Here is a 57,211-nt window from a genome sequence, read left to right on the forward strand (position 1 = left end):
CAGCTTCACAGAACGCCCCGCCCGCCGCGGGGCGTTCTGCGTTTCCGGAGCACCCCGGCGACGTGTCCCCGTGGCGCCAGCGCGGTGCGCTGACGTGAGCGCGGGTCACACGCGTGAGCGCGGGTCTCCGGAGGGGCGCGCTCAGGGCTACGACCCGCGCCCACGCCGAACTGGTCGGTTTCGTGCCAGCGCACCGCGCTGGCACCGAGTCCGCACATCTCACGTCGGCGCGGTGCTCTCCGCGCTCTGATCATTCGAGGGTTGACAGTTAGAACTCGAAGCGTTAGCGTTCTAACCATGGACGACGAGACCCCCACCCTCAGCAGCACACTCGAACTGGTCCGCTGGATCGGGTGGGCACAGCGCAAGGCCGGCGAGGACTGGATCCGAGCCCGCGAGCTCAGTCACGAACAGGCCTTCGTCCTCGGCCACCTCGTCCGGCATCCAGGATCGAGCCAACGCGACATCGCCGAGGTGAGCCGGACGAGCGCCGCCAGCGTCTCGAGCCTCCTGCAGGGACTCGAACGTCGAGACCTCGTCGAACGCCGCACGGAGGACGGGAACGCGCGCACCAAGCGCGTCTACGCCACCGCGCTCGGCACCGACCTCATCGCCGGGTTCGAGACCGCGATGGCCGAGGCCGACGACGTCATCCTCACCCCGCTGGACCAGAGCGAACGCGACACCCTGCACGCTCTGCTCACGAAGCTCACGGCACACCTGCCACAGCCGACCCGCTGATCTCCGCTCGGGGAACCCGAGCTCCCTGACCACGCGCCGAGACCACTCGCCGCGTCACTCACCGACCGCCGAACACGATGGCGACCGCGAACGCCACGACGGCGCTGTCCGTCGCGCCCGAACGACCGCTGAGCCTTTCCGCCCACCCCCCGCCGGACGACCACCTCATCATCGAACCCTCGCCGCGCCGGCGCTCATCGTCGCGCCCGGAACCTGCCCGAAACGGAGCCTGCCATGCACCCCGAACACCACACCGATCCCACAACCGGAACACCCGTCCCGAGTGGCACCGCACCATCGACGGCCACCGCTCCGTCGACCGCAGCCGACACGGTCGGGAGCAACCGCTGGTACCTGTCGACCGCCCCGATCATCCGGGCACTGATCCACCTGTGCGTCCCGATGGCAGCGGCCCTGGTCGTCAGCGCCGTCTACAACCTCATCAACGCGGGCGTCGTCGGCTCACTGCACGACACCACCCTGCTCGCCGCGATCACGCTCGGAGCCCCGATCCTCGGACTGATCATGGCCATCGGCGACCTGTTCGGCGTCGGTGGCGGCGCACTCACCTCCAGACTCCTGGGCGCCTCCGAACACGACCCGGCACAGGCCGGGGACATCAAACGGGCCGCTTCCTTCTCCGTCTGGGGCGCGTTCCTGACGGGCGCCGTCCTGGGCGGGATCGGCCTCGTGTTCCTCGGCCCACTCGTGTCACTGCTCGGGGCGGACGCGGTCACCGCCCCGGCGACCTCGGCGTTCATCGGTGTCATGCTCGCGTTCGTCCCCGTCATGGCGACCGCATTCTGTCTGGAACAGCTCGTGCGGGCCGAGGGTGCCGCCCGTCAGGTGATGATCGCCCTCATCGCGTCGGCCGTGGCGAACCTCGTCCTCGATCTCGTCTTCATCCTCGGGTTCGACTGGGGCGTCGCCGGTGCAGCGCTCGCGATGGGCCTGGCGAACCTCGGGGTGCTCGTCTACTTCGTGGCGTGGTTGCAGCGCAACAGCGAGCACGTCAGCCTGGCACCGCGCTGGTTCACGCTGTCGCCGACCATCCTCAAGCCGGTCCTCGGCGTCGGCGTCAGCACCCTCCTGCAGTCGGGGTTCCTCATCGTCACCGCGCTCGTGTTGAACACGCTGGCCGCGGCCTACGGAGACGCCCCACTCGCGGCCATGGGCGTCGCGGTCCGGATCGCCCAGGTGCCCGAGTTCCTGGTCATGGGCGTCACCTTCGGCGTGCTCCCGCTGCTCGCCTACGCGTTCGGCAAGGGCGACGGCGCGCGCCTCCGGTCGGCTCTCCGCGCCTCGGCGCTCACGGTCGGTGGGATCTCGGTCCTCTTCGCCGGTGTCGTCTTCGTCCTGCGTGAGCCGATCGTCTCCGCGTTCATCGCCGACCCCGCCGTCCTCGGTCTCGGCGTCACGATCCTCGTCGCGCAGCTCACCGCGATGATCGCCAACGGGTTCACCGGGCTCATCACCTCGCTCTTCCAAGCGACCGGTCGAGCACTCCCCGCGGCGGTCATGGCGGTCACCCAGGGCGTGCTGTTCGTCCCGATCGTCCTCCTCGGCAACCTGTGGTTCGGACTCAGTGGCATCGTCTGGTCGCTCACCGTGACGGAGGTCATCGTCTTCCTGGTCGGTGTCCTGCTCTGGCTCGGCTCGCGACGTGCCATCGACCGTGGCCTCGCAGCCGGTTCCCCGGAGCGTGCCGACGCCCAACTCGCCGACGTCTGACGGACTGCCAGCGCGGTGCGCTGACGTGAGTGCGGGTCACACGCGTGAGCGCGGGTCTCCAGAGGGCCGCGCCCACGTCCATGACCCGCGCTCACGCCGATTGCAGCGACCTCACGTCGGCGCACCGCGCCGGCACCCACACCACCGCGCTCGGGTCGGCGCACCGCGCTGGCGACACCCCGCCTGGTGCGCAGACCGTCCCGGGAGCATCACCCCGCAGGGGCGTCCAGGAGCACCCGCATCACCGCGTTCTCGATGAGCACCCCGCGACGCTCGACCCGCTGCTCGCGGACCACGATGAAGCCGTGGCGCTCGAACACCGGTTGCGCCGTCCGACTCGCCTGCACGGTCACCTCCCGGAGTCCCACCACTCGGGCTTCATCGAGCACCTGACGGATGAGCGCGGACCCGACGCCGCGTCGTCCCGCGTCCGGATCGACGAACAGCATGTCGAGGTAGCCGGTCTCGACGTCCAGGTCGGTGAATCCGACCACCGAGTCGTCAAGCTCGGCCACCCACGTCGTGACCGCGGCACGTCGGGCGGCCCAGTCGTCCAGCACGGCGCCCGGCGGGTCGTCGGGCACCCAGGCGGCGAGCTGCTCGGCCGTGTAGTGGGCGGCAGCGGTCACCCGGACCGCGCGCTGGAAGACGGACCTGGTCGCTCGCGCATCGGTGTCGCAGTAGCGGCGGATCCGGAGGTCGTCGAGCACGCGCGTCAGCCTAGCCGGAGCGCCGGGACGCCGCGGGCAAGCGACCTCAGCCCTCGAGCGCCGGGATCTCCGAGAGGTCGGTGTACACGGGGATCCCGCGCTCACGGGCGATCGCGACGTCGGTGTCGGCACCGGACGACTCCCCCGGCAACCGGAGCACGGCGTCGCAGTGCTGGAGCAACCGCCTCGCCGTCTCATACATGACGTCGCCGTCGCCCGACGCGGTGTCGATCCCACGCAGGATCGGCAGCGCGACCCACTCCCCGATCATCGGGACGTGACCGAGCGCGAAGATGGGCGCCGCTGCGGCTTCGAGTCGTTCCAGGTTGCGGGCGATGGCGTCGGGATCACCGCCGGTCCCGGAGCGGTAGGGGCCGGCGATGAGGATGAGGAGTGGCGTTGTCATGTCCAGCACTGTAGCGTTAAGCGTGCACGATCGTGCAAGATCATGAAGGAGCACGCATGTTGAGCGCACAACGACGATCACACCTGCTCGACCTCCTCGACCGCGACGGCCGCATCGTCGCGAAGGACGCCGCCGCTGCGCTCGGACTCTCGGAGGACTCGATCCGCCGAGACCTCCGCGAGCTGGCCGAAGCCGGCCTCTGCGTCCGCGTCTACGGCGGCGCACTCCCGGTCCCCGCGGCCGACCGCCCGTTCCGGGATCGACTGTCCCTCGGGACGGCGAGCAAGGAGCGCGTCGCCCGCATCGCCGCCGAGCGGATCCGACCGGGCAGCACCATCATCATCGACGCCGGCACCACCGCGCTCGCGCTCGCGCGACTCCTCCCGGACGATCCGACCCTCACCGTCATCACCCCGAGCCCGGCGGTCGCCCTCGCAGTCGCGGAGCACTCGCCGGCACGCGTCATCATGATCGGCGGCGAACTCGGACGTCACTCCATGGTCGCGGGCGGCGCCCTCGCCGCAGAGGCCATCCGTCACCTGAGCGCCGACGCCTGCTTCCTCGGCGTCACAGGCTTCCATCCCGAACACGGCCTCACCACCGGCGACCTCGACGACGCCGCGACGAAGCGCGCCCTCTCCGAGCGCAGCACCGACGTCTACGTCCTCGCGAGCGAGGAGAAGGTCGGAGCCGTCTCCCGGTACCCGGTGCTCGACCTCGGCGAGGTCACCGAGGTCATCGTCGATCCACAGACGGATGCACGCGACCCGTCGACACAGGCCGGGGGTTCAGACGCGCTGGACCGTCAGGATCGCGGGTAGGTCTCGGCGAGGAACGCGGCGTAGCCACCCGGGGTCCGGCCACGTCGCCGACCCGAGGTCTCGACGGGCGCATCCAGCGTCGGCACGACCCGGAGACCCGCCGCCCGGGCGCGCTCGACGAGCTCGACGTCCTCATGCTCGGGCAGCTCACGGAAGCCGCCGAGTTCGTCGAGCCGATCGGCCCGGACACCCAGATTGGCCCCATGCACGTTGCCCGGCAGATGTCCGGGCGGGTGGGTCAGCGACCACCGCTCCACGTCGTCCTCGGAGAAGTCCGTGAAGTCGGGACGGACGGTCCCCAGGAGGACGTCGACACCGTCGTCGAAGGCATCGGCGTGCACGGAGAACCAGTCCTCCGGAACGCGCGAGTCGGCGTCGGTGTTGGCGATCCACCGCGCGGAGACGTCGGCAGCGCCCGATCCCCCAATACCCGATCCCATTGCGGCCGCGACACCCGCCCGTCGGGCCGCCCCGACACTGCGCTCGTCGATGACGACGGTGACCATCTCGTCAGGATCGAAGCCCGCCAACCGCTCCCGCACGATCCGCGCCGTGTCGTCGCGGCAGTCGTCGAGCACCACGACGATCCCCACCTGCAGCTCGGGACGACGACGCAGCACGGCGGCACGCGCGACGAGTAGCGCGTCGAGGCATGCCCCGATCAGCTCCTCCTCGTCGTGCGCGGGCACGACGGCATCGATCCGTCGCAGCATCAGCCCGTCAGACCGTCCACCGCAGCGATGCTCGCCTCATCGGCAGGCACGAGGACGTCGAGCAGGAAGTCGTCCTCGACGTGCTGGATCGACCGACGGCCGGGCCAGCGTTCGAGCAGGCGGCGATGGACGAACTCGGCCGAGGTCGTGGCGTGGTCGTCCGGGTGCCGCCAGTGACACGCGACGATGCTCCCGCCGGGCGTGAGCGAGCCGACGAGGCGGTCGATCACCCGGTCGAGGTCGGTCGCCGACAGGTAGTAGCCGACCTCCGACATCACCACGAGGTCGAAGGCACCACTCGGCCAGTCGTCGGGGAGCGTGCCGCGTTCGAACCGGGCGGCAGGCACCCGTCGGCGGGCGATCTCGAGGGGCGCTTCGGCGATGTCGACCCCGAGCACGTCGTCGCTGCGGTCCGCGAGCCGCTCCGTCAGGACACCCGTCGCGCAGCCGAGTTCGAGCACCGAGCCGTAGCGCTGGCGCGGCAGGGCGGCGAGGAGGACCCGACGTTTGCGCTCCTCGTACCAGGACCCGAAGTCCCAGCCGTCGGGGTGGTCGCGGTAGTGGTCCTCGAACGACTCCTTCGAGCGCGAGGTCGCATCGGCCGTCGCGACGGTGTCCGTGCCGGTGCCGGCGGCGGTGCCGGTGTCGGAGTCCGCCGCCGCACCTGCATCCGTGTCGGATCCCGCCGCGAGGCCCAGCGCACGGCCGTTCGGGAAGAGCACCTCGAACCGCCGCGCGTAGTGCTGCAGGTGGTGGTGGTCGACGATCGCCTCGTCGCCCGGCGCGTCCGAGAGGGGCTCCGTCTGCGAGGGGTAGGCGTCCATCGCGGCGATCTTCGCCCCGTGCGCCGCCGCGTCGAGCGGCACGATCCGCGCCTCGGCCCACGGTAGGGTCGCGTCGTCGGTGTCGGCCCAGTGCCAGAGCCAGATGGGGAACTCCACGAGCGCGAGGTCGAGCTCGGTCGCGAGGGCCGTGGCGAGTTCGCCCGCGATCCGGTGGTCGCGGTGCCCGTCGCCGCGCCAGGGGGCGACGATGAGCGGTCGCGATCCGGCGGTGGCGACGGCTGCACGCAGTCGCCCCGCGATGCCCGCGCGTTCGGCGTCGAGGCCACCGTCCGGGATGTGCAGGACGTCGTACCGGACCGTCGGGTGGAGACGACCGACGGCATCGATGAACTCGGCCTCCCGGCGCGGGGCGAGTTCCTCGGGCGTGGTGGTCGGCGAGTCGGGGTGCGATCCCTCGCCGAGGGTCACGAGGAGGACCTCGACCGGGATCCCGGCGGCTGCGGCGGCCGCGATCAGCCCGCCGGCTCCGAGTGACTCGTCGTCGGGGTGCGGCGACAGGACGACGACGCCCGTGGCGTGCCGCCAGCCGTCCCAGACGGGCAGGTCGAGCTCGTGCAAGCGAGTCGCCCAGGCGGCTGCCGACGTGCCGGGGTCGCGGTGGTCGAAGGCGGGCATCAGTCAGCCTCCACCAGCATGCGGCCGTAGCGCGCGAGGTCGCGGTCGCCGTGGTCCTGCTGGACGTAGAGCTCGAGGTCGGACATCCGCGCGAGGTAGGCGGGTTCGGAGGTGAGCGGGCCGGGGCCGAGTGCTCCGAGCACCCCGGCGCGGATGGCGTCGACCCGGCCGCGGACCGTCGACCGCACACGCTGGGCGAGGCGCGGACCGGCCACGTCATCGGCGTGACCGTGCTCGATGGCCTGGGCCGCGTCGGCGATCGCCTGCTCGGCGATCGAGAGGTCGATGGCCGCGGCGCCGAGCGTACGGAGGAGGAGGTCTGCGTCGGGTCGGGTGCGTGCCGCCGCGAGCAAGCGGGCGACGAGCGTGACCGCGCCGCCCCACCAGCAGGCGGCGACGCCGATCCCGCCCCAGGAGAATCCGGGGCGTCGCAGGTACCACCCGTCGTCGCCGACCGGAGAGGCGGGCACCCCGTCGAAGCCGACCGGGCCACTCGGGACGAGCGGCAATCCGCGGGCGAGCCACGCGCTGTCGTCGGTCGCGACCCCGGGGTCGGTGAGCGCGACGGCGAACAGCCGCCGCTCCCCCGGCGCGGTATGGGCGGTGACGAGCGCGTCGCTCAGATGGGAGGCGAGGGAGCACCACGGCTTGGTGCCCGACAGCTGCCAGGCGTCGTCGACCAGGGTCGCGTCGAGACGCAGCCCGGGCGCCTCGGCCGCGAAGACCCCCCAGGTGGAGACGGCCGGCGGTTCGAGGTCGGCCTGATGCAGGATGGCGAGTGCGTCGAGGTGCGGTTCGACGACCCGTGCGAGTGTGACGTCGACCGCGGCGATCGCGCCGAGTCCCGCGAAGACCCGCCCGGCGGTGTGCTGCTCGAGCGGACCGACGAGTCGCACGGCTGTGGAGGTGAACGCCAGACGCGACTCGATGCTCGCCAACGCACCTGACGCCGCGTCGTGCAGGGCGCCGAGGTCGAGGGAGGTGCCGCTGGTGGGCCAGGCGGTGGACTGCAGACGGATCATGCGATCCGCGTCTGGTGTCGGGGTTCCATCGGTGCGCGCATGCGACCTCCTCGCGTCGTGGAGGTCCAAGTCTCGCACCGCAGCTCGCGACCGCCCGCCCCTGGACCACGACCATCGACCCTGGTAGTGGGTCAGCGCGGTGCGCTGGCGCGAGCGCGGGTCAGCGACGTGGGCGCGGGTCTCCGGAGGGGCGCGCTCGGTCGCCTGACCCGCGCTCACGCCGGTTCCCTCGGGTTCGCGTCAGCGCACCGCGCCGGCACCGGTTTCCGGCGACTCGGCTCAGCGCACCGCGCCGGCACCCCGCTCGGGCGGGACACCGGGTAACGGCTCAGTCGCGGAAGAGGGCGCTGTAGGCGTTGATCGCCGGCTGCCCACCGAGGTGCGCGTAGAGGACGTTGCTGGACGCCGGGATGTCACCGCTCGTCACGAGGTCGATGAGTCCCGCCATCGACTTCCCCTCGTAGACCGGGTCGATGATGACGCCCTCGAGCCGACCGGTCAGGCGGATCGCCTCCATCGTCGACTCGACCGGGATCCCGTAGAGGTCGCCGGCCCACCCCTCCAACACCGTGATCTCGTCGTCGCGGAGCTCACGCTCGAGGCCGATGAGCTCCGCCGTGTTGCGGGCGATGCGTGCGACCTGGTCGCGGGTCTCCTGGATCTTCGCCGACGCGTCGATGCCGATCACCCGGCGTGGTCGGTCCTGGCCGGCGAACCCGGCGATCATGCCGGCGTGCGTGGACCCGGTGACGCTGCAGACGACGATCGTGTCGAAGAACACCCCGAGTTCACGCTCCTGCTGCTCGACCTCCGCGGCCCAGTTCGCGAAGCCGAGACCACCGAGCCGGTGGTCCGACGCCCCGGCCGGGATCGCGTACGGGGTGCCGCCGCGTTCGCGCACGTCGTCGAGGGCTCGTTCCCAGCTCGACTTGAAGCCGATGCCGAAGCCCGCTGGATCGAGACGGACCTCGGCCCCCATGATCCGCGACAGCATGATGTTGCCGACCCGGTCGTTCACGGAGTCGGGCCAGTCCACCCAGTTCTCCTGCACGAGGACGGCCTGCATCCCGAGCTTCGCCGCGACCGCCGCGACCTGACGCGTGTGGTTGGACTGGTAGCCGCCGATCGACACGAGCGTGTCGGCACCCTGCGCGATCGCGTCGGGGATGAGGTACTCCAGCTTGCGGGTCTTGTTGCCGCCATAGGCGAGACCGCTGTTGACGTCCTCGCGCTTGGCCCAGATCGTCGCGCCACCGAGGTGGGCGGTGAGGCGGTTGAGTTCGTGGACGGGACTCGGCCCGAAGGTGAGCGGGTAGCGGGAGAAGTCGCTGAGGGACATGTGGTGGCTCCTGGGTCTCGGTGGTGCGGCGGGATGTCGGGGAACGGGTCGGGTGGTGGGCGCTGCTCAGTCCTCGTCGAGGTGCGCGAGGACGAGGTCGGCGAGGGTCGTCCAGTTGCCTCGGACGAGCGCGGCCGCCGCATCGACGTCCCCCTCCGCACAGCGCTCGATGACGGCGTCGTGCTGCGCGATCGACCCGCGCGCGGCGACCGAGGAGAACCGCAACCGTTCGATCCGGCGCAGCAACGGCGTGACCGCCTCGAGCGCATCACGGATGAACGGATTCCCGGCGACCTCCACGGCCACGGCATGGAAGGCGTCGTCCGCTGCGAGCGCGGCATCGGCATCGTCACGTTGCAGCGCGGCTGCGAAGTCACGGTTCGCCGCGCGCATGCGATCGAGGTCGGCCGCACTCAGATGCGGCACCGCCTCACGGACGGCGAGTTCGTGCATGGCGGCGGCGACCGCCTGAGCCTGCAACGTCGCCCGGCTGTCGAGCGGGGCGACGACGGTCGACCGTCCGGGTTTCGCAATGACGAGCCCACTCCGGGCGAGACGCAGGACGGCCTCGCGGATGGGCGTGCGGCTCACGCCGAGCCAGCGTTCGAGTTCGGTGTCGACGAGTTTCTCGCCCGGGGTGAACGTCCCGTCGACGATCGCGTTGCGGAGCGACTGATAGACGTCGTCGCGGAGGAGCGCTCGGCGCTGCGGGTTGGCTTGAGCGGGAGCGGGCATGCAATATATTGCACATCGCGGGACGGAGAAGTCAAGCGTATCGGCGCAACCGGTCGGACCGGCTCGAAGAGTGGGGCATTCGTCCTACTTGTCCCCCAGATGGCGGATTGTCCACCCACTGAAAGCAGGCCACGATGATCTGCGGGGGTGAGTGCGTGGTGCGACGGGGTGATGAACCGGTGACGGTCAGACCGCATCCGCGCGTGCTCTGGAGCGCCGTCCTGAGCGCCGCAATCGTCGTCCTCCCCGTGTGGGGCGTCTCACTCTGGCTCGTCGGCCCGACCCCGAGCATCGAGCGCACGTGGGTCATCACGCTCGGCATCATCGGCATGGTCGTGCTGCTCGGCGTCGCCGTCCTGTCTCGACGACAACGCATCGTCGTGTGTCATGACGGGTTCATCGAGCAGCCCATCGTCGGGCAGCAACGGTTCGTTCCGCGGGAGGCGATCGGCCGCAGCCTGCTCTTCGAGTTCCGAGGTCGGGGGCTGCAAGCGAGCTCGCAGTTCTTCGTCTGTGACTCGGAGAACCGCCCACTCCTGCGCATGCGGAGCAACCGATGGAGCACGGACAGCATCGCGGCCGTCGTCGCCGCCTACGACGGCCCGGTGGAGCGACCTCGCCAGCCGGTCTCGCTCGACGACCTCCGCGAGGACCACCCCGACCTGCTCACCCCGCTCGAGCGTCTGCGCTGGGCGCGCGCCGAACTGCTCTAGCCGAACTGTTCTCGCTGAGTCGGCCTGCCCCGGCCACCGTTATGGAGCGCGATGGTGACGTCGCACCGCACGGGATCGAACTGGGGGCGGATGCCTCTCGGCTCAGAGCGCCTTCGCGTACCAGTGGGCCCCGGGGTCGCCGTCCACCCGGGTGAAGCCCGTCCGCTGGTAGAACTGCTGTGCCCCGGTGTTCGAGACGCCGACGCCGAGGTGCACGCCCGGGACACCGCGCTCCGCGAGGAGCTCGCAGAACGCGTCGATGAGCCGTCTGCCGACACCCATCCCCTGCGTCTCCGGCAGCAGGTCGATGTGCAGATGCGCCGGGTACTGCGCCAGGAGTTCCGGGGCCAGTCCGCCGCGATCGGTCGCGGATCGGACGATGCCGCGTTCGCTCTCCGAGGCTGCTCCGGAGGCCACGGCTGCCGCGTACTTCCCCTCGACGGTCGGCCACCAGCGCTCGATGAACCAGCGGTCGAAGGCGGTCGTGTCCGCCGTGCCCAGGATGTACCCGATCGGGCCGGCACCGGCGTCGACGAGCAGCGCCAACTCGGGCTCGTGCTCGACGTAGGGCAAGGCGTAGATGTCGGGCAGGAGGTCGTCCGTGCTGAACTGTCCGGTCGCGTCCGCCCCCGAGTCGCCCGTTCGGATGCAGATCGCCGCCACGGCGGCGCGGTCGGACGGTCGGTACGCGCGGATGTCGGTCACCGCGCCAGCCTAACCGGCGTTCCCCGGTCCCTGAGCCCCACCCTCCGGCCCCTGAAGCCCACCATCCCCTGCCTGAAGCCCACCCTCCCCGGTCCCTGAGCCTGTCGAAGGGCGGTGTCCACCCGCGAGCCCTTCGACAGGCTCAGGGACCGATCGAGGCGCGACCGAGGCACCGGTCTGACCGGGTTGCCTAGGCTGAGTCCCGTGACATGGCGACCAGGGGGCATCGACGCGGCCGTCGAGCAATGGCGACTCGTGCCCGACGGCGAGCTCATCGTGACGCCGTCGAGCCGGCTGCTCCCCGTGACGCACCACGGTCGACCGGCGATGCTCAAGGTGCCGCTCGTCCACGAGGAGGCGCTCGGCGGTCAGCTGCTCGCGGCGTGGGACGGCGCCGGGTGTGCAGCGGTGTTCGCGGGCGATGACCACGCGATCGTCCTGGAACGCGCGACGGGCGGCCGTGATCTCTCCGCACTGACCCGCGCAGGTGACGACCTCGGAGCCGTCGCGATCCTGTGCTCCGTGCTCGCCACCCTGCACGCGGCGATCCCCACCCCGGCGCCGACCGATGCCGGTGATGTCATCGCCGAACTCCCCACGCTCCGCCGGTGGTTCCGCGAGCTGCTCGCCGACGACGCATCCGCCCTCGGCACCCTCCTCGGCGATCCAGCGAGCGCCGCGTTCCTCGAGCGTGGGCGGGAGCTCGCCGGTCGGCTGCTCGACACCACAACGCCTGCCGACGTCGTCGTACTGCACGGCGACCTCCACCACCTGAACCTGCTGGAGTTCGCACCCGGCGACTGGCGGGCGATCGATCCCAAGGGCATCGTCGGCCACCGCGCCTTCGACGCCACAGCGCTGTTCAGCAACCCCGATCCCGCGACGGCGCGGAACCCGCAGCTGTTCGCCGAGCGGGTGGGGCTGGTGAGTCGATCGCTCGGCCTGTCGCGAACCGCGCTCCTCGAGTGGGTGGTCGCGCGCTCCGCGCTGTCCGCCGTGTGGTCGCTGCAGGACGGGCTGCTCGACGACGCCCGGGCCACCGTCGAGCTCGGTCGCCTCGCCGAGGACGGCCTCCGGTAGGTTCGCGCCCTTCGACAAGCTCAGGGACCGGGAAACCGCTCCAGGGACCGGGAAACCGCTCAAGGGACCGGGAGACCGCTCAGGAAACGGGAAACCGCTCAGGGAACGGGGAACCACTCAGGGGAACGGAACACCGCATGAAGACCGGAGCGGCAGCTCAGCGGCGGCGACGCGTCCCGAAGATGCCCTCGACGACGCCGGTGAGGATCGACCGCGTCGCCTTCGACCCGAGGATCTCCTCGAGCGGACTCTTCGACGACGTCGACGACGACCTCGTCGACGTCCGGCGGGTCGTGCCGGCGGTCTTCCGGAGCAACCGTTCGTACTCGGCGTCGGCCTGCTTCTGCGCCGCGGCCTGGGCCTTGTCGGCGGCGGCCTGCTGCTTCGCGAGTTCCGCCGCGATGCGCTGCCGCTCGAGTTCGGCCTCGGCGGCGAGCGCGGCCTGGTTCGCCTCCTCGAGCTTCGCCGTCAGGATCTCCCTCGCCGACTCACGGTCGACGGGCGTTCCGTACCGCGCGAGCAACGGTGACGCCGCGATCGCCGCGTCGATCGCGGTGTCGGCACTGGGCGACATGAGTCCCTGCGGCGCCCGCAGTCTCGTCCACGCGACCGGCGACGGCGCCCCTTTCTCGTTCATCACGGTGACGACCGCTTCACCGGTGCCGAGTGAGGTGAGGACCTCGCCGAGCTCGTAGCTGGAGGTCGGGTAGGTCGACACCGTCGCTTTGAGCGCCTTCGCGTCGTCCGGGGTGAAGGCGCGGAGGGCGTGCTGGACGCGGGAACCGAGCTGCGCGAGCACCTCGCCCGGGACGTCCTTCGGCGTCTGCGTGACGAAGAAGATGCCGACACCCTTCGACCGGATGAGCCGGACCGTCTGCGTGATCTGCGCGAGGAAGTCCTTCGACGCGTCGCGGAACAGCAGGTGCGCCTCGTCGAAGAAGAACACGAGCTTCGGCTTCTCGGGGTCGCCCACCTCGGGGAGGGTGTTGAAGAGGTCGGCGAGCAACCACATGAGGAACGTCGAGTAGAGGGCCGGCTGGTTCTGGACGCCCGGCACCTCGAGCAGACTGACGATGCCCTTCCCGCTCGGGTCGAGGCGGATGAAGTCGGCGGTGTCGATCTCGGGTTCGCCGAAGAAGACGTCGGCGCCCTGGTCGGCGAAGGTGATGAGCTCCCGCAGGATCACCCCGACGGTGGCGCCCGACAGCCCGCCGAGCTCCTGCAGCTCACCCTTGCCGTCGTCGCTCGCGAGGTAGGTGAGGACCGCGCGCAGGTCGCTCAGGTCGAGGAGCGGCAGGCCCGCCTTGTCGGCGTAGTGGAAGACGAGACCGAGGCTGGACTCCTGCGTGGCGTTGAGGCCGAGGACCTTGCTCAGCAGCAGCGGGCCGAAGGCGGCGATGGTGGCGCGGATCGGGACGCCCTTGCCGACGCCGCCGAGCGCGAAGTACTCCGTCGGGGTGGCGGCCGGCGTCCAGTCCTGACCGATGCCGCGGGTGCGGTCGAGGAGCTTCTCGTTCGACTCCCCCGGGGTCGCGATGCCCGAGAGGTCACCCTTGATGTCCGCGGCGAACACGGGGACGCCGGCGGCCGAGAGCTGCTCGACGAGGCCCTGGAGCGTGCGGGTCTTCCCGGTTCCGGTGGCGCCGGCGACGAGTCCGTGCCGGTTCATGACACTGAGCGGGATGCGGACCTGCACCCCCGGCAGCGGTTCCCCGTTGACCAGGGCGCCCATCTCGAGCGCCGGGCCGTGCACGAGGTAACCGTCGCGGATCTTCAGCACGTCGTCGAGGCCGAGCGGGCCCGGACCGATGGTGTCGGCGCTGAGCTCGTCGGAGCTGCTGGTGTCGGCAGTGCCAGTGCCGGCGGTGCTGGTGTCGGCACCGACTGCGTCGTCGGTTGGGACGTCTGCTGGGGCCTCGGCGGCCGGCGCATCACTCGCGGAACCGGGGTCCACCGGCTCGACCGGTGACGCTGCTCCGGTGGCCCCGCCCGACGCCGTGATCCCGGCCCCGGCGAGCGCCGCTGCCGCCTCGGCCGCCTTCACTTTGGCTGCGGCGAGCGCCGCCTGCGCCTGGGCGGCTTCGAGCTCCGCCTGTGCGTGGGCGGCGGCAGCCTGGAGTGCGGCGATCTGCGGGTCGGATGCTGCATCACTGGGCGTCATGTGCCGAGCCTAGCGACGCGTTCCCCACCGGTCGAGGGGTCGCGCGAGGGCTGGACGACTGCTCCGATCACCACTGTTCGCGGGTGTGCTCCTGGTCGACGACGGCGCGCAGGTCGGACAGTCGGCGCATCCCGGCCAGCGGTTGCGCCATACGGGTGTTGTGCCGGATGCGCGGTTCCACGCGGTCGAGGAAGGCCCAGTACCCGGCGGTGAACGGGCAGGCGTCCTCGCCCAGCCGCACCTTGGGATTGAAGACGCACCCACCGCAGTAGTCGGACATCTTGTCGATGTACGCACCGCCCGAGGCATAGGGCTTCGTCGCGACGATGCCGCCGTCCGCGTGCTGCGACATGCCGATGACGTTCGCGGGCATCACCCAGGGGGTGCCGTCGACGAACATGTCGATGAACCAGTCGTTGAGTGCGACCGGGTCGTACCCGTGCTGCAGGGCCCAGTTGCCGAGCACCATGAGCCGCTGGATGTGATGCGCCCAACCGTGGCGACGCATCCCGTCGATCGTCTCGCGGAGGCAGTTGGACTGGATGGCGGTGGCGTCGAGTTCGCGGAACTGGAGCGGGAGCGGCTCGTGTGCTCCGAGGGCGTTGTGACTCGTCCGGTACGGCTCGCCGAGGTGCCAGTAGAGATGCCAGACGTAGTCGCGCCAGCCGATGATCTGGCGGGTGAAGCCCTCGACACTCGACAGCGGTGCGCGACCGGCGTGGTACTCGGCGACCACGGTCTCGACGGCGTCGCGCGGGTCGAGCAGGCCGAGGTTGAGCGGCACGCTCAGCAGGGAGTGCGCCATCGTCCAGTCACCGCCGAGCATGGCGTCCTCGAACGGGCCGAAGTCGCCGAGCCTCGTCTCGATGAAGTCCGCGAGCGCCGCCTCCGCCTCGGCCGCCGTGGCCGCGAAGCGTCGGGGCCCGTCATCACCGACCAGCTGGACCAGTCCGTCGCGCTGCCACCGGTCGAGGTCCTCCCGGACCTCCGCGTCGATGTCGTCCTCCTCGGGCCAGAGCGGTTCGGGCAGACCGAGCCGGGCGGCACCCTTCGGCGGCGGGTTCCGGTTGTCGTGGTCGTAGTTCCAGCGGCCACCCTCCGGCTGGTCGCCGCGCATGAGGATCCCGGTCCGCTCCCGCACCGTGCGGTAGAAGTCCTCCAGGAGGAGCCGCTTGCCGTCCCGCGTCGACGCCCAGGCCGCGAAGTCCGGTTCCGACGTCACGAAGCCGCGGCTCGGGAGCACCCGGAGGCCGCGCTCACGGACGAAGCGTCGAGCCGTCCACGAGGGTGGGTCGATCACCTCCAGGTCGGCGCCGACCTCGACGACCTCCTCGTAGCGGTCGACCTGGTGGAACTCCGCCCGGTCGCCGAGTTCCGCCGCTCGATGTCGGATGGCCGAGAGGAAGAGGTGCGCCTTCGCCCGGTGCATCGGGCGCTTCGTGAAGGTGGACTTCGATTCGATGAGCAGGATCGGTCCGCCGTCGTCGAACGCCGGGCCGAGCTGGCCGGTGAGGATCCATCGCCGGCGAGGGGCCGCTTCATCGGGGTGCTCGGCGGCGCTCCGGCCGGTGGTGTCCATCGCCTCAGCGTACGTGGGGCGACGGACACCACCGGGGGCTTGCTCAGCCTGCTCCGATGCTGCTCGGTTCTGTTCGGCGGTGCCCGGCTCGGCTCACAGCGCTCAGAGCGTCGCGGCGAACGGGTCCCAGTCCTCCGCGACGAGCGGGACCGGCGCGACCCGGCTCGCCACGTCGACGGTCTGGCCGGACACCACAGACTCGTCGATCGAGACGAGCGTGTCGAGCACGTGGTAGCCGAGGGCGCCCGAAGCGAGCGGCGTGCCGCCGGAACGGATCGCCCGGGCGAGGTCGAGGACCCCGGTCCCGCGGCCGGCGAGGACACCCTCGGTCGGCACGACCTCCCACTCCGGGTCCTGCTGCATCCGCTCGATGGGAGCGGCGCGGGTGATCCGCACCTCGCCCGTGAACATGTTCGGGTCGGGGATCACGAGCGTCCCCTCGGTGCCGGTGATCTCGACGACGCCCATCTTCGCGAGCGGCGACTCGAAGCTGAAGACGCTCTGGCTCACGCCGCCGTCCACGAAGCGGGCGATGGCGCTGACGTGCGTCGGCACCTCGACGGCGAACTCGGTGCCGACGCGGTCGCCCTGCTGGATCGTCCGCGTCGCACGCCCACGGGAGCCGGCTGCCGACACCGAGGCGACCGAACCGAACACCTGCACGAGCGTCGTCAGGTAGTACGGCCCCATGTCGAACAGCGGCCCGCCGCCCTTCGCGAACAGGAACTCCGGGTTCGGGTGGAAGATGTCCGGGCCGGCGTACTGCATGACGGTCTGGGCGGTGAGCGGCTGACCGATGTCACCGCGGGCGATGGCGCGACGCGCGGACTGGACGCCCGGGCCGAGGACGGTGTCCGGCGCGATGCCGACGAGGAGTCCGGCGGCGTCGGCCTGCTCGAGGAGCGCGAGCCCGCTCGCACGGTCGACGCTGATCGGCTTCTCCGTCCACACGTGCTTCCCGGCGGCGAGCACCTGCGAAGCGACCTGCGCGTGGACGGCGGGGATCGTGAGGTTCACGACGAGCTCGACGTCCGGGTGCGCGAGGACGTCGTCGGTGGTCCCCCACTCGCCGACGCCCCACTTCTCGGCCTGGGCCCGCGCGCGGTCGACGTCGAGGTCGCCGAGGATCACGACGCGGACGTCGGGGAACGCGGTGAGGTGCTCGAGGTAGGTGTCGCTGATCATGCCGGTGCCGATGAACCCGACGCCGACCGGGCCGCTGCCCTGCGGTGCGCGTGCCGTCGTGCCCTGCGCGGCCGCGGGCATCAGCGGACCGCCGCTTCGGTCGAGACGAGCTGTTCGGCGACGAGCGCGTCGACGCTCGCCCGGATGCCGTCGAAGATGTCGCCGGCACCGTAGTGGTCGAACTCGATGATCGCGAACCGCGCCGAGGGCGCTGCGGCGAGGGACTCACGCAGCGGGACCTCGCCCTGCCCGAACGGTCGCTGGTCGAGACTCGTCGGCACGAAGGGGGCGGCGCCCGGTGCGAACGGGTCGGCGGGCAGCAGGCCGTCCTTGACGTGGAGCGCCTGGACGCGGTCGCCGAGGCGGCCGAGCAGCGCGGGGACGTCCTGACCGGCGGTCGCCGCCCAGAACAGGTCGACTTCGAGCGCGACGTCGTCACGCAGCTGGTCGGCGAAGACCTCGAACGCGCTGCGTCCGCCGAACGATGCGACGAACTCCTGGGAGTGGTTGTGGTAGCCGACGCGGAGACCGTGGTCGGCGGCGCGCTCCGCTGCGGCGTTGAGGCGGGCGGCCGTGTCGGCGACGGCGGCTTCGTCAAGCCAGCGGTCGGGGCTCACGAACGCGTCGATGACGATCTCGAGGCCGAGGGCCTTCGCTGCCGCGAACACCTCCTCCTGTGGGGCGACCGGCATGACCTGGTCGCCGAAGCGGATCTCGTCGGAGAGGAGGGTCGCGTGGCCGGTGCGGGCGGCGAGACCGTGGCGGTCGAAGGCCTCGCGGAGCTCGGGCGCGCGGGAGACGAAGTCGAAGGCTTCGACCTCGCGCAGGCCCATGCCGGCGAGCCGGGCGAGGGCGTCGTCGAGGCCCTGGTCGAGGTGCTCCTTGATGCTGTAGAGCTGCACGGAGAGCGCTGGTGCGGTCATGGTGTTGCCGTCCGTTCTGACGCCGTCCTTGGCGTCGCTGGGTGATGGAGTGGAGCTGGTGATCGGGGTGCGAGAGGCGCGACCGGGATCACCCACGGGTCGCGATCGATCCGGTGATCGTCCCGTCGGCGTTCCGGGTCATGCGGTGTCGGACCGGCAGGATCGTCAGCGCGCCGAGCACGGCGATCACCCCGGCGCCCCAGAACAGGGCCGTGTAGTTGTTGCCGACCGCGCCGAGTCCGAGGAGGAACGCGCCCACCGCGCCGGCAAGCGACTGCGGCAGGGCGTTCGCGATGTTGAGGACACCGAGGTCCTTCGCCGCGTCGTCCGGGTTCGGCAGGACGTCCACGACGAGGGCGGTGTCCACCGCGACGTACACGCCGTACGCCGCCCCCATGATCGCCTCGACGACGTAGAACATGGGCACCGTCGTGGTGTGGGCGAGCAGGATGAGTCCGACCGCGAAGACCGCCGTCGACCCGATGACGAACACCTTGCGGTTGAGCATCCGGTCCGACAGCCAACCGCCGAGCTTCGCGGTGATGACGAGCGCGATCGTGTAGATCAGCACACCCATGGTCAGGGTGTCGACGGCGCCCTGCTGCGAGAGCCCGACCTCCTCCTGCAGGAAGAACAGGCGGAACGCGACGAAGAGGAACGAGGCGAGCGTCAGCAGGAACCGTGAGAGCCAGACCCAACCGAAGTCCGGGTGCTTGAGCGGGTTCACCCAGAAGGTGAAGAGCAGACCCTTCCATCCGCCGACGTCCGGACGGGTGGTGATCGCGCGGTCGGGCAGGACGAAGCAGTACAGCCACACGGTGATGAGTGCGAAGACGGCCGGAGCGACGAAGAGGAGCAGCATGTCGGTGACGAACCAGCTGGCCACGAAGGCCGCAGCGAGGATGCCGACGTTCTGCATGACGCCGACGTTCGCGGAGACACTCCCGCGCTGTTCCGGCGGGACCTGGTCGGCGATGGTCGCGAGCAGCGGGCCGAGGATGGCGTTGCCGGTGAGTTGTGCGAGGCACCAACCGGCGATGAGGACCGGGACGTTCGGAGCGAACGCGACGATCGTGAGCGAGGCGACGAAGCCGATGGCGCCGAGGAACATCCACGGGCGGCGGCGACCGAAGCGCGAGAGCGTGATGTCGGACAGGCGGCCGATCACCGGGTTCGCGACGAGGGCGAACAGGGCGGCGATGGAGAGGACGTTGCCGTTGACGACCGCCGCCTGGTCACCGGGGACGAGCTGCTGCGTCTTGAGGGCCAGGCTCACGGTGACCGGGGCGAGCAGGGCCACGAACAGACCGAACTGGGCGAGCGCCATGGTGGTGACGACCCGCTTCGATGCTCGTTCCGTCGGTCCCGACGGGCCGGTGACGAGGCTGACGTATGGGCCGCTCGAGGCACGCTGACCGGTGGGTTTGGGGCGGCGGGGTGGGTTGGACATCCGAGTTCCTCTCAACGCTGAGCTGCGGACCGGCTCTGGCCCGCGGGTGGTGCTGTCCCGGCAGGGTCGGGAAACCGATCACTGCACGGCTTTGAGTATAGGCGCGAAACCCGAGTGGTCAATAGGTTTTCACGAAACCTGTCGGTGTGGCTGCTGCCAGCGCGGTGCGCTGACGCGAGCGCACCCCAGCCGCGTGAGCGCGGGTCTCCAGAGGGTCGCGCTCACGCGCCCGGGGCGCACCCACGCCGATTCCCCAGCGCTCGCGTCACCGCACCGCGCCGGGCCCCACAGACCCGCGCTCGGGTCAGCGCACCGGGCCGGCGTCACCGACGAGGAGAGCCCAGGCGCGCTCGAGGTCACCGGCCATGTCGACTGAGGGATCGAGCGTCCACTGCACTTGCAGCCCGTCGGCGAGGGCGACCATGACGCGCGCCACGTGCTCGGGATCGATGCCCGCGGTGACCCGCCCGGAAGCCTGGCGATCCCGGACGACGTCGGCGATGCTCCGGCGCACCGCTGTGACGTGATCGACGAAGAACCCGCGCACCGGGTGCTCCGCATCACCGGCGGCGGCAGCCATGGTCAGGTACAACTCGACGAGCCCAGGGACATCGCTGTTGTGCCGCATGACGGCGACCAGACCCTCGATCGCGTCCTGGGAGCCGGCCGCGGCGAACTCCTCGTAGTCGACGGCGTCGCGCTCCCGCAGGATCGCCGCGAACAGGTGCTCCTTGGATTCGAAGTAGTGCATGAGCCCCGGCAGGCTGACGCCGACCTCACGCGCGACCTCACGGAGCGACGTGCCGCGATACCCCTCGCGCGCGAACACCGCGAGCGCGACGCGCAGGATCTCCTCGCGGCGCGCAACGCCTTTCGCGTAGGAGCCCCGTGCCGTCATGTGCCGATTGTAGGGCCGCACGACGTCGGCGGTGCGTGGGATTCCCCCACCCACCGCCGACGCCGAGTCGTGCACAACTCAGGACGGGTCCGGCGCGCCGTCCCGCGATCGCCGCGAGCGCGGCAGACCCGCCGCGATCGTCCTGAGTTGCGAACGTCGAGAGCCCTGACCCGCAGCCCGCTTCCCGACTCAGGCGCCGAGTGCGACCGCCGTCCACGACACGGGCGGGAGCGTGATCGTGAGGGTGCCGTCGGCGAGCGACGCGTTCTCGTTCGCGACGAGACCGACGCGCTCGCGGTCGTCGATCGTGTTCTTCGCGTAGACGTCCTCGTCGTGGATGCCGTTCGCCTCGACGATCGAACCCACGCCGAGCGCCGAGACGTCGACGGTCACCGTGATCGCCTCGTCCTGGTGACGGTTCACGAGGAACACGGCCGCGGTCCCGGCCTCGGCGTCGTACGTCGCGACCGAGTCGACGAGCGGTGCGTCGCCGTGGACCTTCGTGGTGTAGCTGCCGACCTCGATGCGCGGCGCGAGCACGACACCCGACGCGAGCCGGCTGGTGACCGAGAACGGGAAGAACGTCGTCTGCCGCCAGGCGCCACCGCCCGGCTCGGTCATGATCGGGGCGATGACGTTCACGAGCTGCGCGAGGCTCGCGGAACCGACGCGGTCGCTGTGCTTGAGGAGCGTCATCAGCAGGTTGCCGAACACGACCGCGTCGGCGACCGAGTAGACGTCCTCGATGAGGCGGGGCGCGTAGGCCCACTCCTCGATCGTGCCCTCGATCGCGTTCCACTCGTCGAGGTACCAGACGTTCCACTCGTCGAACGAGAGCTGGATCTGCTTGTCGGAGTGACGCTTGTGCTGCACGTGGTCGGCGGCCGCGACGACCGTGCGGATGAAGTACTCCATGTTGAGCGACGAGGCGAGGAACGACCCGAGGTCGCCATCGCGCTCCTGGTAGTACGCGTGGCAGGAGATGTAGTCCACCGAGTCGAAGCTGTGCTCGAGGACGGTGCGCTCCCAGTCGCCGAAGGTCGGCATCGAGGAACTCGACGATCCGCAGACGACGAGTTCGAGCTTCGGGTCGACCATCTTCATCGCCGACGCGGTCCGGGCGGCCAGCTTGCCGTAGTCGTCGGCCGACATGGCGCCGACCTGCCACGGCCCGTCCATCTCGTTGCCGAGACACCACATGCTGATGCCGTAGGGCTCGGGTGCGCCGTTCGCGATCCGCTGGTCGGACAGCGCCGTGCCGCTCGGGTGGTTCGTGTACTCGAGGAGGTCGAGCGCTTCCAGCACACCGCGCGTGCCGAGGTTGACGGCCATCATCATCTCGCTGCCGGTGAGCTTGCACCACTTGGCGAACTCGTCGACGCCGACCTGGTTGGTCTCGAGCGAGTGCCAGGCCAGGTCGCGGCGCACGGGGCGGTCCCCGCGCGGCCCGACGCCGTCCTCCCAGCGGTAGCCGGAGACGAAGTTGCCGCCGGGGTAGCGGATGGTGCTCGTACCGAGCTCCGTGACGAGGTCCACCACATCGCCGCGGAAGCCGTCGGCGTCGGCGGTGGGGTGGCCGGGCTCGTAGATGCCGTCGTAGACGCAGCGGCCCAGGTGCTCCACGAACGAGCCGAAGATCCGGCGGTTGACGGGGGCGACCGTGACGTTCGGGTCGATGGCGATGCGTGCGGTGGTCATTGGGTCCTCTCCGGGGACGTCGTCGTCCAGGTTTCTACAACGTTGAAGGTAAACGTTGTAGAAGCAGTCTCGTGGCCCGATCGGTGGCTGTCAAGACACGTCTGGAGATGGGGAATCGGCGCCGACGGGCGAGGACGCGGTCGACTCACGTCGCACCAGTTCGAAGTCTGCATAGACCCGACGGGGTGGCACGTCATCGACTCCCCCGACGATCCGCTCGACGAGCAGCGACACGGCGGTCCGGGCGATCTGCTCCCGCCCAGGCGCGATCGTCGACAGCGACGGCAGCGAGTATCGACCCTCGTCGATGTCGTCGAAGCCGATGACCGCGACCTCATCGGGCATGGCGACGCCTCGTTCACTCAGGACGCGCATGGCCCCGAGCGCCAGGGCATCGTTGAACGCGACGATACCGTCGAACGCGACACCCTCATCGAGCATCGCGCGCATCGCGACCGCTCCGTCGAAGCGACCCCAGACCGGGACCTCGCGGACGAGCGCCGGATCGAACACCATGCCGGCAGCCTCCAGCGCCGCTCGATACCCGGCGAGACGCAGACTGGCCGAACCGACGATGTCGGCGCGGTGCGCTCCGAAGGCGACGATCCGCGTCCGACCGAGCGCGATCAGATGCTCCGTCGCGGCACGCGCTCCCTCGGTGTTGCGCATCGTCACGTGGTCGTTCGGGGCGTTGAACATGCGCTCACCGAGGAGCACCATCGGGATGGTGACCTCCTCCACGACGGCGAGGTCCTCGTCGCCGAGGTGGAGCGCGCTGTAGAGGACACCGTCGACCGCACGGAGTCGTGCGCCGCGCAACAGCTCGGCCTCGCGTGCCCGGTCGCCGCCGCTCAGCTCGATCAGCACCGACAGGCCGAGCTGGTCGGCGGCGTGCATGACGGCGTCGGCGAGTTCGGCGAAGTAGGAGTTCCGGAGGTCGGGGATGATCAGGCTGATGACGCCGGAACGACCGGAGCGGAGCCCGCGTGCGGAGAGGTTCGGGCGGTAGCCGAGCTCGGCGATCGCTGCGAGCACCCGCTCCTTGGTGGCCTGCTTGATGTGGGGGTAGTCGTTGACGACGTTCGAGACGGTCTTGGCGGACACCCCGGCGAGCTTCGCCACGTCGTGCAGGGTGGTCGCCATGATCCTCCTCGGCGGCGGCATACCCGGCCGCCCTGTACGCACTCTACAACGTTGAAGGAGCGGCCCTGGATCCGGGCGTGTGGGCGATCACGGAGCCGGTGGACTCCCTCGGGACGACGCGGAAGCCGCTGACGATCGCGCGCGGTGCCTCCGGCTGCCCGGGTGCGGCGATCCGCTCGATCAGGAGCTCGACGGCGCGCTCGGCGATCTCCTCCCGGCCGATGTCGACCGTCGACAGGGTCGGGAGGGCGTAGCGCGTCTCGTCCAGGTCGTCGAAGCCGATGATCGCGACGTCGTCGGGGATATGTAGACCGGCGTCCTGGAGGACGCGCATGGCACCGAGGGCCATCGCATCGTTGAAGGCGACGACGCCGTCGAACGGCAGGCCCGCGGCGATGACCTCGCGCATCGCGTTCGCCCCGTCGCTGCGGTGCCAGCTGACGACGGTGCTGACGTAGGCGGGATCGGCCGGGATGCCCGCGGCTTCGAGCGCCTCGCGATACCCCTGGAGACGAAGGGCGGCCGGCCCCAGGGTGTCGTGCGGGTCGGTGCCGAGCGCGACGATGCGCCGCCGACCCTGCGCGAGCAGGTGTTCGGTCGCCGCGCGGGCGCCGTCGACGTTGGCCATCGTCACGTGGTCGCGGTCGCCGTCGAACAATTGCTCACCGAGGATCACCATGGGCCCGTCCGGGAGCAGCGCACTGTCGTCGCGGTCGAGACTGAGCGGGCTGTAGAGGATGCCGTCGACGAGCTGCATGCGCGGCCCGCGAAGGATCTCGAGCTCGACGTCGCGACCGCCGGCCACCTGCTCGATGAGCACCGAGAGCCCGCGCGCACGAGCCTGACGCATGACCGCGTCGGCGAGCTCCGCAAAGTAGGCGTTGCGGAGGTCGGGGATGATGAGGCTGATCACGCCGGACCGGCCGGAGCGGAGACTCCGGGCCGAGAGGTTGGGGCGGTAGCCGAGCTCGGCGATCGCCCGCTCGACCTTGGAGCGGGTCGCATCGCTCACGTGCGGGTAGTCGTTGACGACGTTCGAGACGGTCTTGATCGAGACGCCCGCGCGTGCGGCGACGTCGTGCATCGTGATCGACACGCGTCTCCTCCCCCGGCCGGCTCCCGGCTGTCAGCAGACTACCGCTCCGCCGGCACGGGGTGTCGTGGCCGCCAGCGCGGTGCGCTGACGCGAGCGCGTCGATCAGCCGTCGGTGAGCGGGACCCGTTTCTTCGGTTCGGTCGACATCCGGTGCAGCAACGGCACCGCGATGATGAGTGCGACACCGGCGCCGAGCAGCAGCCCACCGATCGTGTCGCTCACCCAGTGGGCACCGAGGTAGGTCCGCGACAGCATCATCAGCAGCGTGTAGGCGACACCGATCAACCACACCCAGACCCGCGGGAAGATGATCCCGAACGCGACGGCGATGGTCGCCGCGTTCGCACTGTGCCCCGAGGGGAAGGAACCGAAGTCCGCGTGGACCAGGATGTCCTCAGGCCGTGATCGACCGACGATGTTCTTGATGATCTGCACCGCTCCGGCGCTCAGGGCGGAGACGATCGCGAAGTACAGGGCGGCCCACGGTCGGCGAAGCAGCAGGAGGACGGCTATCCCGAGCAGCGGCACGACGAAGATCGCGACGACCCCGCCGCCGAGCCAGTTCATGACGAGCGCAGCCTGGACGAGCCACGGCGAACGCTCCTCGAGGACCTCCAGCATCCACTCCTCGTCGAACCCGAACGGGGCGTTCGGGCCGCGCTGGAAGAGCAGCACGCCGAGCAGGAGGACGATGACCACGGCGATCGCGCCGCTGATCAACGGCCACCGCCGGGAGACCTTCGCAGCGAGCTTCGGATCGGGCCGGATCGACGCCGGGTCCGGATCCATCGCGAGCGCACCCGACTCGTCGAGGGCTGGCGAGACCGCCTTGTGCACCTCGGGAGCCGGTGCAGCTGCTGGGTCGTCGTGGTCGTCGGGTGCCGTCATCGTCCCATCATGCCGTGTCGGGTATGTCTCACGCGTGGGCTTGCGCCAGGGGGATGACGCATTGATCGCCGCGCCGATGCCCCCCCCCCGGATACGCGCGGACGGGCAGTGGCGACCGACGTCCGACGGCCGACGAGCAGGACCCGCGAGCGTGACGGGCGATACTGGAGCGGTGACCCCTGACGCCCGAACCGCTCTCCTCGCCGACGACGCGCGGTGCCCCTGCCTGTCCGGTGAGACCTACGGCGCCTGCTGCGGGCGCCTGCACCGAGGTGAGTCGTCGGCGGCGACCGCGGAGGCGCTCATGCGGTCGCGGTTCTCGGCCTTCGCGGTCGGCGACGCGGAGTACCTGCTGCGCACCTGGCATCCGACGACCAGGCCGGCATCGCTCGAGTTGGACGGCTCGCTCCGCTGGTATCGGCTCGACATCCTCGCGACCTCCCGCGGTGGGCTGCTCGACACCGAGGGGATGGTCGAGTTCGTCGCACACCACAAGGTTCCCGGCGTGCGGGGCTCGGCGGGGAGCCAGCACGAACGGAGTCGGTTCTCGAAGGACACTGGCGCGTGGACGTACCTCGACGGCGTGGACCGGTGACCTGACGGCGCGAGCCACCAGGTCAGCCGGCGAGGGCCGGGACCTTCTTCGGTTGCACGATGAACCAGAGCGCACACACCGACACGACCGAGGTCGCGGCCATCACGGCACCCATGGGGATCGCGGTACCGATCCCGAGCACACCGACGATGGGCGAGATGAGTCCCGCAAGCCCGAAGTTGAGCGCCCCGAGGAGCGACGCCGCAGTCCCGGCCTCGTGCCCGTGGTTCGCGAGGGCGAGCACCTGCACCGCCGGGAAGCCGAAGCCACACGACAGGATGAAGAAGAACAGCGGCACCAGCACACCGAACAGCCCGACGTCGGCCATCGTCAGCGCGACGATCGTCACTGCGGAGATGAGCTGCACGATCGTCGTGCACGCGAGGATCCACTGCGGCCCGTACCAGCGCATGAGGCGCGACGAGATCTGCACCCCGGCGACGATGCCGAGCGAGTTCACCGCGAACAGGAGACCGTACTCCTGCGCGTCGAAGTCGTAGACCTCCTGGAAGAGGAACGACGAGCTCGAGAGGTAGGCGAACAGGCCCGAGAAGCTCATGCCACCGATGAGGGCGACACCGACGAACACGCGGTCGCTGAACACCGAGCGGTAGCGGTCGCGGACGGTGCTGTGCCCGGCGTCGCGACGCCGCGCGGGCGGCAGGGTCTCGACGATCCAGAGCGACACCGCGATGACGACGAACAGCCCGTAGGCGGCGAGGAACACGAAGAGTCCGCGCCAGTCGAGGACGAGGAGGAGCTGCGACCCGATGACGGGGGCGGCGATCGGCGCGAGCCCGTTCACGAGCGCGAGTCGCGACAGCATCCGCACGAGCGGCTTCCCGCCGAAGAGGTCGCGGACCATCGCCATCGCGACGACACCACCGGCCGCCGCACCGGCACCCTGCAGCACGCGGAACACCATGAGCCACCCGATGTCGGGCGCGAACGCGGCGCCGACCGAGGCCAGGATGTGGATGCTCGTCGCGAGGATGAGCGGGAGACGCCTGCCGACCTTGTCGCTCCAGGGCCCCATGAAGAGCTGACCCACCGCGAAGCCGATCGTGGTCCCGGTGAGGGTGAGCTGGATGAGGCTGACCGGGACGTCGAGGTCCTGTTCGAGGATCGGGAACGCCGGCAGGTAGAGGTCGATGGTGAACGGCCCGAGCGCGGTGAGCGCGCCGAGCACGAGGATGTAGACGAGGCGCTGCCTGCCCGAGAGCGAGTCCCCCGGGTGGACGACGGTGATTCCTGCGGTGTGCACTGGTGAACGGATTCCTAGCGAGGTGCGGGGTGGGAGGGGTGGTTCGAACCGATGTCGAATCGATTCGAGAAGCGCCGTTAAGGCTAGCAGCCGGGGACGCGTTTTCGCGACACCCCCGGACGACCGATCGGCGTCGACCTCGCTCCACAGCCCCTGGGGAGCGGCGTCGCCCCGACGACCCCCAGGCGACCGCCCAGCATCCGTTTCACGACGTTCGCTAGGCTGATCCGGCTGCAGGCGAACCGGTCGCGGGCCGCCTGTCCGGAGCCCGATCCACCCTGCATGCACCCCCGATGCAGGTCCCGTAGCCGCCGACGGAAGAGAGCCATGCCAGACCACTCCCGAGCCCCGCTGCCGTTCCAGGTCGACCTCCGCGGGGTCGTCGACCTGCTCAGCCGCCACATCTACTCGGGACCGCGCGTCTACCTCCGCGAGCTCCTGCAGAACGGACGCGACGCCGTCGCAGCCCGTCGCGCAGACGACCCGACGGCTCCTCCCGGCAGACTCCTCATCACCCCGCACGTGCCACCGTCCGGCTCGGAGGCGGGTTCGCCGTTCCGATTCCGCGACGACGGTGTCGGGCTCACCCGCGACGAAGCCGCCGAGCTGCTGGCGACGGTCGGCCGCAGCTCCAAGCGCGGCGACCTCGACGAACTCCAGCGCGGCGACTACCTCGGCCGGTTCGGCATCGGTCTGCTGAGCTGCTTCATGGTCGCCGACACCATCACCGTCCGCAGCCGCTCGGCTCGTGGCGGTCCGGCCATCGAATGGATCGGCGACGCCGACGGCACCTTCACGATCCGCGAACTCGACGACGCCACGACCGCCGCCATGCCGATCGGCTCGGAGGTCGTACTCGACCCACGCATCGACGGCCCACTGCACGACGGCAGTCTGCTCGGGCACGGCACGGTGCTCGGCCTCGCCAGCACCTTCGGACGGTTCCTCGACCTCGACGTCGAGGTGGTCGCCCCCTCCGCACCCGACCACCCGGTGCGCATCAACGTCGACCCGGTGTTCCGGACAGCTGATGCGACCACTCGCGAGGCACTTCTGGCGTTCGGGGAGGACCTCCTCGGGACGCGCCCGTTCGACGCCGTCGAGATCGTGGTGCCCGGCACCGGCACCCGAGGCACCGCCTTCGTCCTCCCCTCACCGCCTCCGCCGGGCGCCCGGCAGGCGAGTCGGGTCTACCTCGGCGGCATGCTGCTGAGCGAACAGATCGACGACCTGCTGCCCGAGTGGGCGTTCTTCGTCCGCTGCATCGTCGACACGACGGGGCTCCGCCCGACGGCGTCGCGCGAGCAGCTCGTGCAGGACGACGCGTTGGAGTTCACCCGCGAGGCCATCGGAGCAACCCTGCGACGGTGGATCCTCGACCTCGCCCGCCAGCGGCCGCACCGACTCCAGGAGTTCATCGGCGTCCACCAGCTCGGCATCAAGGCGATCGCCGCTCACGACGACGACCTCGCGAGCGCCGTCGTCCGGTGGCTCCCGATCGAGACCTCCGCCGGCACGATGACCATCGACGAACATCTGTCGCAGACCGGCGTCATCCGGTACACGGCATCCCGCGACGAGTTCCGTCAGATCGCCGCGGTCGTCGATCCGGCCTCACCGATCGTCAACGGCGGGTACGTGTACGACCAGGAGATCCTGGAGCGACTACCCCACCTGATCGACGGCGTGCGGGTCGAACGGGTGACGGTCGCCGACGAGCTCGACAACCTCGAGCCGCCGCACCTGGACGACCTCGCCGCGACGACGGCACTCGAGGACCGCGCCAGCCGCGTGCTCGCCGAGGTCGAATGCCAGGTCTCGGTACGCCGGTACCGGCCGGATGATCTCGCCGCGCTGTACGTCGCCGACCCGTCCGTACTCCGACGGCTCGAGCGGCACCGGGCCGCCTCGGTCGCGCCGGGTATCTGGTCGCAGGTCGTCGGGGCCGTCGACTCCTTCCTCGCCGACGCCGGCCCGGGAGGCACTGAGGCCGACACTGCAGCCCGGCTCTGCCTCAACTGGAACGCGGCGCTCGTCCGCCGCTTGGCGACCCTCGACGACGACCTCGTGTTCGAGCGCAGCATCCAACTGCTCTACGTCCAGGCGCTCCTCGCCGGGCACCGCCCCCTCGAAGCACGCGACCGCCGCATGCTCGACGCAGCCATGACCGACCTGATCGGCCTCAGTGTCGGTCTCGACGACAAGGAACTCCGATGACCGACACCACCGACACCCCTGTGAACGACATCGACCCCGACGCGAGCGTCCAGGACCTCCTCGAGGAGGCCGACACCCTGCCGTGTGGTCCCGCCGAGCGCGCCCTGCTCGACGAGGCACTCCGGCGAGCTGAGGCCGCCGGCGACGAGGAGGCCGCGTACGCGACCCGCATGCGGTTGACCCAGTCGGCACACATGACGGGCGACACCGACGCCATGTTCAGCTCCTTCGGCTGGTGCGTCGGCAAGCACGACGCGGACCCGGAGCGCTTCCCGATCACGGTCGACGGCTGCGACCTGCTGTTCCAGTACAAGTGGATGGCCGGCCGGCTGTCGACGAACCCGACGTTCTCGCTCGCGCAGATCGAGGCGATGCACGAGGACATGCGGGCGAGGTACGCGGCAGCGGGCGCCACGATGAGCGGCGTGGTGCAGTCGCAGTTCCACATCGCGACGGTGACCGGTCGCCTCGACGAGGCCGCCGCGTTCCTGGAACGCCGCTCGACCATCGAGGACGACCGCTACAGCCACTGCGAAGCGTGCGTGCGCAATGAGGACGCCTGGTTCCACCAGCTCCGCGGGCACGACGACGACGCGATCCGGATCTACGACGAGATGTTCGAGAACCGCATGAGCTGTGGCGAGGAGCCGGAGACGAGCGAGGCACAGGCGCTCCTCCCCTACCTCCGCGCCGGCCGGTTCGACGATGCCAAGGCGGCGCACCAGCGCAGCTACCGGGTCGCCCGTTCCAACGCCGACGGGTTCGGCATCATCGCCGACCACCTCGTGTTCTGCGCCGTCACGGGCAACGAGGCGCGCGGCCTGGCGATGCTCGAACGCCACCTGCCGGCCCTCGTCAACGACCCCATCAACCTGTCCGGGCACGCCGACGGACTCATCGCGGTCGGCGTCCTGCTGGATGCCGTCGCCCGAGCCGGTCACGGTGATCTGCCCGTCCGCGGTGCCGACGCCCCGGACCTCGCCCGGTACCTCGGCACCGAGTCGACCGACGCCGACGACTGGACCGTCACCGCGGTCGCGGCGCGCGCCTGGGCAGCCGCCGAGCACCTGACCCGCGCCTTCGACGAACGCAACGGCAACGGCTTCCGCACTGAGCGGCTCGAGGCCGCGCGGGCACTCGCGACGGAGCACTGGGACCTCCCGCTGTCGGTCGAGGGGTTCGCAGCCCCGGTCGCCGAGCCGGAACCGGCGACCACGGCTGCCGAGTGGCGTGAACGGACCTCGGCGCTCCTGCAGAGCGCCGACCCACGCGGTGCGATCGTCGCCGCCGAGCAGGGCCTCGCGCTCCTCGCGGACGACGCGGATCCCGACGAGAATCTCCGCGCCGGGCTCCTCGGCGCGATCGCGCAGGCAGCGGTCATCGAGGGTGACGACGACCGCGCGAGCGGGGCCTGGGCCGACCGCGACACCGCGCTCCGTGCGGCAGGACGCATCACGGTCGCCGACGTCGAGGCCCGCTTCGGCGTGGCCCTCCTCGGCACGGCCACCGAGGAGCGGCTCACCCTCCTGCTCGCCGAGCTCGACGACGCCCGTCTCGTCCCCGTCGACGCGGACCGGCTCATCCACACGCTCGTCGTCACCGCACGCCATGCGTTCGAGCTGGCGGGAGCGCAGACCGAGCAGGAGTCCGCGGAACGGTTCATGGGGATCGCCGACCGGCTCGCCGGTGAGGCCGTGCTCGCCGCCGCGGTCGACGACCCCGGCGAGGCAGGCCCGCCGGCCCGTCTCCTGCACGCGCACCTCTTCGCCGTGACCGGCCGGATCGAGGAGGCGGCAGAGCTTCTCGACCCACTCCTCGAGCCCGGGCAGCGGGCGTCGGTCCGCCTCCCCGCGCTGACGCTCCGCACCCGGATGCTCGGCGGGGCCGGGGCCTTCGCCGAAGGGGTCGCGCTCGCCGACGAACTCGTCGCCCTCCAGACACTCCTCGGCAACCGGCTCGGCATCATCCAGGCGTGCTCCCTCTCGGCAGCCCTCCTCAGCGACGCCGACCGTGATCGCGAGGCCGCGGCCCGCATGCAGTTGGCGATCACCCACGCGAAGCGGGCGGAGTACGCCGACCTCGACTCGCTCACCCTCCAACTCGCGCGGTACCTCCAGTTCGCGGGCGATGCCGCCACGGCGCTCGAGCACTACGACGAGGTCTACCAGGCGAAGCGCGAGCACGCCGCGCCGGGTGAGCTCGCGGACCTGCTCGCCAACATGGGCGAGGCCGCGCGCATGATCGGCGAACACGGCATGGCGTACGGCGTGTGGCGCGCCGCGATCGACGACGCCGCGTCCGTCGGGAACGACCAGGTGGTCATCCGCACCGGCTTCGGGTTGAGCACGCTCCTCGTCCAGTTCGAGGACGACGACGCGATCGAGGTCATCGACCAGGCCCTCGCCGCCGCTCGCCGGCTGGGCGACCCGCAGCTCCTCGTCCAGGCACTCCAGCGTGCGGCGAGCGCACGGGCGGCCTTCGGCGACGACACCGGGCTGCCGCTCTACTCGGAGGCTCGTGACATCGCCTCGGCGCACGAGGCCGCGTGGCTCGTGGCCGACATCACCGATTCGGAGGCCCGCTCGCTCGGTGCGCTCGGACGCGCCGACGACGCGACGGCGACGGCTCAGCTCGCCGCTGCGGGGTTCGTGGCCGCCGGCGACGATAACGGCGCGGCGGTGGCCGAGGTGTTCGCGGCGAGGTCGCGGGTCGCCGTCGACGACCACGCCGGTGCCGTCGACCTGTTCCGTTCGGCTCGCGGACGCCTGCCTGCCGGCTCGCCCGACTGGACGACGGTCACGGCCGAACTCGCGGACGCGCACGAGCGCTTGGACCAGCACACCGATGCGGCACTGCTGCGGGCCGAGATCGAGGAGTGATCGGGACCGTCCTCAGCGCGCCGACGGCACCGCGAGGACGGTCTTCCGACCGCGCCTAGGGCAGTCGCGCGAAGGCGCGGACGGGGAAGGTCGCGAAGTCCTCGACGAGCGGCGGCGTCGCGGTGAAGGCGGCGCCGCTCGCGGGGAGCTGCTCGAGGCCGGTGAGGTGCTCGACCACCTGGATCCCGGCTTCGAGGAGCAGCGAGTGGGCCGGACGCGCGCCACCGGATCCCGGCTCGGTGTCGTCGATGTTGATGGAGTCGATGCCGACCAGCACCACGCCCTGCTCGACGAGGTACCGCACCCCGTCCTCGGCGAGGTAGGGAGCGTCCTTCGTGTAGGCCTCGGTCGCGAAGTGGCGGTCCCAACCGGTGTGCAGGAGGACGGCGGTCCCGCGCAGCTCGCGGTCGAGGAAGACGTTCGCGCCGATGCCGCGTTCCGCCGAGTCCTGGAGGTGGAACACCTCGGCCGGGAGGTCGACGAGCTGCTCGAGCGTCAGGCTCGCGAGATCGCCGCCGCCGGCGTAGCGGTGGTACGGGCTGTCGAGGTAGGTGCCGGTGTTGCCGACCATCTCGATGATGTCCATCGCGAACTCGGTGCCCTCGGCGTACTTCGGGCGCGAGTCCTCACGCGTGAGGAACGGACGGATCACCGGCTCCGGCAGCCCCGGGTAGGTGCGGAGGCCGGCACGGATCGGGTGGCTGAGTTCGACGAGCGCGCCCTCCGGACGGGGGCGCACGGTGTCCGCATGCGCTGCGGCGTCCGGGATCTCGAGTCCGGCCGCCGCTGCCGCCGCCAGGATCCCGCGGGAGCCCTTGTGCTGCTCGCGCACGATCTCGAGCTTGGTGATGCGGATCTCGCCGACCATCGCGAGACCGAGGTGCGTGACGAGCAGCCGACCGACCTCCTGCTGCTGCGCCTTCCCCTTCGCCTGCGCGATGGCGGGCGGCAGGTCGAGACGGAAGTCCTCGACGGCGAGACCGCCGCCGTTCAGGAAGCTGACGGTGGCATCGAGGACGGCGCGTTGTTCGGTCATGCCCTCATTCTGACGGGTGCTGCGAACCCTGCCGAGGGATTCCCAGCCATGGGCCACCGATATCCGGCCATGACCATGGGGTTCCGTCGACTGGACGGCTGAGTGCACTCCACAAGCAGCCCTCATGAGGCTTTTGTACACAGGGCTTGCATATCACATACCTCATGCTTATCCTCGATATGCAAGGACGGTTGACGAACCCGTCCGCGGACGAGGAGAGCCCCCATGAAGCACCAACGAACCCTGTCGATCGCCGCTGCAGCTGCCACGCTGGCCGTGCTCTCCGCGTGCACGAGCGACGCCGGGGGCGAGCGTGTCGGTCGCTGCGCGATCGCAGACGAGTTCGCCGCTGGCACGCCGGTCGACGCGACGCCGTCCGGCGAGATCACCTTCCAGACCACCGCGCTGAAGGCCTCGTTCTCCGAGTACTTCACCGAACTCATCGAGGACTTCGAGGCCGCCTACCCCGGCACGACCGTCACCTGGGAGGACGACCCTGGCGACGGCAGCTTCGCCACCCGGCTCGTCGCGGACGCGCAGGCGTGCTCGCTGGCAGACGTCGTGAACATGCCGCTCGCCACCGCCGGCGGGCTCCGCGAACAGGGCTTCCTCGCCGACCTCGACGCCGCGTCACCGGGCATCGGCGACGACTTCATCCCGAGCCTGTGGGACAGCCTGGTCCTCCCCGGCGACGACCACCACTACGTGCTCCCCTGGTACTGGGGCCTCATCGGCCTCCAGACGTACAACACCGAGCTCATGCAGCGCGCCGGGCTCGACCCGGAGCAGCCGCCGACCACCTTCGAGGAACTCTTCGACGCGGCCGATCAGGTCGCCGAACGGTCGAACGGCGAGTTCAGTGCCTTCTCCGCGAGTCTCGGTCTGCGACTCCCGCTCGAGTGGCAGCTGCAGGAGGCCGAGGTCATCGCCGACGACGGTTCGGCGTTCGTCTTCGCCGACGATCCGGCCGTGCAGGAGTGGACCGAGCGCATGACGCGACTCGCGCTGGCCGGCGGCATCCCGAAGGACTCGATCGCGTCCGACGACGAGCCCACCGCCCTGTTCACCCAGGGCGCGACCGTCTGGGGCTCACCGAACGCCTCGTCGCTCCGGTACGTGCAGGAGGGCAACCCGGGCGTGTACGAGCACGTGGGCGTCTCGTCCCTCCTCGACCGCCGCGGCACCGCGATCGCCGAGGTGCAGACCATCGGTGTCCCGAGCACGAGCACCAACCCGGCCACCGCCATCGCCTTCGCGCGATTCCTCCTCGCCGCCGAGCAGCAGAACCGCTTCATCAGCGACCCACGCATCCAGAACTTCCCGAGCACCACCGAGTCGCTCGGCATCCCGAAGCTCACGGACATCACCGGTACCGCACCCATCGACGAGGCGAACCGTCTCGCCGTCGACCTCGCCGACGAAGCGGAGATCGTCACCATCGTGCAGTGGAGCGACGCGGTCGCGAACGCGGTCAACGCCGAGCTCCAGCTGGCGCTCACCGGGAAGAAGGCGCCGCGTGAGGCACTCCAGGCCGCCCAGGACGCGGCCAACCGGGTCATCGGAGCCGATGCTCGATGACGACCGCGATCCACCTCAACGGGGCGGCGCGCTATCGACCGCCCTGGGTGCCGCTGTTGTGGTGCGCACCCGCGCTGCTCATGATCACGATCTGGAGCGTCGGGCCTTTCATCGGGACCATCGCGCTGTCGTTCACCGACACGTCCCCGCTCGGCATGGGTGGAGCGTTCGTCGGCCTCGACAACTACCGCTCGATCCTGCAGGACCCCGCGTTCTGGTCCGCGACCGGCAACAGCGTGCTGTACGCGATCATCGCCGTCCCGTTGCTGGTCGTCCTCCCGCTGCTGCTCGCGCAGCTCGTCCACACCCGGCTCCCCGGGATGGGGTTCTTCCGCTCCGCGTACGCGGCTCCGATCGTCGCCTCCGTGGTCGCGGTCGGGCTGGTCTGGCAGAACCTCCTCGGTGAACAAGGGCCCGTCAACACGGTGCTCCAGCGGGTCGGTCTCATCCAGCAGGCGGTGCCGTTCCTCTCCGAGGGGTCGCTCATTCTGCTCAGCGCCGTCGCCCTCACGGTGTGGCGTGGGCTCGGGTGGTACCTGATCTTCTACCTGGCGGCGCTCTCCAACATCCCCCGTGAGCTCTACGAGGCGGCCGAGCTCGACGGCGCCGGCCCGACGCGACGGTTCCTCACCATCACGGTGCCGGGCACCCGCCTCACGATGCTCCTCGTCGGGCTCCTCGCCGGCATCGGGTCGCTCCGCGTGTTCAGCGAGGTCTACCTGCTCGGCGGCGCCACCGGTGGTCCGGGAGGCGAGGCACGGACACTCCCCTTCTTCATCCGCGACGCAGCGCTCGACCCGATCACCGGGAACGCGGGCTACGGTGCGGCCGCGAGCGTGGCACTCTTCGCCCTCACCGCGGTGTTCGCCGTGCTGGCGCAGCGCTTCGGCGGGGAGCGGGACGCATGAGCGCGCGCATCGAGCAGTCGCCCGCACGACCGCTCCTGCGGCGTCGGCGTCGGCGCTGGTCGAGGACGACACCGGTGCGGTACGCGCTCCTGCTCCTCGTCCTCGTCATCTCCGTCGGCCCCCTGCTGTGGCAGTTCCTGTCGTCGCTCAAGGGCTCCGGCGAAGCACTCTTCGGGCGCGACGCCACCCTGTTCCCGCAGCTGCCGACGTTCGACGCCTACGTCACGATCTTCCGGCAGATCCCGATGGACGCCTACCTGACGAACAGCGCGATCGTCTGCGCGCTCACCATCGCCTCCCAGGTGGTGCTGCCGACCGCAGCCGGGTACATGCTCTCCCGACGCGGCTGGCGCGGGCGGCGGGTCACCTTCACCGTGCTGATCGTGTCGATGGTCGTGCCGTTCGAGTCGATCATGGTGTCGCTCTTCCTCATGACCCAGGAGCTCGGTCTGCTCGACACCCTCGTCGGCGCGTGGCTCCCCGGTGCGGTCTCCGCGATGAACGTCCTCATCATGCGGGCCTCATTCACGGCGGTGCCCGACGAGATCGAAGACGCCGCGTTCCTCGACGGAGCCTCGGAGTGGCAGCGGTTCACCGCCCTGTTCCTGCCGTCGTCCATCGGCGCGATGCTGGTCGTCGTCGTCAACTCGTTCATCACCGCGTGGGACGACTTCCTCTGGCCGCTCCTCGTCCTGCGGAGCGAGTCGTCGTTCACCGTCTCGCTCGGACTCGCACGACTTTCGGCGTCGTCGTTCGGGTTCGACCCCAGGGTCGTGATGGCCGGATCCATCATCGCCGTCGTCCCCGTCCTCGTGGTGTTCATCGTGCTGCAACGATGGTTCCACCGAGGCGTCGCAGCAGGAGGAGTCAAGTGAGTCGACAGCCGCACCACCACGAGCATCGTCCCGTCCCGACCGAGGGCCAGTTGCGTTGGCAACAGGACGGCTTCGGCGTGTTCTTCCACTTCGGGGTCAACACCTTCGCCGGCAAGGAATGGAGCGACGGCACCCTGCCCGCCTCGAGCTTCGATCCGAGCGACCTCGATGTGCGGCAGTGGGTGCGCGTCGCGGCCTCGATCGGCGCCGGATACGTCATCCTCACCGCGAAGCATCACGACGGGTTCTGTCTCTGGCCGACCACGACGACCGACTACAGCGTCGCATCCTCACCGTGGCGGGACGGCCACGGCGACATCGTGGCCGAGCTCGCAGCAGCCTGTCGCGAAGCGGGTCTCGGACTGGGGCTGTACCTCTCGCCGTGGGATCGCCACGCTCCCGAGTACGCCGACGAGGCGCGCTACGCCGAGGTGTACGCCCGGCAGCTCACCGAACTGTGCACGAACTACGGCGAGCTCGTCGAGCTGTGGTTCGACGGCGCCGGGTCCGAGGGGTACACCTACGACTGGCCCGGCATCACCGCCATCATCGAACGACTCCAGCCGCAGGCGATGGTGTTCAACATGGGCGCCCCGACGATCCGCTGGGTGGGTAACGAGAACGGTCTCGCCGAAGACCCGGTGCGGTACGTCGTCGACCACACCGACTTCAGCAACTACACCGTCGTCACCAGCCGGTTCGAGGAGGCCCTGTACCTGCCGCCGGAGTGCGACGTCTCGATCCGCCGCGGCTGGTTCTGGCACCCGGACGACGAGCCGAAGTCGATGGAGCATCTGCTCGCGATCTTCTACCGGTCCGTCGGACTCGGCGCGAACCTGCTCCTCAACCTCCCACCCGACACCCGCGGGCTCCTCCCCGACGCCGATGTGGAACGCGTGACCGCCTGGGCCGCGGAGCGCGACCGCCGCTTCGCGCGGCCGATCCCGGGAACCCTGACCGCCGACGGGTCGACGGTCACCGTCACGTTCGCGGAGCCGGTCACCATCGATCACCTCCGGCTGCACGAGGACCTCACCGCCGGACAGCTCATCGACCACCACGAGGTCCGGACACCGGACGGCCGCACGCTCATCGAAGCCGGTTCCGTCGGCGTCTCGAGGGTGCACGCGTTCGAACCGGTCACGACCGATCGGCTGACGATCGCACTCGTCCCCGACGTCGTCGATGGGGCGGGCCTCTCTGACGAAGCACCGGTGCCGACGCTCCTCGCGGTCACCGCGTTCCGCACTGGCTCGAGCACCGTCCCCGAGCTGCCGGTCGGATACGAGGCCCCGACGGACGCCCCCGACTGAGCGGGCCGCGCCTCGACGCGGAACTAGGCTGGAGGGCGTGCAGGCGCTTCCCGAACCACTCGACATGAGTGCGCTCACCCGGCCGCTTCCCCGACACGAGGTTCACGAGCAGTGGCGAGCCTTCGTCAGGGAGGACCCCGGCGCCCGCGATCGCATCGGGCGAGTCCGGCGGCTCACCACCACCCTCGGCGCGATCGGCGGACTGTTCGGCATCTTCTTCTTCGGCCTGGTCGGCCTGCTCGCCTACGCTCAAGGCGGCAGGAACGCGGGAGGGATCGCCTTCGGCATGGGCACGCTCGTGGTGGTCATGATCCTCCTCGCCGTGATCCTCGTCCGCATGACGATCCGGGTCTGGTCGCGTAGGACCATGCGACGCACACACCTCCGCCTCGCCAGCTTCGCCGAGGCCAACGGGTTCGACTACCGCGTCGGTCCCATCGCCCTCCAGCGCGACATGCCCTGGCGGAGCCGCGGGTCGGTGAACCTCCACCGAGTCCTCCGGAGCCGGGAGCCGCGCGGCATCGAGATCGCCGACTACGAGGTCATCGGCAACCGCAAGAACCTCGCGGCCCCCTTCGGTGGCTACTGCGCACTCCGGATGCCCGTCGCCCTCCCCCACATCCTGCTCCGCGCCCAGGACGGCCGCCGCCGAGGGATGACTGGCGCCGGCGCCCCGGCCGATGCGCAGCGGCTCAGCCTCGAGGGCGGGTTCGACCGCCACTTCCAGCTGTACTGCCCGGTCGGCTACGAGGCCGATGCCCTCTATCTGTTCACGCCCGACGTGATGGCGCGACTGCTCGACCACGTGCGCGGCTTCGACGTGGAGATCGTCGACGACTGGCTCCTGCTCGTGACCAGCGACGATCTCGTCACGACAAAGGTCGACGATTGGCAGGACATCGCCGCCGCTGTCGACGCCGTGGACGACCGCGTCGAACGCTGGGCACGGTGGCGGGAGACCCGAGGTGACCGGCGAAGCGCCAAGACGGACGAGTCGGCCTCGACCGCGGCGGCCGGCCGCGTCAGCACCCGTGGTCGGCGCCTCAGCGTCCGGATGAGCGTCGACGACATCCTCATGTGGAGCGCGCTCGGGCTGTTCGTCGTCGGCACGATCATCGGGCTCCGGTAGCGCGCTCGAACGCTCCCGAACCGATCCGGGTCAGTCGCCGTACTCGTCGAGGAAGGTGTCCGACTCGGCATCGAGCGCACATCCCTCGGCGGCGGCCTCCGCCGGGGTGCGGTCGCCGGCATCGACGATGCGGCTCGACTGCTCCTCCATGCACCGTTCCATCGCCCGCTCGGCGGCCGCTGGGTCGGCGGCGGTGAACCCGCCGGTCGCTGCGACGATCGCGAGGACCGCTCCGACGCCGGCGACGAGGACGGTCCCACCGATCGCGAGCTTCCACCCGAGCCTCGTCGGCTCGGCCGTCCCCTCATCGCCCGGCTCGTGCTGCTCCGTCTGCGTGAACACATCCGTCATCGGTCGACCCCCGTCGCTCAGCGCACCACCCCCGGCATGTCGCCCCAGGCTAGCAAGCGCCGTCGTCGCACCGCACGATCGACGACACCACGACACGAGACGGCCTCCCGCCGGTGGGCGGGAGGCCGTCTCGATCGGATCGTCCCGGGGCTAGAACCCCTGGGCGAGGCGGTAGTACGCATTGTTCCAGCGCACCTCACGCTGGAAGTCGCGCGTTGTGGTCGACTCGTCGATCACGAGGAGCTCGGTCTTGGCGATCTCCGCGAAGTCGGCGAAGACCTCGACCCCGACCGCGGTCGACATGACGGTGTGGTGCGCGGCACCGGCGGTCAGCCAAGCGGCGGCAGACGTCGCGAAGTCCGGAGCCGGCTTCCACACGGCGCGCCCGACGGGCAGCTTCGGCAGGGCCTCGATGGGCTGGACGACCTCGACGACGTTCGCCGTCAGCCGGAAGCGGTCGCGCATGTCGCTCATCGCGACGACCACGGCGGGGCCGGAGTCGGCCGTGAAGACCAGGCGCACCGGGTCCTCCTTGCCGCCGATGCCGAGCGGGTGCACCTCGAGGGTGGCACGAGCCGAAGAGAGCGTCGGGCTGACCTCGAGCATGTGCGCCCCGAGGATGAGCTCGTTGCCGGGCTCCATGTGGTACGTGTAGTCCTCCATGAGCGACGCGCCACCGGGGAGGCCGGCACCCATGACGGACGCGGCGCGCACGAGGACGGCGGTCTTCCAGTCGCCCTCCGCACCGAAGCCGTAGCCGTCGGCCATGAGGCGCTGGACGGCGAGGCCCGGCAGCTGACGCAGCTCACCGAGGTCTTCGAAGCTCGTCGTGAACGCGGCGAAGTCGCCGGCCTCGAGGAAGGAGCGCAGGCCCAGTTCGATCGCGGCACCGTAGCGGAGCGACTCGTGCCGCTCGCCACCCTTGCGCAGCTCGGGGACGACGTCGTACAGCTCCTCGTACTCGGCGACGAGCGCGTCGATGTCGGCGTCCGTCGACGCGTGCACGGCCTCGGCCAGCTCGTTGACGCTCCACGTGTTGACCTGCACTCCGAAGCGCAGCTCGGCCTCGGTCTTGTCGCCCTCGGTGACGGCGACGTAGCGCATGTTGTCGCCGAAGCGCGCGAGCTTGAGCTCGTGCGTGGCCGCCCAACCCGCAGCGGCGCGCTGCCAGGTGCCGACCTCACGCTGAACGCGCGGGTCGGAGACGTGGCCGACGACCGTCTTGCGGGCGACGCCCAGACGCGTCTGGATGTACCCGAACTCGCGGTCGCCGTGCGCTGCCTGGTTGAGGTTCATGAAATCGAAGTCGATCTCCGACCACGGCAGCTCGACGTTCGCCTGCGTGTGGAGGTGGAGCAGCGGCTTCTGCAGCGCGTCGAGCCCGGCGATCCACATCTTGGCCGGGCTGAAGGTGTGCATCCAGGTGACGAGACCGATGACGCTGTCGTCGGCGTTCGCGTCGAGCATCGCGCGACGGATCGACTCGGAGTCCTTGAGGACGGGCTTCCACTCGATCCGCACGGGGACGTCGGCGGCGGCGCCGAGCTCGGCGGCGATGGCCTGGGACTGCTCGGCGACCTGACGGAGGGTCTCCTCGCCGTAGAGGTTCTGGCTGCCGGTGAGGAACCAGACGGTGTAGTGGTCGAGCGTGGTGGTGGGCTTCGGCATGGGTGGGTTCTTTCTTGAGGTCGTTTCGGTCCCTGAGCCTGTCGAAGGGCGGGACCGTGGTGGGGGTGGCCCTTCGACAAGCTCAGGGACCGGGAGGGTGTCAGGGACCGGGATCGGACCGGAGGTCAGTCGGGTTAGAGCGCGCCCTGCGGCGCCTGGCCGTAGACGTTCTGGTAGCGGTCGAAGAGGGCGTCGATCGCCTCGGTCGGCATGGGCTTCGGCTCGCCGAGCTGACGCGAGATGTGCACGGTGCGGGCGACGTCCTCGACCATCACCGCGGCCTTCACGGCGTCGCGGGCGTCCTTCCCGATCGTGAACGGGCCGTGGTTCTGCATGAGTACCGCGCGCGACCGGTGACCGGTGAGCGTCTCGACGATGCCGCGTCCGATCGAGTCGTCGCCGATGATCGAGAACGGACCGATCGGGACCTCCCCGCCGAACTCGTCGGCCATCGCCGTGATGACGCACGGGATGGGCTCGGCGCGTGCCGCCCAGGCCACCGCGTAGGTGGAGTGGGTGTGCACGACGCCGCCGACCTCGGGCATATGCCGGTAGACGTATGCGTGTGCCGCGGTGTCGCTCGACGGCGACCGCTCAGCACCGGGCGTGCCCGGGATGACGTTGCCGTCGAGGTCGCAGAGGATCATGTTCTCGGGCGCGAGGTCGTCGTAGTCGACGCCGGAGGGCTTGATGACGAAGAGGTCGGCTCCCGGCACCCGCCCGGAGACGTTGCCACCGGTCCAGATGACGAGCCCGTACCGGACGAGCTCCCCGTGCAGCTTGGCGACGTCGGACCGGACGCGCGCGATCGCGACCTCGATCTCGGGCGAGTAGGTGTTCACGCGGTTGCTCCTTCGAGGGCGGTGGTCTCGGTGTCGGTCGGCAGGCTGTCGACGCCGCCACCGAGGGCGGCTCGGCGGATGCGCTTCAGGCGCTTCATGACGTCGTTGGCGCCACGACCGAAGTAGTCGTGGAGCGTCGCGTACTCCGCGTAGAGCAGGTCGTACGCGTCGGCCGCGGCCTCGTTCGGCGTGTAGACGGCGCGGTTCACCTTGCCCATCGCGGCACTGGCGGCCGGGACGTCCGGGTAGGCACCCGCGGCGACGGCGGCGTGGATGGCCGAGCCGAGCGCCGGCCCCTGGTCGCTCGCGGTGATCGAGATCGGCAGGCGCAGGATGTCGGAGTACGTCTGCATGAGGAAGGGGTTCCGCTGCAGACCGCCGGCGACGATGAACTCGGTGACGGGGACGCCCGAGGCGTTGAACGTCTCGACGATCTTCCGGGTGCCGAACGCGGTCGCTTCGAACAATGCGCGGTAGACCTCCTCGGTGCGGGTCGTGAGTGTCAGGCCGAGGACCGTGCCGGAGAGCTCGTGGTCGACGAGGACCGAGCGGTTGCCCGAGTGCCAGTCGAGGGCGACGAGCCCGTGCGCGCCGACGGGCTGGTCCTGGATGAGCGAGGTGAGGTACTCGTGGATGCTGACACCACGCGCCGCGGCCTCCTCGGTGTATCGGGCGGGGACCTGGTTCGCGACGTACCAGGCGAAGATGTCGCCGACGCCCGACTGCCCGGCCTCGTAGCCGTAGAGCCCGGCGATGATGCCGCCGTCGACGACACCGCACATGCCCGGGACCTCGCGGAGGACGTCGCCGTTCATGACGTGGCAGGTTGAGGTGCCCATGATCGCGACCATCTGGCCGGGCGAGACGGCCTGCGCCGCGGGTGCTGCGACGTGCGCGTCGACGTTCCCGACCGCGACCGCGATGCCCTCGCGAAGACCGGTCCACGCAGCGGCTTCGGCCGACAGGGTGCCGGCGGCGGCGCCCAGTTCACCGATCTCGTGGGCGACCTTGTCGTCGGCGAACCGCTCGAACGCGGGGTTGAGAGCCGCGAGGAACTCGTGGCTCGGGTAGGCACCGTCCTGGTAGATGCCCTTGTAGCCGGCGGTGCAGGCGTTCCGCACGTAGGTGCCGGTGAGCTGCCAGATGATCCAGTCGGCCGCCTCGACCCAGTGGTCCATGCGCTCGTAGAGTTCGGGGTCCTCCTCGAGGAGCTGGAGTCCCTTGGCGAACTCCCACTCGCTCGAGATGAGGCCGCCGTACCGCGGCAGCCAGGACTCGCCCCGCTCGGCGGCGAGCTCGTTGATGCGGTCCGCCTGCGGCTGCGCGGAGTGGTGCTTCCACAGCTTCACGTAGGCGTGCGGGCGGTCGGCGTACTCGGGCAGCTCGTTGAGCGGCGTCCCGTCGGCGATGACGGGGACCATGGTGCAGGCGGTGAAGTCGGTGCCGATGCCGATGACGGCGGCGGGGTCGATCCCGGCGGCCTCGACGGCGCGCGGCACAGCGGATTGCATGACGGCGACGTAGTCGGCCGGCACCTGCAGCGCCCAGTCGGGCGGCAGCGCGGCGCCGGTCGAGGCGAGCTCACGGTCCATGACGGCGTGCGGGTAGTCGAGCACCGCCGACCCGAGTTCGGCACCGTCGGACACACGCACGACGACGGCTCGGCCGGACAGCGTGCCGAAGTCGACACCGATCGTGTAGGTCTCTGCGTGCGTGGCTGTCGCCTGCTCGGGGGCGCTGGCGGCCGGGTTCTGCTCGGTGTTCACCGGTGGGACTCCTTCGTCGATCTGGTGCTCGGTTGATTCGCGATGCTGTGGTGCAAGCGGGTGGGGGCGGATGCTCGGCCGGGTGGATCAGGGCTGGGCCGCGCTCCAGTGTACAACGTTGTATATTGCCGTGGCCATGGACAGGGCGATGCGATTTCGACTCATGCGAGACCGCCCATCGCCTCGATGACGGCGCGGGTGTCGAGCGGCTCGGAATCCGGCGCCTCAGCAGCGCCCACGGTCCCCACGATCCGGCCCGCGCGGACGGCGACGACCCGGTCGCAGACGGCCGCGAGCGCCGCAGGGTCCTCGCTCGAGACGACGACCGCCCGGCCGGACGCCGCGAGCGATCGGATCAGGGCGTACCGCTCAGCCCGCCGACGTCCGTCCTCGGAGCCGGGGGCGCCCGCCCGACCGAACGGTTCGGCGAGCAGCACGGCGCGCGCCCGCGTGTCCGCGATGATCCGGAGCGACTCCGTGAACTGGTCGGCGTCCGGCCCGCGGTGCACGCCGGGGAGCGCGGCGACCAGGCCGCTCGGCGCGGTGGTCGCCCGGTAGTCGCGCCGCGGGTCGGCCACACCGAGCCGGACCATCCTCGTGAGGGCGTCCGGGGACACGCTCGACGGTACCCCGCCGAGGAAGGAGAGGTCGAAGCGGATCGGGTGCTCGGTCGTGTACAGGACCCCTGCGGCGCGCGCCCGATCCGTCGTCGAGACGTCGACCACCGCACCGTCGAGCGCCACCGAACCACGGGTCCGTGCGCCGTACGACCGCCCGAAGACGCTCAACAGCACCTCCCCCGCACCGGAGTCGGGCGGACCGAACAGCCCGAGCACCTCCCCCGGCGCGCAGGTGAAGGACAGGTCGTCGACGACGATCCGCTCGGGGTCCGCCGGGTGGCTCGCGGTCCAGTGTTCGACGGCGAGGCCGGCAGCCGTCACCGGCGCCGCGGTCGACGAGGCACCTTCCGACGTCGATGATCCGCCGGCGACCGGACGGAACACGTCGACGCCGCCCACCCCGGCGGCCAACGCGGCGACCACCTCGCGTTCACCGTCCACGGCCGACAGCCGGATCGGGGGCGACGGGTCACCACCGACGGCGATCACGGTCGCGGCCGATGCGACGCTCGCCAGCCCGGTCACGGCCCCGGTCGCGAGCAGGACACCGGGTGCGGGGTCGGCGGTTCGAGGAGCTCGGGCCACCTCGACCATCGCCTGCTGCCAACGCTCGACCTCGTCCGCTCGGAGTGCGGGGCCACTGTCGTCGATCACGATGAGCGACGCCTCCGCGGCGACCGCCCTGGCGAGCTCCACGAGCCGACGCTCCACGACCGACAGGGCACCGGCGGAGTCCGCGGGTGACCGATCGAGCCCGACAATGCCCAGGGCGCGGTGGATCCGCTCGGCATCGCTCTGCCTCAAGGACGTCCGGTCGGCGAGCGGCCCTCGGAGGAGCCGCATCACCGCCTCCCGCAGTCCCACTCCACGCTCGGACCCGAGCAGCACGTTCTCACCGATGGTCTGCGACCAGCTGATGGCCTGCCCGGCCGTCACGACGGCCACCCCGGAGGCACTCGACGCGGCCCGTGACGACAACCGCGCCGGCCTGCCGTCGACGAGCACCGTCTCGGAGCCGGACACCCTGGCCGCGCCGCGCGGTCCGGTGGACGTCCCGGACAACTGCGCGATCAGGTGCCGGAGGAGCGGCACCGGTCCGAGCACGGCGTGCACCGTACCGAAGGGCACCTGGAGCAACGGCCGGCCGTCCCGCAGGATCGCGAGCGCCGCCGGCGGGACCCGCGAGGAGTCGGGCTCAGCGGTCGCTTCGCCACCACGCACGGAGGCGAGGGCACCGGCCAGGTCGCCGGTGCTCTCGCCTCCGTGGTGGATGTCCATGCGTCGGATCGATCCGGGTTCCGCGGTCGCGGACCTCGGGATCAGCGTCCGCCGCTGCGGCGCTTGTTGTAGACGTCGAACGCGACGGCCAGCAGCAGCACGAGGCCCTTGACGGCCTGCTGCCACTCGATGCCGAGGCCGATGATCGACATACCGTTGTTCAGCACACCGATGATGAGACCACCGATGATCGCGCCGCCGATGGTACCGACGCCACCCTGCACCGCGGCTCCACCGATGAAGGCCGCGGAGATCGCCTCGAGTTCGAAGCCGTCACCGGCCTTCGGACCGGCGAGGTTCAGGCGGGCCGTGAAGATGAGGCCGGCGAGCGCCGCGAGGAAGCCCATGTTGACGAACAGGAAGAAGTCGACCTTACGGGTCTTGATGCCGGACAGCTCCGCGGCGTGACGGTTGCCACCGATCGCGTAGATGTGACGGCCGAAGACCGAGCGGTTCATGACGATGCCGTAGACGAGCACGAGGACGGCCAGCACGATGAGCGTGACCGGGATGCCCTTGTACGCGGCGAGGGCGTACACGAAGAAGCCGATGCCCGCGATGATGAGGACGAGCTTGGCGACGAACCACGGGAACGGCTCGGTGTCCTGGCCGTACTTCTGTCGGCCGAGACGCGTGCGGACCTGCTGCACGACGAGGCCGACGACGGCGATGACACCGATACCGAGCGTGAGCGGGTCGATCGGGAAGTCACCGAACACGTCGTTCAGGAAGCCGTTGCCGAGCGCACGGTACTCCGCCGGGAAGGAACCGATGTTGGCGTTGCCGAGCACCACGAGCGCGAGGCCGCGGAAGATGAGCATGCCGGCCAGCGTCACGATGAACGCCGGGATCCCGACGTAGGCGATCCAGAAGCCCTGCCAGACACCGACGAGCGCACCGATGGCGAGCGACAGGATGATCGCGATCCACCACGGCATCTGCATCTGCACGGCGAACACACCGGAGACCGCACCGACGAAGGCCGCGACGGAACCGACCGACAGGTCGATGTGGCCGGCGATGATGACCATCACCATGCCGATCGCGAGGACGAGGATGTACCCGTTCTGCACGATCAGGTTGGAGATGTTCTGCGGCCGCAGCAGGATGCCGTCGGTGATGACGGCGAAGAACACGACGACGAGCAGGAGGGCGATGAAGATGCCGTTCTTGCCGAGGTCGCTGAGGATGTGGGTCAGCCAGCTCGTGAAGCGGTTGGTGGCCGGGTTGACGAGGCCGCCGGCGGCGGTGCCGTCGCCTGCCGGGACGGTGGGTTTGGTGTCCAGATCGGACATTGCGGTTCTCCTTCGATCCGTCCGCGCCCGCGTCAGCGGGGCTTCTCCATGGTCATGAGTTTGAGGAGCGCTTCGGGGTTCGCTTCCTCGATCGGCAGTTCGCCGGTGATGCGGCCCTCGCTGAGGGCGTAGATGCGGTCGCAGATGCCGATGAGCTCGGGGAGCTCGGAGGAGATGACGATGACGCCCTTCCCCTCGGCGGCGAGGCGGTTGATGATCGTGTAGATCTCGTACTTCGCACCGACGTCGATGCCACGAGTGGGCTCATCGAGGATGAGGACGTCGGGGTCGGAGTAGATCCACTTCGAGAGGACGACCTTCTGCTGGTTGCCGCCCGAGAGCTTCCCGGTCTTCGCGAGCACGTTCGGAGCCTTGATGTTCATGCTCTTCCGGTACTCCTCGGCGACCTTGTACTCCTCGTTGTCGTTGACGAGTCCGCCGCGTTCGAGCTTCTTCAGCGAGGCCATCGAGATGTTCCGCTTGATGTCCTCGATGAGGTTGAGGCCGTAGTACTTGCGGTCCTCGGTCGCGTACGCGAGGCCGTTGTCGATCGCCTCCGACACCGTCCGGGTGCGGATCTCGGTGCCGTTCTTGAAGACCTTGCCGCTGATCCGGCTACCGTACGACTGACCGAACAGGCTCATCGCGAACTCGGTGCGTCCGGCGCCCATGAGGCCGGCGATGCCGACGATCTCACCGGCGCGGACGTTGAGGTTGACGGCGTCCACCATCACGCGGGTCGGGTCCTGCGGGTGGTGGGCGGTCCAGTCCTCGACGCGCAGGATCTCCTCGCCGATGTTCGGCGTGTGGTCCGGGTAGCGGTGCTCGAGGTCGCGGCCGACCATGTCCTTGATGATGCGCTCTTCGGTGACGTCGTTCTTCACGATCGTCTCGATGGTCTTGCCGTCGCGGATGACGGTGACGGTGTCGGCGACCTTCTTGATCTCGTTGAGCTTGTGGCTGATGATGATCGACGTGATGCCCTGCTCCTTGAGGTGCAGGATCAGGTCGAGCAGGTGATCGGAGTCCTCGTCGTTCAGTGCGGCGGTCGGCTCGTCGAGGATGAGGAGCTTCACGCGCTTCGAGAGGGCCTTCGCGATCTCGACGAGCTGCTGCTTGCCGACGCCGATCTCGAGGATCTTGGTCGTCGGGTTCTCCCGCAGGCCGACCCGGGCGAGCAGTGCTGCCGCCTCCTGGTTGGTGCGGTTCCAGTCGATGAGGCCGAGCGGCCCCTTCAGCTCGTTGTTGAGGAAGATGTTCTCCGCGATGGAGAGGTAGGGGCTGAGGGCCAACTCCTGGTGGATGATGACGATGCCCTTGGACTCCGAGTCGCGGATGTCCTTGAACTCCATCGTCTCGCCCTCGAAGACGATGTCGCCCTCGTAGGTGCCGAACGGGTAGACGCCGGACAACACCTTCATGAGCGTCGACTTGCCGGCGCCGTTCTCACCGCAGATGGCGTGCACGGTGCCGCGCTGCACATCGAGCGTGACGTTCGAGAGGGCCTTGACGCCGGGGAAGGTCTTGATGATGTTGCGCATCTCGAGGATGCTCGTGGTCTCGCCTGACACCGTGTCTCCTTACAGGTGATCGTCGTTGAACCGGGCCCTCCGACAGGCTCAGGGATCGGAAGTGATTCCGTTCCCTGAGCCTGTCGAAAGGGGTGTTGCAGGACTGACTAGCCCTTGATCTCGTCTTCGGTCCAGTAACCGGAGTCCACGAGGACCTCCTGGATGTTGTCCTTGACGACGATCTGCGACTCGAGGAGGAAGGACGGGACGACCTTCTTGCCGTTGTCGTAGTCCTCGGTGTTGTTGACCTCGGGCTTCTCACCGTTCAGCACGGCGACGGCCATCTTGACGGCTTCGCTCGCCAGCTGGCGGGTGTCCTTGAAGATGGTCGCGTACTGCTCGCCGGACTCGATGGCCTTGACCGAGTCGAGCTCGGCGTCCTGGCCGGAGATGACGGGCCAGCCGTCGCCCACCGAGTAGCCGGCGTCGGTCAGCGCCGAGATGATGCCTCGCGAGATGCCGTCGTAGGGCGACAGGACCGCGTTGACCTTGCTGCCGTCGGAGTAGGTCGACGTGAGGATGTTCTCCATGCGCTTCTGCGCGGTCTCACCGTCCCAACGGAGCGTTGCAGCCTGCTCGAAGGAGGTCTGGCCACTGGCGACCTTGAGGGTGCCCGCGTCGATGAACGGCTTCAGGGTGTCCTGAGCGCCGTCCCAGAAGAACGTGGCGTTGTTGTCGTCGGGCGAGCCGGCGAACATCTCGATGTTGAACGGACCGGCGGGTGCGCCCTCGGTGGGCTTGCCCTCGAGGTCGACGAGGCCGAGGCCGTTGAGGACCGAGTTGGCCTGCTGCACGCCGACCTTGTAGTTGTCGAACGACGCGTAGTAGTCGACGTTCTCGCTGTCGCGGATCAGGCGGTCGTAGGCGATGACGGGGATGTCGCCGTCCTTGGCCTCCTGGAGCACGCTCGTGAGCGTGGTGCCGTCGATCGAGGCGATGATCAGGACGGAGGCGCCCTTGGTGATCATGTTCTCGATCTGCGAGACCTGGGTGGGGATGTCGTCCTCGGCGTACTGCAGGTCGACCTTGAAGCCCTCCTTCTCCAGCTGCTCCTTGACGGCGTTGCCGTCCTGAATCCAGCGCTCGGAGCTCTTGGTGGGCATCGCGACGCCGACGAGCTTGCCGTCGCCTTCGCCGCCGCCCGATCCGCCGCTTGCGCCGCCGGAGCAGCCGGCGAGCGACACGACCATCGTGCCTGCGGCCAGCGTGGCGAGGAGCATTCTCTTCTTCACTGTGTGGTTCCTTCCCTAGGGAGTTGCTTGGACGTCATTGTCATGCGCAGGTCTGTCGGCTTCGATGTGTCCAGCTCATCGAGGCCGCTCGTCGGCTACGTGGCGTTCGCGGGTGCGGGTGCGGACGCCTCGTCGTGGTGTCGGCGAGGGTGCAGGGAGAGGTGGCCGGCGGAGAGCCGGGCCGAGAGGGAGCTGTGGTCGGATCGATCGGTGCCGTGGATCGGGAGGCGGCTCATCGCCGACCTGCTCGCTCCATTGCGCTTCGTTCCCACGTCGACTTCCTCGTCACTCCGAATGTGACCGTTCACATTGTGTGTCACACGATAGCCCCAGACCTCCACCTGATGTCAAGTCGGGATGGGTCTCATTTTCATAACCGGCGACTGTCGGGGCATGGTCGCGCTCTCAGTGAGCCCGTGCGGGCACGTGCCGGGGGCACAGGTACGCCCCGATCGGCGTGGCCGGAACCCGGGGATGTGCCCCGGCGATCCCAGTAGGGGCCTAGAGTTCGGCGTCGATCGCGCGGATGACGTCCCACGCGCCGTCCTCGGAGTTCGACAGCACGACGACGTCGATGGCGTCCGCGGCCGTCGGGCCGAAGTAGGTGCGCACGATGCCGCTCGCGCCGGGGTTGACACCGTCGAGGTACATCGATCGCACCTGGCCGTCCTCGTCGACGTCGAACTCGAAGCCGAAGCCGTAGGAGATCTCCTCGTCGACCTCGATCTGCGGGGAGGTGAACTCCTCGGTCAGCTCGGCGGTGAGGATCTTCGCGTCGCGGGCGGCGCGCAGGAAGGTGATGAGGTCGGCCGCGGTGGACTGTGCACCGGCGTCCGGGCCGCCGAGCGGCGGGAAGGCGTCGGCGTTCGAGTGCCAGACGCCGTCGTCGTCGACGTCGCCGCCCTCGGCCAGGCCGGGCTCGCCCGTCCGGCGGTCGACGAAGCCCGAGTGGTCCATGCCGAGCAGCGCGAACACCTGCTGCTCGATGAGCTGGCGGTAGGGCAACCCCGTCACGCCCTCGAGCGCGAGCCCGAGCAGCACGTAGCCCGCGTTGACGTAGTTCGCCTCTTCGCCAGGGGCCGCGAGCGGCTCCTTGTCGGCGAAGAGCGGCAGGAGGTCGGCGGTCTCGCGGATCGACGAGGCCGGGCGCTCGGCCCAGAGGTCGTCGTAGCTCTCGCCGGCGGTCTCGTCGGCGTCGTCGGCGATGCCGGAGGTGTGGGTGAGGAGGTGGAGCAGCTGGACGTCGCGGCGGATGGTGGTGCCGTCGAGGTCGACGTACTCGTGGATCGACTCGTCGAGGTCGATGTGTCCGGCGTCGACCTGCTGGAGCACGGCGGCGGCGGTGAAGAGCTTCGTGATGGACGCCGTGTCGAAGCGGGTGTCGAGCGTGATGGGCTCGTCGCGCTCCCGCGAGGCGAGGCCTCGGGCGGCCTCGAAGAGCGTCTCGTCACCGCGCTTGACGAGCACGACGCCCGAGAAGTCGGTGGCTTCGATGACGCGGGCGACGCTTTCGGTATCCATCCCCCAACGGTACCGTCGCGGACCCCTCCGTGGCTCCACGCACCCCGGGGGACCCGATCCGTCGGGGGCCTGAGGCGTGTGCATAATGGGTGCAGCACGAAATGTGACCGTGCACATCGAGGTCCGAGGAATCCGTGAGCGACGACGCCGAACGGGGGCGAGCCCCCAATATCCGTGATGTCGCGCGCCTGGCCGGGGTCTCCCACCAGACGGTCTCACGAGTGCTCAACAACCACCCGAGCATCCGCGACTCCACCCGCGACCGGGTCCTCGCCGTCATGGACGAGGTCAACTACCGTCCGAACCGGGCGGCCAGGGCACTCGTGACGAGTCGGTCGCGGACCATCGGGGTGCTCGCGAGCCAGCGGTCGCAGTACGGTCCGGCGAGCATGATCCAGGCGATCGAGAACGCGAGCAAGGACGCCGGATACCTCGTCAGCACGGCGAACCTGCCCGACGTCTCCGACGCGTCGATCGTCGCGGCCGTCGAGCATCTGCTCGCGCAGTCGGTCGACGGCATCGTGGTCATCGCGCCGCAGGTCCGGGTGTTCCGGGCGATCGAGGAGCTGCAGGTGCGGGTGCCGTTCATCGCGGTGCAGTCCGGCGGCGACCTCGACGACCACTCGATCGGCGTCGACCAGGTCGCCGGTGGACGATTGGCGACGCGGCACCTCATCGAGCTCGGGCATCGGAACATCTACCACCTCGCCGGCCCGCAGGACTGGATCGAGGCGGAGGCGCGCATGCACGGGTTCCTCGCCGAGATGAGCGCGCAGGACGTGCCGACGACCGCGCCGATCCTCGGTGACTGGACCGCCGACTTCGGGTATCGCGCCGGGATCGAACTCATGCGAGTGCGCGACTTCACGGCGATCTTCTCGTCGAACGACCAGATGGCGCTCGGCCTCATCCACGCGATCCGCGACGAGGGGTACGACGTGCCCCGAGACGTGTCGATCGTGGGGTTCGACGACATCCCGGAAGCACCGCACTTCTGGCCGCCGCTCACGACGGTGCGGCAGGACTTCGACGAGCTGGGGCGTCGTTGTGTCGCGCGATTGCTCGGCAACCTCGAGGTCGACGCCGTCGGGTACCGCGGAACGATCGAGCCGGAGCTCATCGTGCGGAAGTCGACGGGTCGCCCGGCCTTCTGACCCCTCGTGGCGGTGTGTGGTGGTGGCGCCAGCGCGGTGCGCTGACGCGAGCGCGGGTCACACGCGTGAGCGCGCCCATCTGGAGACGCGCGCTCACGTCCATGCCCCGCGCCCACGCCGATTCGGGCGATCTCGCGTCAGCGCACCGCGCCGACGCCGGGTGACCACGTCTCACGCCAGCGCGGTGCGCTGACGACCAGGCCGACAGCACCCGAGGCGACGATCACCAGCCGGCGGGGTCCGCGATGAGTCGATCGAAGGCGAGTTCCGCGGCACCGATGAGCAGGAGGTCCTGGCCGAGTGCCGCACGCACGATCGCGACGTCCTCGAACGGCGGGACGAGCGCCCGCTCACGGACCGCGTCGTGCAACTCCTCCGATGCCAGTTCGAGCACGATCCCGAGATGCCCACCGAGGACGACGAGTTCGGGGTCGAGGATGTTCACCGTCCCGGCGAGCGCCCGCCCGAGCGTCCTGGCCTGCCGGACGACCTCCTCCCGCATCGCCCCAGCCGGATCGGCCGCGATGCCCTCGGCGAGCGCCGCTTCGAGGACCGCGTCGTCCCCGGCGGCGAGGCCGGCGACGTGCAGCAGCTCGCTGCGTCGCACGGCGTCTTCGAGCGCGTTGCCGGCGGCCGTCGCCGAGGTGTGACCGAACTCCCCCGCGTACCCGCGCGCTCCACCGACGGGTCGGCCACCGGCGATGATGCCACCACCGATACCGCTCGCGCCACCGTTCAGGTAGACGAGGTCGTCGATGCCGCGGCCCGCCCCGAAGGTCCGCTCCGCCCGAGCGCCGAGACTCGCGTCGTTGGCAGCGAACACCGCACGACCGGTCGCGGCACGCAGCCGTTCGACCAAGGGCTCGTCCACCCACCCGAGGTGCGGTGCGAGCCGGACGACGCCGTCGGCGTCCCGGACGAGACCGGGGATCGCGAGCCCGATCCCGCCGCCACCGCGCGCTTCGTCGGGCAGTCGATCGGCGAGTTCCTCGACCAACTCCGCGATGATCGCCGTCGCCTCGGCCGCCGTCGGTGTCGTGTCGACCTCGCGACGCACGCGCTCGAGGACCTCGCCACCGAGTCGCACGGCCGCCACCGTGATCGCGTCGAGTTCCGGGTTCGCCGCGAAGGCGACGGCTCGCGGGCCGGCTGAAACGAGTGGCGACGGCCTGCCGACACCCTGTCCGCCGACCGGGACCGACTCCTCGACGATGCCGATCGAGGCGAGTTCCGTGACGAGCGCGGCGACCGTGGACCGGTTGAGGCCGGTCGTCCTCGTGAGCGCCGACCGCGACTGCACCCCGCCCTGGTGCACGAGCTCGACGATCCGCCCGAGGTTGCGACGGCGCACCGAGTCGAGTCCGCTCCCCATGCCGGATCCGCCCGCCGGACCCGCCCCGACCGCTGTCGACTCGCTCACACGCACACCCTCTGCTCGATCCCTCCAGTGTTCCCTATCCGGGCACGCGCCGGTTCACCCGCCACCGGCCGTGGATGGTTGACTGGACGGATGCCCGCCGCCTGGACACTCCGCCCCGCCACCATCGACGACTCGACCTGGATGGCCGAGTTGCGCGCCGTCGTCATGCGGCCCGACCTCGAGCGCCTCGGTCGCTACGACGAGACCCGCGTGCGCCAGCGCTTCCTCGACGGATATCGCCCGGAGCACACCTCGGTGATCGAGGTCGACGGCGTCACGGCCGGGCTGGTCGCCCTCCGTCCGGAAGCCGGCGAGCGGTGGGTGGAGCACTTCTATCTGGCGCCCGAGCACCAGGGCGCTGGCCTCGGCACCGCGGTGCTCTCGCGGCTCCTGTCCGATGACGGCGATCCGCGCCCGTTCCGCCTCAACGTCCTGCAGGGCAGCCCGGCCCGCCGCCTCTACGAGCGCCACGGCTTCACGCTCGAACGCGAGGACGAGGTCGACGTCTGGATGGTCCGCCGAGGCTGAACACCCAGCGGCACGGCAGCAGGAGATCGGCACGGCAGCAGGATGTCCGGCTGAGGAACGTCCTGCCACCGAGCGGATCTCCTCCTGCCACGACGCCGGCACCGGCTAGCGGGTGAGCCGCGCGACCCCGGAGCCGCTCACGCCGGCTGGCGGACCGTGGTGACGATGTCGACGAGGTGCGGGTCGGCCGGCGCGGAGCCGAAGCCGAAGCGCACGGGCGGGTCGAGTCGGGCGAGGGTGCCGAGGTCCGCACCGGACCAGCTCGCGGTGGCGGCGGTGATGCGTCGAGCGCCGGTCACGCCGTAGTACTCGCGTCGACCGTTGCCGGCGGAGCCCGCCGTCCGGGCGCCGGGTTGGAGCACGCGGGCGAGGGGGTCGATGGTCTGCAGCCAGACGGGGTTCACGGCCACGGGTTTGGGGACGACCCGGAGCGCACGACCGAGCGGCGAGCTCCCACCGATGCGGAGGGTCGTGTCGAGCGGACCGCCCACGAAGCGGAGCCCCGTCGGCAGGCGCGTCCAGCCGACGGTGCCGATCTCGACGTCGTCGAAGGTGTACGTGGTGGAGATGAAGTCGGCGATCTCCTGCGTCGGCGCGAGCAGCAGGCGTTTGCCGCGGGAGTCCTCGATCATCGCGTCGGCGAAGGAGCCGAACGGGGACGTGGACCAGAGCCCGAGGACGATGCGGACGCCGCCCGTGGTGCCGTAGCCGGCGATCCTCCCGGAGAAACGAAGGTCGGTTGCGGGCATGGGATCACCCTAGTCGCCCACTCTGCGGGAGTGTCCGTGAACGGCGGTCCGCGGCCCGGTCCCCGAGCCTGGTCCGGTCCCTGGTCCTGTCCCTGAGTCCGGTCCGGTCCCTGAGCCTGTCGAAAGGCGCCGCTCGACAAGCGCCGGTCCCCGAGCGGGTCGACGGGCGCGGGAGCACCACCCGGTTGACGGCGTCGGCGCGATCCGCTTCCGTGGGAACATGCCGACCTCGCTGCTCCTCCTCGCCGACACCCACCTGCCGAAGCGGGCGAAGGTCCTGCCGGACGCGGTCTGGGCCGCCGTCGACGCAGCGGACGTCGTCGTCCACGCGGGTGACTGGGTCGACGAGGCGCCCCTCGACGCCCTCGAAGCCCGCGCCGCCCGCCTCGTCGGCGTCTTCGGCAACAACGACGGCCCCGGCCTCCGCGCGCGTCTTCCCGAGGTCGCGCGCTTCGAGCTCGACGGGCTGCGGTTCGCCGTCGTCCACGAGACCGGGGCGGCGACCGGTCGCGAGCGACGGGCCGACGAGGCCTTCCCCGACACCGACGTCCTGGTCTTCGGGCACAGCCACATCCCGTGGGACTCGGTCTCCCCCGCCGGTCTGCGTCTGCTCAACCCCGGGTCGCCGACGGACCGCCGTCGTCAACCGGAGTGCACGATGATGACCGCTCGGGTTGAAGACGGCGGGCTCAGGGACGTCCGGGTCGTCCCGGTCGCCCGCTGAGGCGGATCAGCCGCAGTACTCGCTGTCGATCTTCGCTTCGTCGCGGACGACGATGCCGTCGACGAGGTCGTCGGTCACGGAGAAGTTGATCCAGTGTCCGGCGTCGTCGGTGACGGCGTAGAAGACGGCGTACTTGCCCTGCTGCTCGGTGAGCGCCGGGTAGGCGGCCCGGAGTTCCTCGAGGGTGGATCCGACGCCGACGCCCTCAGCGGTCGTCGGCGAGGCTGCGACCGCCGCAGACGCGGGCCCGCCCCACGCCTGCAGGACGATCTGGTTCACGACCCCGGTGCTCTGCGGATCGGGGAGCCAGACCGAGGGCAGCCCGTCGGCGGCGTAGGCGGTCACCCACGGGCAGGCCTCCTGCGTCGCCACGGTGAAGGCGGTCATGAACGACGCCGTGCCTTCGATCGGCGCGCCGACCTCGATCGGGCCGAGCCCGGTGAACGACACGATCCAGGACGCGGGATCGGCGAGGTCGGGACCGGTGGGCGTCGGCGTCGGCGACGGTGTCGGCGTGGCCGTCGTGGTCGCGGTCTCGGTCGGTGCGGGCGTCGATGCCCCAGCGCCGCCCGAGCATCCGGCCAACGCCAGTGCTGCTGCGATCGCCAGGACGGTGACGACCGGACGTCGGTGTGCTCGTGTGAACGACATCATTCCCCCAAATGTGTGCTCGGATCAGCCCATCCTCGCACACCGACCGGTCCCACCCCTGCACGCGAACTGTCACTTCGGCACAGTTCCAGCCGCCCGGACCAGCGCCGAGTGACAGTTCGCGGGCAGGGGAGGAACTCAGGCGACGGTCGCGGGCTGCAGCACCGGTGCGGGGCGGGGGACGGTACTGGTCAGTTCCACGACGCGGTGCTCACGACCGGCGACGATGATCGCCTCCATGATCTCCAACACGTGGAACGCGAGGTCGCCCGAGGCCCGATGCGGTCGGTCCTGCTCGATCGCCTCGGCCAGGTCGGACAGGCCCACGCCGCGGCCGGCGTCGACGAAGCCGGCGCTGTCGGGGACGGCACGCCAGGTGCGGTCGTCGGCCGTCGCGATCTCCACCGGGTCCGAGAACCGGTTCGGGTCGGGCACGGCGACCGTCCCGCCCGTCCCGTAGACCTCGAAGAGCGGCACGCGGCTCGCCCACACCTCGAACGAGACCGTCACGGTCGAGACCACCCCGTTCGCGTGCTCGAGGATCGCGGTGACGTGCGTGTCGACCTCCTCGTGCACCGGGATCGGCGTCCCGGCCAGCGCTCCGGTCGCGACCGACCGCTCACGATCCGACCGCGCGACCGCCCCCGACACCCGCACGACGGGACCGAAGAACGACACGAGGCTCGTCAGGTAGTACGGCCCCATGTCGAGGAGCGGCCCGCCACCGGGCTGGTAGTAGAACGCGGGGGCCGGGTGCCACAGCTCGTGTCCCGGGGCGCTCCAGGCGACCGCCGCGGCGATCGGCCGACCGATGGTGCCGCTGTCGAGCACGGCGAGCGCCGTCTGGACG

General features: G+C 70.2%; 50 protein-coding genes and 1 tRNA gene (2 of these 51 running past the window's edge). 17 read left to right on the forward strand and 34 right to left on the reverse strand.

The annotated features are described in order from the left end of the window. From ACLIME_RS09915 to ACLIME_RS09925, 3 genes are all read left to right on the forward strand, one after another. Positions 1–2: transfer RNA gene (locus tag ACLIME_RS09915), tRNA-Ser, on the forward strand; it begins 86 nt to the left of the window's first position. A 295-nt stretch (positions 3–297) separates the two neighbouring features. Then, a complete protein-coding gene (locus tag ACLIME_RS09920; RefSeq protein ID WP_411556807.1) occupies positions 298–741 on the forward strand; it encodes a MarR family winged helix-turn-helix transcriptional regulator in 444 nt (147 codons plus the stop codon). A gap of 234 nt (positions 742–975) precedes the next feature. Then, positions 976–2,472 carry an MATE family efflux transporter gene (locus tag ACLIME_RS09925; RefSeq protein ID WP_411556808.1) on the forward strand — a complete coding sequence of 499 codons (1,497 nt, stop codon included), beginning with the start codon at positions 976–978 and terminating at the stop codon, positions 2,470–2,472. Positions 2,473–2,681: 209 nt separating this feature from the next. Here the strand turns inward: ACLIME_RS09925 and ACLIME_RS09930 are convergent, their stop codons facing one another. Both ACLIME_RS09930 and ACLIME_RS09935 read right to left on the reverse strand, forming a co-directional pair. Further along, positions 2,682–3,182, reverse strand: a complete 501-nt coding sequence (locus ACLIME_RS09930) for a GNAT family N-acetyltransferase (protein ID WP_411556809.1) — start codon at positions 3,180–3,182, stop codon at positions 2,682–2,684. Positions 3,183–3,228: 46 nt separating this feature from the next. After that, on the reverse strand, positions 3,229–3,588 hold the full coding sequence (locus ACLIME_RS09935) for a DUF4406 domain-containing protein (protein WP_411556810.1): 360 nt from the start codon (positions 3,586–3,588) through the stop codon (positions 3,229–3,231). Positions 3,589–3,644: 56 nt separating this feature from the next. Between ACLIME_RS09935 and ACLIME_RS09940 the strand changes: the two genes are divergently transcribed. Continuing rightward, positions 3,645–4,409 (forward strand): DeoR/GlpR family DNA-binding transcription regulator, encoded by a 765-nt coding sequence (locus ACLIME_RS09940; RefSeq protein ID WP_411556811.1) that lies wholly within the window; start codon positions 3,645–3,647, stop codon positions 4,407–4,409. Here the strand turns inward: ACLIME_RS09940 and ACLIME_RS09945 are convergent. The 5 genes from ACLIME_RS09945 to ACLIME_RS09965 form a co-directional block, all read right to left on the reverse strand. Next, a complete protein-coding gene (locus tag ACLIME_RS09945; protein ID WP_411556812.1) occupies positions 4,394–5,122 on the reverse strand; it encodes a glycosyltransferase in 729 nt (242 codons plus the stop codon). The genes ACLIME_RS09940 and ACLIME_RS09945 overlap by 16 nt on opposite strands. Continuing rightward, the gene (locus tag ACLIME_RS09950) at positions 5,122–6,582 is read right to left on the reverse strand and encodes a PIG-L family deacetylase (protein WP_411556813.1); all 1,461 of its coding nucleotides are present in this window, start codon (positions 6,580–6,582) and stop codon (positions 5,122–5,124) included. The genes ACLIME_RS09945 and ACLIME_RS09950 overlap by 1 nt, the downstream gene beginning before the upstream one ends. Continuing rightward, entirely contained in the window at positions 6,582–7,604 is a 1,023-nt protein-coding gene (locus tag ACLIME_RS09955; protein ID WP_411556814.1) for an acyl-CoA dehydrogenase, read from the reverse strand. The genes ACLIME_RS09950 and ACLIME_RS09955 overlap by 1 nt, the downstream gene beginning before the upstream one ends. Before the next feature lie 328 nt (positions 7,605–7,932). Continuing rightward, the gene (locus ACLIME_RS09960) at positions 7,933–8,943 is read right to left on the reverse strand and encodes a 1-aminocyclopropane-1-carboxylate deaminase (RefSeq protein ID WP_079706802.1); all 1,011 of its coding nucleotides are present in this window, start codon (positions 8,941–8,943) and stop codon (positions 7,933–7,935) included. A 66-nt stretch (positions 8,944–9,009) separates the two neighbouring features. Continuing rightward, entirely contained in the window at positions 9,010–9,678 is a 669-nt protein-coding gene (locus ACLIME_RS09965; protein WP_079706801.1) for a GntR family transcriptional regulator, read from the reverse strand. A gap of 179 nt (positions 9,679–9,857) precedes the next feature. Here ACLIME_RS09965 and ACLIME_RS09970 point away from each other — a divergent pair, with 179 nt between their 5' ends. After that, positions 9,858–10,391, forward strand: a complete 534-nt coding sequence (locus tag ACLIME_RS09970; RefSeq protein WP_411556815.1) for a hypothetical protein — start codon at positions 9,858–9,860, stop codon at positions 10,389–10,391. A 102-nt stretch (positions 10,392–10,493) separates the two neighbouring features. Here the strand turns inward: ACLIME_RS09970 and ACLIME_RS09975 are convergent, their stop codons facing one another. Next, positions 10,494–11,096, reverse strand: a complete 603-nt coding sequence (locus ACLIME_RS09975; protein ID WP_411556816.1) for a GNAT family N-acetyltransferase — start codon at positions 11,094–11,096, stop codon at positions 10,494–10,496. A gap of 204 nt (positions 11,097–11,300) precedes the next feature. Here ACLIME_RS09975 and ACLIME_RS09980 point away from each other — a divergent pair, with 204 nt between their 5' ends. Continuing rightward, complete coding sequence (locus ACLIME_RS09980) at positions 11,301–12,176, forward strand: aminoglycoside phosphotransferase family protein (protein WP_411556817.1); 876 nt, start codon at positions 11,301–11,303, stop codon at positions 12,174–12,176. 157 nt (positions 12,177–12,333) lie between these two features. Here the strand turns inward: ACLIME_RS09980 and ACLIME_RS09985 are convergent, their stop codons facing one another. From ACLIME_RS09985 to ACLIME_RS10030, 10 genes are all read right to left on the reverse strand, one after another. Next, positions 12,334–14,337, reverse strand: coding sequence for a helicase HerA-like domain-containing protein (locus ACLIME_RS09985; protein ID WP_411556818.1), 2,004 nt, complete (start codon positions 14,335–14,337; stop codon positions 12,334–12,336). A gap of 67 nt (positions 14,338–14,404) precedes the next feature. After that, positions 14,405–15,916: a cryptochrome/photolyase family protein gene (locus tag ACLIME_RS09990; protein ID WP_411556819.1), complete on the reverse strand. Its 1,512-nt coding sequence runs from the start codon at positions 15,914–15,916 to the stop codon at positions 14,405–14,407. Between the two features lie 102 nt (positions 15,917–16,018). Beyond that, positions 16,019–17,182 carry a Gfo/Idh/MocA family protein gene (locus ACLIME_RS09995; RefSeq protein ID WP_079706796.1) on the reverse strand — a complete coding sequence of 388 codons (1,164 nt, stop codon included), beginning with the start codon at positions 17,180–17,182 and terminating at the stop codon, positions 16,019–16,021. Then, positions 17,182–18,024 (reverse strand): sugar phosphate isomerase/epimerase family protein, encoded by an 843-nt coding sequence (locus ACLIME_RS10000; RefSeq protein WP_411556820.1) that lies wholly within the window; start codon positions 18,022–18,024, stop codon positions 17,182–17,184. Before ACLIME_RS10000 ends, ACLIME_RS09995 begins: the two co-directional genes overlap by 1 nt. Positions 18,025–18,112: 88 nt before the next feature. Further along, positions 18,113–19,474: an MFS transporter gene (locus ACLIME_RS10005; protein WP_411556821.1), complete on the reverse strand. Its 1,362-nt coding sequence runs from the start codon at positions 19,472–19,474 to the stop codon at positions 18,113–18,115. 304 nt (positions 19,475–19,778) lie between these two features. After that, positions 19,779–20,372 carry a TetR/AcrR family transcriptional regulator gene (locus ACLIME_RS10010; protein WP_411556822.1) on the reverse strand — a complete coding sequence of 198 codons (594 nt, stop codon included), beginning with the start codon at positions 20,370–20,372 and terminating at the stop codon, positions 19,779–19,781. A 189-nt stretch (positions 20,373–20,561) separates the two neighbouring features. Next, positions 20,562–22,070, reverse strand: coding sequence for an alpha-N-arabinofuranosidase (locus ACLIME_RS10015; protein ID WP_411556823.1), 1,509 nt, complete (start codon positions 22,068–22,070; stop codon positions 20,562–20,564). Between the two features lie 90 nt (positions 22,071–22,160). Continuing rightward, complete coding sequence (locus tag ACLIME_RS10020; RefSeq protein ID WP_411556824.1) at positions 22,161–23,213, reverse strand: LacI family DNA-binding transcriptional regulator; 1,053 nt, start codon at positions 23,211–23,213, stop codon at positions 22,161–22,163. A 43-nt stretch (positions 23,214–23,256) separates the two neighbouring features. Beyond that, positions 23,257–24,309 (reverse strand): LacI family DNA-binding transcriptional regulator, encoded by a 1,053-nt coding sequence (locus tag ACLIME_RS10025; protein ID WP_411556825.1) that lies wholly within the window; start codon positions 24,307–24,309, stop codon positions 23,257–23,259. Between the two features lie 102 nt (positions 24,310–24,411). Then, positions 24,412–25,197 carry a phosphatase PAP2 family protein gene (locus ACLIME_RS10030; RefSeq protein WP_411556826.1) on the reverse strand — a complete coding sequence of 262 codons (786 nt, stop codon included), beginning with the start codon at positions 25,195–25,197 and terminating at the stop codon, positions 24,412–24,414. Positions 25,198–25,369: 172 nt separating this feature from the next. Between ACLIME_RS10030 and ACLIME_RS10035 the strand changes: the two genes are divergently transcribed. Beyond that, positions 25,370–25,792: a YchJ family protein gene (locus ACLIME_RS10035; protein WP_411556827.1), complete on the forward strand. Its 423-nt coding sequence runs from the start codon at positions 25,370–25,372 to the stop codon at positions 25,790–25,792. Between the two features lie 22 nt (positions 25,793–25,814). Here the strand turns inward: ACLIME_RS10035 and ACLIME_RS10040 are convergent, their stop codons facing one another. Next, a complete protein-coding gene (locus tag ACLIME_RS10040) occupies positions 25,815–27,056 on the reverse strand; it encodes a multidrug effflux MFS transporter (RefSeq protein WP_205858686.1) in 1,242 nt (413 codons plus the stop codon). Between the two features lie 327 nt (positions 27,057–27,383). Here ACLIME_RS10040 and ACLIME_RS10045 point away from each other — a divergent pair, with 327 nt between their 5' ends. Continuing rightward, a complete protein-coding gene (locus ACLIME_RS10045) occupies positions 27,384–29,273 on the forward strand; it encodes an HSP90 family protein (RefSeq protein ID WP_411556828.1) in 1,890 nt (629 codons plus the stop codon). After that, positions 29,270–32,152 carry a hypothetical protein gene (locus ACLIME_RS10050; RefSeq protein WP_411556829.1) on the forward strand — a complete coding sequence of 961 codons (2,883 nt, stop codon included), beginning with the start codon at positions 29,270–29,272 and terminating at the stop codon, positions 32,150–32,152. Before ACLIME_RS10045 ends, ACLIME_RS10050 begins: the two co-directional genes overlap by 4 nt. Positions 32,153–32,207: 55 nt before the next feature. Here ACLIME_RS10050 and ACLIME_RS10055 read toward each other — a convergent pair whose 3' ends face one another. Then, complete coding sequence (locus ACLIME_RS10055; protein WP_411556830.1) at positions 32,208–33,188, reverse strand: cyclase family protein; 981 nt, start codon at positions 33,186–33,188, stop codon at positions 32,208–32,210. Between the two features lie 225 nt (positions 33,189–33,413). Here ACLIME_RS10055 and ACLIME_RS10060 point away from each other — a divergent pair, with 225 nt between their 5' ends. The 5 genes from ACLIME_RS10060 (at position 33,414) to ACLIME_RS10080 (ending at position 38,991) form a co-directional block, all read left to right on the forward strand. Beyond that, the gene (locus ACLIME_RS10060; protein ID WP_411556831.1) at positions 33,414–34,766 is read left to right on the forward strand and encodes an extracellular solute-binding protein; all 1,353 of its coding nucleotides are present in this window, start codon (positions 33,414–33,416) and stop codon (positions 34,764–34,766) included. Next, the gene (locus ACLIME_RS10065) at positions 34,763–35,674 is read left to right on the forward strand and encodes a carbohydrate ABC transporter permease (RefSeq protein WP_411556832.1); all 912 of its coding nucleotides are present in this window, start codon (positions 34,763–34,765) and stop codon (positions 35,672–35,674) included. Before ACLIME_RS10060 ends, ACLIME_RS10065 begins: the two co-directional genes overlap by 4 nt. Beyond that, positions 35,671–36,549, forward strand: a complete 879-nt coding sequence (locus tag ACLIME_RS10070) for a carbohydrate ABC transporter permease (RefSeq protein ID WP_411556833.1) — start codon at positions 35,671–35,673, stop codon at positions 36,547–36,549. The genes ACLIME_RS10065 and ACLIME_RS10070 overlap by 4 nt, the downstream gene beginning before the upstream one ends. Beyond that, complete coding sequence (locus ACLIME_RS10075) at positions 36,546–37,862, forward strand: alpha-L-fucosidase (RefSeq protein ID WP_411556834.1); 1,317 nt, start codon at positions 36,546–36,548, stop codon at positions 37,860–37,862. Before ACLIME_RS10070 ends, ACLIME_RS10075 begins: the two co-directional genes overlap by 4 nt. Before the next feature lie 64 nt (positions 37,863–37,926). Next, complete coding sequence (locus ACLIME_RS10080) at positions 37,927–38,991, forward strand: hypothetical protein (RefSeq protein ID WP_411556835.1); 1,065 nt, start codon at positions 37,927–37,929, stop codon at positions 38,989–38,991. Positions 38,992–39,021: 30 nt separating this feature from the next. Here ACLIME_RS10080 and ACLIME_RS10085 read toward each other — a convergent pair whose 3' ends face one another. The 10 genes from ACLIME_RS10085 to ACLIME_RS10130 all read right to left on the reverse strand — a co-directional run bounded on the left by ACLIME_RS10085 (position 39,022) and on the right by ACLIME_RS10130 (position 51,135). Next, positions 39,022–39,342, reverse strand: coding sequence for a hypothetical protein (locus tag ACLIME_RS10085; protein WP_411556836.1), 321 nt, complete (start codon positions 39,340–39,342; stop codon positions 39,022–39,024). A 150-nt stretch (positions 39,343–39,492) separates the two neighbouring features. After that, entirely contained in the window at positions 39,493–41,010 is a 1,518-nt protein-coding gene (araA, locus tag ACLIME_RS10090; RefSeq protein ID WP_056014267.1) for an L-arabinose isomerase, read from the reverse strand. Between the two features lie 134 nt (positions 41,011–41,144). Continuing rightward, complete coding sequence (locus ACLIME_RS10095) at positions 41,145–41,852, reverse strand: L-ribulose-5-phosphate 4-epimerase (protein ID WP_071258853.1); 708 nt, start codon at positions 41,850–41,852, stop codon at positions 41,145–41,147. Beyond that, the gene (araB, locus tag ACLIME_RS10100) at positions 41,849–43,546 is read right to left on the reverse strand and encodes a ribulokinase (RefSeq protein ID WP_371413698.1); all 1,698 of its coding nucleotides are present in this window, start codon (positions 43,544–43,546) and stop codon (positions 41,849–41,851) included. The genes ACLIME_RS10095 and araB overlap by 4 nt, the downstream gene beginning before the upstream one ends. Positions 43,547–43,779: 233 nt before the next feature. Then, positions 43,780–45,516, reverse strand: a complete 1,737-nt coding sequence (locus ACLIME_RS10105; protein WP_411556837.1) for a hypothetical protein — start codon at positions 45,514–45,516, stop codon at positions 43,780–43,782. Between the two features lie 41 nt (positions 45,517–45,557). Continuing rightward, on the reverse strand, positions 45,558–46,811 hold the full coding sequence (gene mmsB / locus ACLIME_RS10110; protein ID WP_085512640.1) for a multiple monosaccharide ABC transporter permease: 1,254 nt from the start codon (positions 46,809–46,811) through the stop codon (positions 45,558–45,560). Between the two features lie 32 nt (positions 46,812–46,843). After that, positions 46,844–48,352 (reverse strand): multiple monosaccharide ABC transporter ATP-binding protein, encoded by a 1,509-nt coding sequence (mmsA, locus tag ACLIME_RS10115; protein ID WP_064295024.1) that lies wholly within the window; start codon positions 48,350–48,352, stop codon positions 46,844–46,846. A gap of 137 nt (positions 48,353–48,489) precedes the next feature. Continuing rightward, positions 48,490–49,602 (reverse strand): multiple monosaccharide ABC transporter substrate-binding protein, encoded by a 1,113-nt coding sequence (gene chvE / locus ACLIME_RS10120; RefSeq protein WP_079706775.1) that lies wholly within the window; start codon positions 49,600–49,602, stop codon positions 48,490–48,492. A 107-nt stretch (positions 49,603–49,709) separates the two neighbouring features. Next, entirely contained in the window at positions 49,710–49,850 is a 141-nt protein-coding gene (locus ACLIME_RS10125) for a hypothetical protein (RefSeq protein WP_158596666.1), read from the reverse strand. Between the two features lie 265 nt (positions 49,851–50,115). Continuing rightward, entirely contained in the window at positions 50,116–51,135 is a 1,020-nt protein-coding gene (locus ACLIME_RS10130; RefSeq protein WP_085512643.1) for a serine hydrolase domain-containing protein, read from the reverse strand. Positions 51,136–51,269: 134 nt separating this feature from the next. Here ACLIME_RS10130 and ACLIME_RS10135 point away from each other — a divergent pair, with 134 nt between their 5' ends. Beyond that, positions 51,270–52,289 carry a LacI family DNA-binding transcriptional regulator gene (locus ACLIME_RS10135; RefSeq protein ID WP_064294998.1) on the forward strand — a complete coding sequence of 340 codons (1,020 nt, stop codon included), beginning with the start codon at positions 51,270–51,272 and terminating at the stop codon, positions 52,287–52,289. Positions 52,290–52,512: 223 nt separating this feature from the next. Here ACLIME_RS10135 and ACLIME_RS10140 read toward each other — a convergent pair whose 3' ends face one another. Then, on the reverse strand, positions 52,513–53,709 hold the full coding sequence (locus ACLIME_RS10140; protein WP_411556838.1) for an ROK family protein: 1,197 nt from the start codon (positions 53,707–53,709) through the stop codon (positions 52,513–52,515). Positions 53,710–53,799: 90 nt separating this feature from the next. Here ACLIME_RS10140 and ACLIME_RS10145 point away from each other — a divergent pair, with 90 nt between their 5' ends. Next, positions 53,800–54,237: a GNAT family N-acetyltransferase gene (locus tag ACLIME_RS10145; RefSeq protein ID WP_274500436.1), complete on the forward strand. Its 438-nt coding sequence runs from the start codon at positions 53,800–53,802 to the stop codon at positions 54,235–54,237. Positions 54,238–54,374: 137 nt separating this feature from the next. Here the strand turns inward: ACLIME_RS10145 and ACLIME_RS10150 are convergent, their stop codons facing one another. Continuing rightward, complete coding sequence (locus tag ACLIME_RS10150) at positions 54,375–54,986, reverse strand: hypothetical protein (RefSeq protein WP_079706772.1); 612 nt, start codon at positions 54,984–54,986, stop codon at positions 54,375–54,377. Positions 54,987–55,206: 220 nt separating this feature from the next. Between ACLIME_RS10150 and ACLIME_RS10155 the strand changes: the two genes are divergently transcribed. Then, positions 55,207–55,710 carry a metallophosphoesterase family protein gene (locus tag ACLIME_RS10155; RefSeq protein WP_411556839.1) on the forward strand — a complete coding sequence of 168 codons (504 nt, stop codon included), beginning with the start codon at positions 55,207–55,209 and terminating at the stop codon, positions 55,708–55,710. A gap of 6 nt (positions 55,711–55,716) precedes the next feature. Here ACLIME_RS10155 and ACLIME_RS10160 read toward each other — a convergent pair whose 3' ends face one another. Together ACLIME_RS10160 and ACLIME_RS10165 are read right to left on the reverse strand one after the other, a co-directional pair. After that, the gene (locus ACLIME_RS10160) at positions 55,717–56,361 is read right to left on the reverse strand and encodes a hypothetical protein (RefSeq protein WP_124769987.1); all 645 of its coding nucleotides are present in this window, start codon (positions 56,359–56,361) and stop codon (positions 55,717–55,719) included. A gap of 138 nt (positions 56,362–56,499) precedes the next feature. Beyond that, positions 56,500–57,211: the 3' portion of a Gfo/Idh/MocA family protein gene (locus ACLIME_RS10165; protein ID WP_411556840.1), read on the reverse strand. The gene runs 422 nt beyond the window's last position; 712 of the gene's 1,134 nt are visible here — the last part of the coding sequence; its start codon lies off the right edge, out of view — the gene reads right to left on this strand; it ends in the stop codon at positions 56,500–56,502.

This window comes from Plantibacter sp. MPB07 (assembly GCF_046619465.1).
In the GTDB taxonomy this organism is placed as follows: Bacteria; Actinomycetota; Actinomycetes; order Actinomycetales; family Microbacteriaceae; genus Plantibacter; species Plantibacter auratus.

Bases quoted from the DNA above. Each gene is read 5' to 3' on its own strand.
- ACLIME_RS09920 (WP_411556807.1), top strand. From the start codon at position 298: ATGGACGACGAGACCCCCACCCTCAGCAGCACACTCGAACTGGTCCGC.
- ACLIME_RS09925 (WP_411556808.1), top strand. From the start codon at position 976: ATGCACCCCGAACACCACACCGATCCCACAACCGGAACACCCGTCCCG.
- ACLIME_RS09935 (WP_411556810.1), bottom strand. From the start codon at position 3,588: ATGACAACGCCACTCCTCATCCTCATCGCCGGCCCCTACCGCTCCGGG.
- ACLIME_RS09940 (WP_411556811.1), top strand. From the start codon at position 3,645: ATGTTGAGCGCACAACGACGATCACACCTGCTCGACCTCCTCGACCGC.
- ACLIME_RS09945 (WP_411556812.1), bottom strand. From the start codon at position 5,122: ATGCTGCGACGGATCGATGCCGTCGTGCCCGCGCACGACGAGGAGGAG.
- ACLIME_RS09950 (WP_411556813.1), bottom strand. From the start codon at position 6,582: ATGCCCGCCTTCGACCACCGCGACCCCGGCACGTCGGCAGCCGCCTGG.
- ACLIME_RS09955 (WP_411556814.1), bottom strand. From the start codon at position 7,604: ATGATCCGTCTGCAGTCCACCGCCTGGCCCACCAGCGGCACCTCCCTC.
- ACLIME_RS09960 (WP_079706802.1), bottom strand. From the start codon at position 8,943: ATGTCCCTCAGCGACTTCTCCCGCTACCCGCTCACCTTCGGGCCGAGT.
- ACLIME_RS09965 (WP_079706801.1), bottom strand. From the start codon at position 9,678: ATGCCCGCTCCCGCTCAAGCCAACCCGCAGCGCCGAGCGCTCCTCCGC.
- ACLIME_RS09985 (WP_411556818.1), bottom strand. From the start codon at position 14,337: ATGACGCCCAGTGATGCAGCATCCGACCCGCAGATCGCCGCACTCCAG.
- ACLIME_RS09990 (WP_411556819.1), bottom strand. From the start codon at position 15,916: ATGGACACCACCGGCCGGAGCGCCGCCGAGCACCCCGATGAAGCGGCC.
- ACLIME_RS09995 (WP_079706796.1), bottom strand. From the start codon at position 17,182: ATGCCCGCGGCCGCGCAGGGCACGACGGCACGCGCACCGCAGGGCAGC.
- ACLIME_RS10000 (WP_411556820.1), bottom strand. From the start codon at position 18,024: ATGACCGCACCAGCGCTCTCCGTGCAGCTCTACAGCATCAAGGAGCAC.
- ACLIME_RS10005 (WP_411556821.1), bottom strand. From the start codon at position 19,474: ATGTCCAACCCACCCCGCCGCCCCAAACCCACCGGTCAGCGTGCCTCG.
- ACLIME_RS10010 (WP_411556822.1), bottom strand. From the start codon at position 20,372: ATGACGGCACGGGGCTCCTACGCGAAAGGCGTTGCGCGCCGCGAGGAG.
- ACLIME_RS10015 (WP_411556823.1), bottom strand. From the start codon at position 22,070: ATGACCACCGCACGCATCGCCATCGACCCGAACGTCACGGTCGCCCCC.
- ACLIME_RS10020 (WP_411556824.1), bottom strand. From the start codon at position 23,213: ATGGCGACCACCCTGCACGACGTGGCGAAGCTCGCCGGGGTGTCCGCC.
- ACLIME_RS10030 (WP_411556826.1), bottom strand. From the start codon at position 25,197: ATGACGGCACCCGACGACCACGACGACCCAGCAGCTGCACCGGCTCCC.
- ACLIME_RS10045 (WP_411556828.1), top strand. From the start codon at position 27,384: ATGCCAGACCACTCCCGAGCCCCGCTGCCGTTCCAGGTCGACCTCCGC.
- ACLIME_RS10050 (WP_411556829.1), top strand. From the start codon at position 29,270: ATGACCGACACCACCGACACCCCTGTGAACGACATCGACCCCGACGCG.
- ACLIME_RS10055 (WP_411556830.1), bottom strand. From the start codon at position 33,188: ATGACCGAACAACGCGCCGTCCTCGATGCCACCGTCAGCTTCCTGAAC.
- ACLIME_RS10060 (WP_411556831.1), top strand. From the start codon at position 33,414: ATGAAGCACCAACGAACCCTGTCGATCGCCGCTGCAGCTGCCACGCTG.
- ACLIME_RS10065 (WP_411556832.1), top strand. From the start codon at position 34,763: ATGACGACCGCGATCCACCTCAACGGGGCGGCGCGCTATCGACCGCCC.
- ACLIME_RS10070 (WP_411556833.1), top strand. From the start codon at position 35,671: ATGAGCGCGCGCATCGAGCAGTCGCCCGCACGACCGCTCCTGCGGCGT.
- ACLIME_RS10080 (WP_411556835.1), top strand. From the start codon at position 37,927: ATGAGTGCGCTCACCCGGCCGCTTCCCCGACACGAGGTTCACGAGCAG.
- ACLIME_RS10085 (WP_411556836.1), bottom strand. From the start codon at position 39,342: ATGACGGATGTGTTCACGCAGACGGAGCAGCACGAGCCGGGCGATGAG.
- araA (WP_056014267.1), bottom strand. From the start codon at position 41,010: ATGCCGAAGCCCACCACCACGCTCGACCACTACACCGTCTGGTTCCTC.
- ACLIME_RS10105 (WP_411556837.1), bottom strand. From the start codon at position 45,516: ATGGACATCCACCACGGAGGCGAGAGCACCGGCGACCTGGCCGGTGCC.
- mmsB (WP_085512640.1), bottom strand. From the start codon at position 46,811: ATGTCCGATCTGGACACCAAACCCACCGTCCCGGCAGGCGACGGCACC.
- mmsA (WP_064295024.1), bottom strand. From the start codon at position 48,352: ATGCGCAACATCATCAAGACCTTCCCCGGCGTCAAGGCCCTCTCGAAC.
- chvE (WP_079706775.1), bottom strand. From the start codon at position 49,602: ATGCTCCTCGCCACGCTGGCCGCAGGCACGATGGTCGTGTCGCTCGCC.
- ACLIME_RS10125 (WP_158596666.1), bottom strand. From the start codon at position 49,850: ATGAGCCGCCTCCCGATCCACGGCACCGATCGATCCGACCACAGCTCC.
- ACLIME_RS10130 (WP_085512643.1), bottom strand. From the start codon at position 51,135: ATGGATACCGAAAGCGTCGCCCGCGTCATCGAAGCCACCGACTTCTCG.
- ACLIME_RS10145 (WP_274500436.1), top strand. From the start codon at position 53,800: ATGCCCGCCGCCTGGACACTCCGCCCCGCCACCATCGACGACTCGACC.
- ACLIME_RS10150 (WP_079706772.1), bottom strand. From the start codon at position 54,986: ATGCCCGCAACCGACCTTCGTTTCTCCGGGAGGATCGCCGGCTACGGC.
- ACLIME_RS10155 (WP_411556839.1), top strand. From the start codon at position 55,207: ATGCCGACCTCGCTGCTCCTCCTCGCCGACACCCACCTGCCGAAGCGG.
- ACLIME_RS10160 (WP_124769987.1), bottom strand. From the start codon at position 56,361: ATGTCGTTCACACGAGCACACCGACGTCCGGTCGTCACCGTCCTGGCG.